Origin of the sequence: Rossellomorea sp. NPDC077527, assembly GCF_044542955.1 — a bacterium.
GTDB classification, from domain to species: Bacteria; Bacillota; Bacilli; order Bacillales; family Bacillaceae_B; genus Rossellomorea; species Rossellomorea aquimaris_E.
Genome location: NZ_JBITVL010000001.1, coordinates 764981 through 822651, shown reverse-complemented (window position 1 = coordinate 822651; position 57671 = coordinate 764981). Strand labels below are relative to the sequence as shown.

At 44.8% G+C, this 57671-nt stretch carries 48 protein-coding genes, 2 pseudogenes and 2 riboswitches (2 of these 52 running past the window's edge); of the genes and pseudogenes, 13 read left to right on the top strand and 37 right to left on the bottom strand.

The window, feature by feature from the left end; genetic code table 11:
• The 9 genes from ACIGG7_RS04215 to ACIGG7_RS04175 all read right to left on the bottom strand — a co-directional run.
• A protein-coding gene (locus ACIGG7_RS04215; protein WP_397548940.1) for an extracellular solute-binding protein crosses the window boundary here: on the bottom strand, positions 1 to 1521 show its 5' portion. 36 nt of this gene lie to the left of the window's left edge; 1521 of the gene's 1557 nt are visible here — the first part of the coding sequence; it begins with the start codon at positions 1519 to 1521; the stop codon falls past the left edge of the window.
• Positions 1522 to 1554: 33 nt separating this feature from the next.
• Positions 1555 to 2427, bottom strand: a complete 873-nt coding sequence (locus ACIGG7_RS04210; RefSeq protein WP_397548939.1) for a carbohydrate ABC transporter permease — start codon at positions 2425 to 2427, stop codon at positions 1555 to 1557.
• A gap of 9 nt (positions 2428 to 2436) precedes the next feature.
• The gene (locus ACIGG7_RS04205) at positions 2437 to 3423 is read right to left on the bottom strand and encodes an ABC transporter permease (RefSeq protein ID WP_397548938.1); all 987 of its coding nucleotides are present in this window, start codon (positions 3421 to 3423) and stop codon (positions 2437 to 2439) included.
• Positions 3424 to 3687: 264 nt separating this feature from the next.
• Positions 3688 to 5967, bottom strand: coding sequence for a helix-turn-helix domain-containing protein (locus tag ACIGG7_RS04200; RefSeq protein WP_397548937.1), 2280 nt, complete (start codon positions 5965 to 5967; stop codon positions 3688 to 3690).
• Positions 5968 to 6400: 433 nt separating this feature from the next.
• Positions 6401 to 6772 carry a DUF2500 domain-containing protein gene (locus tag ACIGG7_RS04195; RefSeq protein WP_397548936.1) on the bottom strand — a complete coding sequence of 124 codons (372 nt, stop codon included), beginning with the start codon at positions 6770 to 6772 and terminating at the stop codon, positions 6401 to 6403.
• A 133-nt stretch (positions 6773 to 6905) separates the two neighbouring features.
• The gene (locus ACIGG7_RS04190; RefSeq protein WP_397548935.1) at positions 6906 to 7379 is read right to left on the bottom strand and encodes a response regulator; all 474 of its coding nucleotides are present in this window, start codon (positions 7377 to 7379) and stop codon (positions 6906 to 6908) included.
• A 65-nt stretch (positions 7380 to 7444) separates the two neighbouring features.
• Positions 7445 to 8476: a Delta(5) desaturase DesA gene (desA, locus tag ACIGG7_RS04185; RefSeq protein ID WP_397548934.1), complete on the bottom strand. Its 1032-nt coding sequence runs from the start codon at positions 8474 to 8476 to the stop codon at positions 7445 to 7447.
• Positions 8477 to 8735: 259 nt separating this feature from the next.
• Positions 8736 to 9698, bottom strand: a complete 963-nt coding sequence (locus ACIGG7_RS04180) for a TRM11 family SAM-dependent methyltransferase (RefSeq protein WP_397548933.1) — start codon at positions 9696 to 9698, stop codon at positions 8736 to 8738.
• 66 nt (positions 9699 to 9764) lie between these two features.
• Positions 9765 to 10628, bottom strand: coding sequence for a 5'-methylthioadenosine/S-adenosylhomocysteine nucleosidase (locus ACIGG7_RS04175; protein WP_224942937.1), 864 nt, complete (start codon positions 10626 to 10628; stop codon positions 9765 to 9767).
• Positions 10629 to 10761: 133 nt separating this feature from the next.
• Positions 10762 to 10865, bottom strand: a riboswitch (purine riboswitch).
• A 177-nt stretch (positions 10866 to 11042) separates the two neighbouring features.
• Between ACIGG7_RS04175 and ACIGG7_RS04170 the strand changes: the two genes are divergently transcribed.
• From ACIGG7_RS04170 to nei, 3 genes are all read left to right on the top strand, one after another.
• Positions 11043 to 11942 carry a Gfo/Idh/MocA family protein gene (locus tag ACIGG7_RS04170; protein WP_397548932.1) on the top strand — a complete coding sequence of 300 codons (900 nt, stop codon included), beginning with the start codon at positions 11043 to 11045 and terminating at the stop codon, positions 11940 to 11942.
• A 215-nt stretch (positions 11943 to 12157) separates the two neighbouring features.
• Positions 12158 to 13510 carry a glucoamylase family protein gene (locus tag ACIGG7_RS04165; RefSeq protein WP_397548931.1) on the top strand — a complete coding sequence of 451 codons (1353 nt, stop codon included), beginning with the start codon at positions 12158 to 12160 and terminating at the stop codon, positions 13508 to 13510.
• A gap of 133 nt (positions 13511 to 13643) precedes the next feature.
• A complete protein-coding gene (gene nei, locus ACIGG7_RS04160; protein WP_397548930.1) occupies positions 13644 to 14483 on the top strand; it encodes an endonuclease VIII in 840 nt (279 codons plus the stop codon).
• Between the two features lie 27 nt (positions 14484 to 14510).
• Here nei and ACIGG7_RS04155 read toward each other — a convergent pair whose 3' ends face one another.
• The 7 genes from ACIGG7_RS04155 to ACIGG7_RS04125 all read right to left on the bottom strand — a co-directional run bounded on the left by ACIGG7_RS04155 (position 14511) and on the right by ACIGG7_RS04125 (position 23248).
• Entirely contained in the window at positions 14511 to 16739 is a 2229-nt protein-coding gene (locus ACIGG7_RS04155; protein ID WP_397548929.1) for an ABC transporter permease, read from the bottom strand.
• Entirely contained in the window at positions 16739 to 17440 is a 702-nt protein-coding gene (locus tag ACIGG7_RS04150; RefSeq protein WP_397548928.1) for an ABC transporter ATP-binding protein, read from the bottom strand. The genes ACIGG7_RS04155 and ACIGG7_RS04150 overlap by 1 nt, the downstream gene beginning before the upstream one ends.
• Before the next feature lie 2 nt (positions 17441 to 17442).
• On the bottom strand, positions 17443 to 18072 hold the full coding sequence (locus ACIGG7_RS04145; protein WP_397548927.1) for a TetR/AcrR family transcriptional regulator: 630 nt from the start codon (positions 18070 to 18072) through the stop codon (positions 17443 to 17445).
• A gap of 407 nt (positions 18073 to 18479) precedes the next feature.
• Positions 18480 to 19052, bottom strand: a complete 573-nt coding sequence (locus tag ACIGG7_RS04140) for a cysteine hydrolase family protein (RefSeq protein WP_224942917.1) — start codon at positions 19050 to 19052, stop codon at positions 18480 to 18482.
• A 188-nt stretch (positions 19053 to 19240) separates the two neighbouring features.
• A complete protein-coding gene (locus ACIGG7_RS04135) occupies positions 19241 to 20275 on the bottom strand; it encodes a zinc-binding dehydrogenase (protein WP_397548926.1) in 1035 nt (344 codons plus the stop codon).
• Positions 20276 to 20304: 29 nt separating this feature from the next.
• Positions 20305 to 21750 (bottom strand): protein adenylyltransferase SelO, encoded by a 1446-nt coding sequence (locus ACIGG7_RS04130; protein WP_397548925.1) that lies wholly within the window; start codon positions 21748 to 21750, stop codon positions 20305 to 20307.
• Positions 21751 to 21853: 103 nt separating this feature from the next.
• Positions 21854 to 23248 (bottom strand): amino acid permease, encoded by a 1395-nt coding sequence (locus ACIGG7_RS04125; RefSeq protein ID WP_397548924.1) that lies wholly within the window; start codon positions 23246 to 23248, stop codon positions 21854 to 21856.
• Between the two features lie 161 nt (positions 23249 to 23409).
• Between ACIGG7_RS04125 and ACIGG7_RS04120 the strand changes: the two genes are divergently transcribed.
• The 3 genes from ACIGG7_RS04120 to ACIGG7_RS04110 are packed head-to-tail and all read left to right on the top strand — an operon-like array spanning position 23410 to position 25927.
• Positions 23410 to 24315, top strand: coding sequence for an ABC transporter permease subunit (locus tag ACIGG7_RS04120; RefSeq protein WP_397548923.1), 906 nt, complete (start codon positions 23410 to 23412; stop codon positions 24313 to 24315).
• Positions 24312 to 25337, top strand: coding sequence for an ABC transporter permease subunit (locus tag ACIGG7_RS04115; RefSeq protein WP_397548922.1), 1026 nt, complete (start codon positions 24312 to 24314; stop codon positions 25335 to 25337). The genes ACIGG7_RS04120 and ACIGG7_RS04115 overlap by 4 nt, the downstream gene beginning before the upstream one ends.
• Complete coding sequence (locus ACIGG7_RS04110) at positions 25334 to 25927, top strand: hypothetical protein (protein ID WP_224942895.1); 594 nt, start codon at positions 25334 to 25336, stop codon at positions 25925 to 25927. Before ACIGG7_RS04115 ends, ACIGG7_RS04110 begins: the two co-directional genes overlap by 4 nt.
• A gap of 141 nt (positions 25928 to 26068) precedes the next feature.
• On the opposite strand, the gene rlmD is transcribed toward ACIGG7_RS04110, so the two are convergent.
• On the bottom strand, positions 26069 to 27433 hold the full coding sequence (gene rlmD, locus ACIGG7_RS04105) for a 23S rRNA (uracil(1939)-C(5))-methyltransferase RlmD (protein WP_397549095.1): 1365 nt from the start codon (positions 27431 to 27433) through the stop codon (positions 26069 to 26071).
• A 201-nt stretch (positions 27434 to 27634) separates the two neighbouring features.
• Here rlmD and ACIGG7_RS04100 point away from each other — a divergent pair, with 201 nt between their 5' ends.
• Positions 27635 to 28249 carry a LysE family translocator gene (locus ACIGG7_RS04100; protein ID WP_397548921.1) on the top strand — a complete coding sequence of 205 codons (615 nt, stop codon included), beginning with the start codon at positions 27635 to 27637 and terminating at the stop codon, positions 28247 to 28249.
• Positions 28250 to 28357: 108 nt separating this feature from the next.
• On the opposite strand, the gene ACIGG7_RS04095 is transcribed toward ACIGG7_RS04100, so the two are convergent.
• The 8 genes from ACIGG7_RS04095 to ACIGG7_RS04060 all read right to left on the bottom strand — a co-directional run bounded on the left by ACIGG7_RS04095 (position 28358) and on the right by ACIGG7_RS04060 (position 36124).
• Complete coding sequence (locus tag ACIGG7_RS04095) at positions 28358 to 29524, bottom strand: N-acetylmuramoyl-L-alanine amidase family protein (protein WP_397548920.1); 1167 nt, start codon at positions 29522 to 29524, stop codon at positions 28358 to 28360.
• A gap of 235 nt (positions 29525 to 29759) precedes the next feature.
• The gene (locus ACIGG7_RS04090) at positions 29760 to 30725 is read right to left on the bottom strand and encodes a histidinol phosphate phosphatase domain-containing protein (RefSeq protein ID WP_397548919.1); all 966 of its coding nucleotides are present in this window, start codon (positions 30723 to 30725) and stop codon (positions 29760 to 29762) included.
• A 13-nt stretch (positions 30726 to 30738) separates the two neighbouring features.
• Positions 30739 to 31518: a DeoR/GlpR family DNA-binding transcription regulator gene (locus tag ACIGG7_RS04085; protein WP_397548918.1), complete on the bottom strand. Its 780-nt coding sequence runs from the start codon at positions 31516 to 31518 to the stop codon at positions 30739 to 30741.
• Positions 31515 to 32519 (bottom strand): ABC transporter ATP-binding protein, encoded by a 1005-nt coding sequence (locus tag ACIGG7_RS04080; RefSeq protein ID WP_397548917.1) that lies wholly within the window; start codon positions 32517 to 32519, stop codon positions 31515 to 31517. Before ACIGG7_RS04080 ends, ACIGG7_RS04085 begins: the two co-directional genes overlap by 4 nt.
• A gap of 1 nt (position 32520) precedes the next feature.
• Positions 32521 to 33300, bottom strand: a complete 780-nt coding sequence (locus tag ACIGG7_RS04075; protein ID WP_397548916.1) for an ABC transporter permease — start codon at positions 33298 to 33300, stop codon at positions 32521 to 32523.
• Positions 33297 to 34142 carry an ABC transporter permease gene (locus tag ACIGG7_RS04070; RefSeq protein ID WP_397548915.1) on the bottom strand — a complete coding sequence of 282 codons (846 nt, stop codon included), beginning with the start codon at positions 34140 to 34142 and terminating at the stop codon, positions 33297 to 33299. The genes ACIGG7_RS04075 and ACIGG7_RS04070 overlap by 4 nt, the downstream gene beginning before the upstream one ends.
• An 82-nt stretch (positions 34143 to 34224) precedes the next feature.
• On the bottom strand, positions 34225 to 35049 hold the full coding sequence (locus tag ACIGG7_RS04065; RefSeq protein ID WP_397548914.1) for an alkaline phosphatase family protein: 825 nt from the start codon (positions 35047 to 35049) through the stop codon (positions 34225 to 34227).
• Positions 35039 to 36124, bottom strand: a complete 1086-nt coding sequence (locus ACIGG7_RS04060) for an ABC transporter substrate-binding protein (protein WP_397548913.1) — start codon at positions 36122 to 36124, stop codon at positions 35039 to 35041. The genes ACIGG7_RS04065 and ACIGG7_RS04060 overlap by 11 nt, the downstream gene beginning before the upstream one ends.
• A 489-nt stretch (positions 36125 to 36613) precedes the next feature.
• Here ACIGG7_RS04060 and ACIGG7_RS04055 point away from each other — a divergent pair.
• Together ACIGG7_RS04055 and ACIGG7_RS04050 are read left to right on the top strand one after the other, a co-directional pair.
• A pseudogene (locus ACIGG7_RS04055) lies at positions 36614 to 37816 on the top strand (Ig domain protein group 2 domain protein); the annotation flags it as partial.
• Positions 37802 to 38725: a lamin tail domain-containing protein gene (locus ACIGG7_RS04050; RefSeq protein ID WP_397549094.1), complete on the top strand. Its 924-nt coding sequence runs from the start codon at positions 37802 to 37804 to the stop codon at positions 38723 to 38725. The pseudogene ACIGG7_RS04055 and the gene ACIGG7_RS04050, both read left to right, overlap by 15 nt.
• 108 nt (positions 38726 to 38833) lie before the next feature.
• On the opposite strand, the gene htpX is transcribed toward ACIGG7_RS04050, so the two are convergent.
• Positions 38834 to 39715, bottom strand: a complete 882-nt coding sequence (gene htpX, locus ACIGG7_RS04045; protein WP_229593269.1) for a protease HtpX — start codon at positions 39713 to 39715, stop codon at positions 38834 to 38836.
• 158 nt (positions 39716 to 39873) lie between these two features.
• On the opposite strand from htpX, the gene ACIGG7_RS04040 reads away from it, so the two are divergent.
• Positions 39874 to 40581: a DUF1836 domain-containing protein gene (locus tag ACIGG7_RS04040; RefSeq protein WP_397548912.1), complete on the top strand. Its 708-nt coding sequence runs from the start codon at positions 39874 to 39876 to the stop codon at positions 40579 to 40581.
• A gap of 47 nt (positions 40582 to 40628) precedes the next feature.
• Here ACIGG7_RS04040 and ACIGG7_RS04035 read toward each other — a convergent pair whose 3' ends face one another.
• Complete coding sequence (locus ACIGG7_RS04035) at positions 40629 to 42626, bottom strand: YhgE/Pip family protein (RefSeq protein WP_397548911.1); 1998 nt, start codon at positions 42624 to 42626, stop codon at positions 40629 to 40631.
• A gap of 117 nt (positions 42627 to 42743) precedes the next feature.
• On the opposite strand from ACIGG7_RS04035, the gene ACIGG7_RS04030 reads away from it, so the two are divergent.
• Entirely contained in the window at positions 42744 to 43646 is a 903-nt protein-coding gene (locus ACIGG7_RS04030; protein WP_397548910.1) for a LysR family transcriptional regulator, read from the top strand.
• Between the two features lie 59 nt (positions 43647 to 43705).
• Here the strand turns inward: ACIGG7_RS04030 and ACIGG7_RS04025 are convergent, their stop codons facing one another.
• The 4 genes from ACIGG7_RS04025 to ACIGG7_RS04010 form a co-directional block, all read right to left on the bottom strand.
• The gene (locus ACIGG7_RS04025) at positions 43706 to 44197 is read right to left on the bottom strand and encodes a GyrI-like domain-containing protein (protein WP_397548909.1); all 492 of its coding nucleotides are present in this window, start codon (positions 44195 to 44197) and stop codon (positions 43706 to 43708) included.
• A 114-nt stretch (positions 44198 to 44311) separates the two neighbouring features.
• The gene (locus ACIGG7_RS04020) at positions 44312 to 48025 is read right to left on the bottom strand and encodes a S8 family peptidase (protein ID WP_397548908.1); all 3714 of its coding nucleotides are present in this window, start codon (positions 48023 to 48025) and stop codon (positions 44312 to 44314) included.
• 602 nt (positions 48026 to 48627) lie between these two features.
• Positions 48628 to 48936 carry a DMT family transporter gene (locus tag ACIGG7_RS04015; protein WP_397548907.1) on the bottom strand — a complete coding sequence of 103 codons (309 nt, stop codon included), beginning with the start codon at positions 48934 to 48936 and terminating at the stop codon, positions 48628 to 48630.
• Complete coding sequence (locus ACIGG7_RS04010; protein ID WP_224942838.1) at positions 48937 to 49275, bottom strand: DMT family transporter; 339 nt, start codon at positions 49273 to 49275, stop codon at positions 48937 to 48939. It lies immediately after the preceding gene.
• Positions 49276 to 49307: 32 nt separating this feature from the next.
• Here ACIGG7_RS04010 and ACIGG7_RS04005 point away from each other — a divergent pair, with 32 nt between their 5' ends.
• The gene (locus ACIGG7_RS04005; protein ID WP_397548906.1) at positions 49308 to 50144 is read left to right on the top strand and encodes a LysR family transcriptional regulator; all 837 of its coding nucleotides are present in this window, start codon (positions 49308 to 49310) and stop codon (positions 50142 to 50144) included.
• A gap of 126 nt (positions 50145 to 50270) precedes the next feature.
• Here the strand turns inward: ACIGG7_RS04005 and ACIGG7_RS04000 are convergent, their stop codons facing one another.
• From ACIGG7_RS04000 to ACIGG7_RS03975, 6 genes and pseudogenes are all read right to left on the bottom strand, one after another.
• A complete protein-coding gene (locus ACIGG7_RS04000) occupies positions 50271 to 51302 on the bottom strand; it encodes an ABC transporter permease subunit (RefSeq protein WP_397548905.1) in 1032 nt (343 codons plus the stop codon).
• Entirely contained in the window at positions 51299 to 52168 is an 870-nt protein-coding gene (locus ACIGG7_RS03995; protein ID WP_397548904.1) for an ABC transporter permease subunit, read from the bottom strand. The genes ACIGG7_RS04000 and ACIGG7_RS03995 overlap by 4 nt, the downstream gene beginning before the upstream one ends.
• Positions 52169 to 52276: 108 nt before the next feature.
• On the bottom strand, positions 52277 to 53563 hold the full coding sequence (gene lysA, locus ACIGG7_RS03990) for a diaminopimelate decarboxylase (RefSeq protein WP_397548903.1): 1287 nt from the start codon (positions 53561 to 53563) through the stop codon (positions 52277 to 52279).
• A 114-nt stretch (positions 53564 to 53677) separates the two neighbouring features.
• A riboswitch (Lysine riboswitch) is annotated at positions 53678 to 53854 on the bottom strand.
• A 407-nt stretch (positions 53855 to 54261) separates the two neighbouring features.
• Complete coding sequence (locus ACIGG7_RS03985) at positions 54262 to 55581, bottom strand: DUF4179 domain-containing protein (RefSeq protein ID WP_397549093.1); 1320 nt, start codon at positions 55579 to 55581, stop codon at positions 54262 to 54264.
• A gap of 53 nt (positions 55582 to 55634) precedes the next feature.
• Positions 55635 to 56182 (bottom strand): annotated as a pseudogene (locus tag ACIGG7_RS03980) (sigma-70 family RNA polymerase sigma factor); the annotation flags it as partial.
• Between the two features lie 344 nt (positions 56183 to 56526).
• Positions 56527 to 57117 carry a helix-turn-helix domain-containing protein gene (locus ACIGG7_RS03975; RefSeq protein WP_397548902.1) on the bottom strand — a complete coding sequence of 197 codons (591 nt, stop codon included), beginning with the start codon at positions 57115 to 57117 and terminating at the stop codon, positions 56527 to 56529.
• Between the two features lie 92 nt (positions 57118 to 57209).
• Here ACIGG7_RS03975 and ACIGG7_RS03970 point away from each other — a divergent pair, with 92 nt between their 5' ends.
• On the top strand, positions 57210 to 57671 hold the beginning of the coding sequence (locus tag ACIGG7_RS03970; protein WP_397549092.1) for a DMT family transporter. The gene runs 615 nt beyond the window's last position; 462 of the gene's 1077 nt are visible here — the first part of the coding sequence; it begins with the start codon at positions 57210 to 57212; the stop codon falls past the right edge of the window.

Here is a 57671-nt window from a genome sequence, read left to right as displayed (position 1 = left end):
GTGAAGCTCGACGAATTCATCAGCGCCCAGCTTTTTCAACTGTTTCTGAAACTTATCGTAATCAACCGGCTCGGAACCCATAATCCATTTCTGCATTGTCTCATCGCGATACGTATTCAACTGGGCCCCAATATCAAATACTTTTTTCTCCTCTTCCTCTGTAAAATTCAGTGGAGGCATTGGATCCATGAAGTATTGATTTTTCGAATATTCCTCGATTCCTTGAAGTGCAAGCGGGTTCAGCCACTGTTTCTCATATTCGAAGTCCTGTTGGTAACTGAATATGACCTGTGAACCAATTTCACGCATCGCACCTGCTACGTCCCCGCTATTCAATACTTCATCCGTAAATTGTGGCTTCCCGTTCACCATTTCATACGTCTCACCCTCCACACCGAAGTTCATGAGACGGCGTCCTTCCTCCGTGAAAAAGAAGTCAAGGTACTTGATCGCTTTGACAGGATCCTTCGTGTTGTAGCCGATGCCAACTCCGGAATATTCACCATATGGATCACGGACGGTTACCTCTACCTGCTCTCCTTCTGTGTTGGCTGGAGGGGCAAATGGAATCCATTCAAAGCCATCAATTTCATTCTTTAATAAATCATTGTAGCTTGCCGTGCTTCCGAACCAATCGTGGCTCACCCCACCCTGATTGTTGCCAAGCAGGATGTCTCTTGCTTTCGCTCCACGGGTGAAAATCTCGGGATCAATCAGTCCTTCGTCATACCATTTCGCCAGATTTTCCATGGCCGTACCGTAGTTATCTTCGGCAGGGCCGTATTTAATTTGATCACCATCGACGTACAGGTCATTATGTGCTCCCCAAAGAATCGCAATTTCCCCAAGGGTGGTCGGAATTCGAGAGAAATAAGGAATCTCGTCTTTCTGTCCATTACCGTTGGCGTCTTTTTCTAAGAAGGTTTTCATGGCTCTATATAAATCATCAGTCGTTTTCGGGATTTCCAGATTGAACTTATCGAGCCAGTCTTTACGGATGAACCAACCCTGCTGCGCTTCACCGTCTGCAATGAACGGGATATAGTACATCTTTCCGTCCGAAGCAAGGGCAGAGGCTTTCATACCCTCCATTTCTTCAAGGTATTTCTGAATATGAGGAGCATGCTCTTTGATCAGGTCATCCAGGGGTAAGAATGCGCCTTCCTTTCCATATTTGTTCATGTCCTGCTTTTTCCCCATGACGATATCCGGCACTTCTCCGGATGCAAGCATCAGGTTGAATGCTTCATTACTCGCCGTGGATGTTTTCGGGGCAACCCCCTTCAGATTCACGTTCGTCATCTTTGCCGCTTCCTTAAACGTCGGCCAATCATCACTGAAGACCACGGCACCGTCGTTATAATGCATGTAAATCGTCATATCCACCGGCTTCTTTGATACGAGATAGGAGCCTTCCTCATTAACCGGAACATCCGAACTTTCGCTACTCGTTTCTTTATTGCTGCACCCGGACGCCATGATAAGCATCATAGAAAATATTGCTGCATAAGTCTTTTTCACTAACTATCTCCCCTTTTCAAATAAATGTTTGATCTATTCCTTTACTCCTCCGATCATGGTTCCTTTCACAAAGTGCTTTTGCAGGAACGGATAGACAAGTACGATCGGAAGGATGGAAATCACGATTGTTGCATAGATGATCGTTTCCTTTGAGTACTGCGAGGCGACGTCGAAAGCTCCCATCATTTGTTCACTGACCGACATTTCAACGATCAGTTTCTTCAGCAATACCTGAAGTGGAATCTTGTTTTCATCCTTCAGGACGATCATCGACCAGAAGTATCCGTTCCAGCGGTTTACCGCGTAAAACAATCCCACCGTGATCAGGGCCGGTTTGGATAATGGAAGGAAAATCTTCCACAACACCTGAAAATCATTGGCCCCGTCGACCTTCGCCGATTCCTCGAGGGAATCCGGCACGTTCTGAAAAAAGCTTCTCATGATGAAGACGAGAAAGGTGGAGACGGCAAATCCGACGATGATCGCTGTCCTGGTGTCAAGCAACCCCAGGTCCTTAAGGTTCAAATACGTCGGGATGATGCCGGCATTGAACCACATCGTGAAGGCGATGAAAAAGGCAATGGCGCTTCTTCCTTTCAGCCTCCGTTTTGACAGCGGATAGGCGCCGCATATCGTGACAAACAGGCTAAAAGCCGTCCCGACCACGGTATAATAGATGGTGTTACCGTACGCGATCCAGATGCCTGGCTCAGTCAGAACCCGTGTATAGGCCTCGAAGGTGATGTCCTTCGGAAACAAGAGGACATCACCGCGGATGACTGATTGGGATGAACTGATGGATGCTGACAGGACATAGATGAATGGATAAATGCAGAGTAGTGCCAGCCCCCCCACGAGCAGATAAATCCCCATATCGGCCATTTTACTTCCCCATGATTTCTTCATTTACATCACCTACCATAACCCGCCGCTTTGGCTGTATTTTCGGCTGAGCTGATTTGCGGAAACGACCAGGATCAATCCGATGACGGCATTGAACAATCCAGCCGCTGCCCCAAGTTCATAATCTCCACCCTGCAGTCCGGCTCGGTATACATAAGTATTGATGACATCGGCTGTTTCATAGGTCGCCGGCTGATAAAGAAGGATGATCGCTTCATATCCTACCTCGAGGAAATTCCCAATGTTCAATATAAAGAGAATGATAATCGTCGGCATGATCCCGGGCAGCGTCACATTCCACACCTGCTGCCAGCGGTTTGCCCCATCCATTCGAGCCGCTTCATATAAATGAGGACTGATCCCTGCAATGGCAGCGATATAAATAATGGCGTTGAATCCTATATCCTTCCAGATCCCCATGCCGACGAAGATGCTGCGGAAGTATTCCGGGATGGTCAGGAAGTAGGTCTTATCCCCTCCAAGCTTGTCGATGATGATGTTGACCAATCCGTTCGTCGGAGCCAAAAAATTTGTGACGATCCCTGCCACGACGACAATGGAAATGAAGTGCGGCAGATAAGTCAATGTCTGTGTGAGGCTTTTATATGCTTTATGTCTGATCTCATTAAAGAGAAGCGCTAAGATGATCGGTGCTGGAAATCCAAAGAGCAGTCCGTAGAAACTGATTAATACCGTGTTCTTCAGTGTTCTGAAAAAGTAATCGCTTTCAAAAAATCGGATGAAGTTTTCAAATCCGACCCAAGGACTTTCAGAGATCCCCTGGAAAATACTATAGTCCTTGAATGCAATCTGAAGCCCGTACATCGGCCTGTATAAGAAGATGATGTAGTAGGCGATGAACGGAATCAGCAACAAGTAAAGATACTTGTCACGGATTACGGCTTTTTTGATCCCGATCCAGCCCAGTTTAATCTTGGACTCCCTTGGCGAGGGCGAGTCCGTGTTTGCTTCTGTAGAAGTCGAAACACCCGTCTCCACCTTCATCCCCCCTTTCCTAATTGGTTGCTATTGCTTATTTTCAGCCTACTGAATAGGAGAAGAGAATACTATCGTCGTTTTTTATGGTGTATCATTCTTTTTATGAGAATGGAGGAATTGTGAGGATTGAGCCTTTTTTTCATCTAAAGAAATGGTGATGACCTTGAAATGTGTATACTGCTCCCGTTCTTAAACCGGTGGAGATTCCCTCTCAAATAACACCGGTAGATTTATTTAATAACAAGAAAACGCCGGAACCGGCACCTAGGAAGAGAGTCGTTCCTTCTCATATTGTCCAGGTGACAGCCCGACGTATTTTTTGAAGATGCGGATGAACGTATTGACATTATTGTAGCCGACCATTCCTGAGAGTTCCTGAATCTTGACATTCTGGGTTTGTAGAATTTCCTTCGCCTTCTCAACCCGGTAACGATTCAGAAACTCTTTGTAATTCTCCCCTGTATGTTCTTTGAAGATCGTACTCACATAGCTTGCAGATAACTTGAAATGCTCGGCAAGATCCGTAAGTGAAATATCCCTTTGATAATTGCTGTAGATGTATTCCATCAGGGCATCAGCAATGGTACAATCATTCTTTTTCGTATCTTCCTTAATCTCATTGACAAGTGTTTCAAAGACTGAAAGCAGGGTCTCTTCCAATTTTGCTTTGCCTTCAATTTTCTTCAGCTCGAAATAAAGATTGATTCCGTCCCCGTATATGTCTTCCACTGATTGATTGACCTGTTGCAGGATGCGGTTGGCGGTGGAAATCAACGTAAATACAAAGCTCCTCAATGCCTTTTCATTCAATTGCTTCGCGTAGAAATTTTCCTTTAGCACCGTGTGTAATATCGACAAGGCTTTTTCCTTTTGGCCCCTGACAACAAAATCAATGAGATCCTTTTCTACAGCAATCGGAAAATAGAAATTCTGGTGTTTTAAGTGATCGATATCTTCTTTTGTAACTATGCTTTTCCCTTCAATGGCAAATCGGTATTCAAGCAGCATCCTTGCCTGTTTGTAGGCTTCTTTTAACTGAATAGGTGATTGGACCGGTTCGCCTATTGCGATTACCATGGTAGCCTGAAGTCGCTCATCCAGTCCGGCTTTAAAGTGGTGAAGCCACGTTTTCAGTTGTATCATGTTCGTCTCATTGGTAAGTACCGCTAGTTTTTCAGCTTCGATTTCAATGATTTCACAGGAATGCTGAAGCTCTAATTTTTCTTTTAAATAGGATAGCAATTGCAGCTTTAATGTAAGAATTCCTTCCCTTGATACCGACTCTTCCCACTCTCTATAATGACTGAATTCAAAGAGAATGAGCGTGGATTCTTCTTTCAGTTTGCCAAGGTCATATTGATCAAGTTTTTCGTTGATTTTCCCATCTGGGAGCAGTCCGAATAATAGATCACGGAGGACCTTGTGTTTGAGCGGCATCTGGTTGGTTTCGATGGTTCTCTTGAGGGACTCGTTTACTTTTTTCATCCTACTCGTCATGCTGCGGATAAAGGCAAACTCATCTCCCTTTTCAAATTCAGTCCCGTCTTGAAGGTCGCTCAGCACCTTACGTAACGGTTTATAAGCACTTTGGACAAAATAAAACGCTATAAGGAAACCGAGAAGCAACAAGACAAGGTCAATCAACAGTGCCTGAAGAAGCATCACCGTTAGGGAAGTTTCCGGCTTGATGGAAGAAACAGAAATATAGTTCCAGTCCTTCAACACATCTGAACCGATCGAGCGAATCGTCATTTCTTCATCTTGGCTTTTTTTATAAATCGGGAAGGTACCTTGTTCATGATTTATTTCTTTTAATTTTTCCTGGGTCAGAATGGAAGTGAGTCCTTTTTCTTGAAAAGATGATTCACCGATCGTGATTTTTTCATTGGACGAAATCACAAAACCACTTTCCACTCGGTCATCAAGTTTCGGGAACAGGTTTCTAGAATAGAAGCTTAAAATAAAAATGATATTCTCACTGTCTGAAATTTTTTCTTTTTTCAAGAGGGTAATATAGCGACTGTCCTCGCTCTGGCTCAGTGTCATAATGTTGTATTGACCAAAGCTGCTGTTCTTCTTATCCAGATAAGCCTGCACCTGGATTTTCTCTTTGCTACTCAGTCCAAGCTGATTCAAATAAAGGTTCTTATCAATCGTTACATGCGGGGTGACGACGATATTATCCCCAGTCTTCATAACTCCAATTTGATATTCAAACTGGCTGAAGGCCGTGGAATTGTCCTGGAGTTCCTCCAACAATTCTTTCATATAATAATATTTCAGTTTTTCGTTCGTATTGGTACTGTACTGTTCAAAGGCCATCGTCGATTTCAACTGGATCAATCCACTCAATGCTACCTGCAGGCGATGGTCAACCTTCTCCTTCGTCTGCTTCAACAACTCCTTCTGACTCTGCTCCCTTTCCATATTTGTTAGCTCATTGCTCTTCACATAATAAACAACCGTAACGGCTAGAGTATAAATAAAAATGATACCAAAGACACACGAAAACAGCTTCCAGAAATACTTCTTATTTCTCACCATTTCCCCCTCCTTTCGTTATATAAAATGGTGATAAATAAAAAAATATATATTTTTTTATCTCTTTTTCTTATCATATAAACGATGTACACACCTATCCATCATCATTTTTTTAGATGTTTCACGATTCTTTACGATTTCTCAAAGCTTGTACAATATATTCTAAGAAAACAGGTGGCAGGACTGGTGTGAATAAAATGATGATTTGGACTTATTGGTTAAAATTTGTAAATACTTATATATCAAATATTCTGCCTGGATTGATTTTTTTCCTTTTAACAATTTTGGATAAATGTTGTTGGTGATAGAACATCAACTTTTAAGGTTAGGAAAATCCTACTATAAGATTCAACCTATTATTGAGACATCCATAATACCTTCTGAAGTCAACCCAAATAATGCCCGCTGCTCATGAGCAACGGGCATTATTTATTAATTATAGTGAAACCTCATTTTGGTGACGATCAAACCCCAGATATCGCGTCCCCTGAAAGGTCAATTCCCCCACATCCCCTTCTACGAGCATACCATAATCCGTATCCTTTACTTTCAATTCCATCCTATCGCCGCTTTCCACCTCGAAGGTGATGAAGTAATGGCTATAGGCCCGGGTCTCTCCGCCTCCCCTTACAGCTGTCCGTTTTCCAAGAACCTTCGCCTTCACATTCAATGTCGGCGATTGATTATTTTGACTCCACTGGGAAATCCCTTTTACCGCAGAAAACAAAATAAAGGATATGACAAATATAAAGATGAGCCCAATGAAGATCGGTGCCGCTTGAAACATAAAATCCCCGCCTGGCGACATGGTTACATCCCCCTTAGATCTTTTTCTATATTTTAACATCTACACACTTATATGTGTGATGGAATCTAAAGATGACGCGAAAAAGCCCGATTCTGAACAGAAGACTGTCCAGAATCGAGCTTCTAAATTACATTCAACCTGTAGGATGTTTCATTTTATTTAAGAACAACGAAAGATAATTCTGCTTCACCGGTCCGGGTGCTTGGGGAGTCTCGAATAAAGAAGGCTCAGCCTTTTCCATAAGTTTTGGGGAATACATTCTCATTCCGTCCATGATGCTGCGAATCGAAGAAGTTAGCTCTTCACTTGGACTGTCCTTCAACAAATATCCATGGGCACCGGATCGCTTCACCCATTCGAGATATCCTTCTTTGGCGAATGTTGTGAACACCAGTAATTTACACCCTTCTTCTTGGAGAGGTCCGTCCCTCAGAAGGGTTTCAATATCAAGGAGGAGAATGTCCGGTCGGTGTTGATGGATAAGTTCTTTTGCGTGTTCCTTGTTTTTTGCCCTGTTTACTACTTCCATGTCTTCTTCAAGGTTGAGCAGAGAACCGATCGTCCCCAATACCCTATCTTGGTCCTCTGCAATCACTATGCGAATCATGCAGGTTCTCTCCTTTTTTACACGTATCAAGTAAAGACTCCCCTAATAAGGAGAGTCAACTGTTTCTATAATTCAGGTTTAGCTTCTGCAGGAATGCGTGCTTTAGATTTTGCTGAAGAATTGATGCCTTTAAAGCCTACAAACGTTTTATTTTCTTCGTCCCATAATTTGAAGCGTAGGGATTTTAAACTTGTTAACAGTGAGATCGTCGGTACATTTTGTAATGGCTCAGTATTGTTATGCGCATCCTCCAGCCTGTAGTTCGGCACCCTTGGACTTAAATGATGCACATGGTGATACCCGATGTTCCCTGTCAGGAACTGCATGATTTTCGGAAGCTTATAATAGGAGCTTCCTTCAACCGCCGCCAGCACATACTGCCACTCTTTATCCTCTTCGAAATAGGAATCTTCGAATGTATGCTGAACATAGAACAACCAGATTCCGATGGATCCTGACACCATGAAGATCGAACCTTGAACAAGTAAGAACTCCTGCCATCCTAGTGTGACACATAGCAGGGCAATGAGAGCCGTGATGATCACATTGACTAAATAGGTGTTATTACGCTCTTTCTTACGAGCGTTTTTGCGATTAAATCGATTTTTCAATAAGAACACATAAATGGGTCCAAGTACAAACATCACAAACGGATTGCGGTAAAGACGATAAGCTAAACGTGTTTTCATTGGTGCTGCTACATATTCATCGATGGTAAGGGTCCAGATATCACCTGTCCCACGCTTATCAAGGTTTCCGCTTGTCGCGTGATGCACAGCATGATCATGTCCCCATTGATCGAACGGGAACAGCGTCAGGACACCCATAGCCGTTCCGACTGCCCGGTTGGCACGACGGCTCTTGAAGAATGAAAAATGGGTGCAATCATGAAAGATGATGAAGATCCTCGTTAAGAATCCTGCAGCGATCACAATTGGAACAAGTGCCAGCCAGTACGATACTGACAGACTTTGATACGCAAGGAACCATAATAGAAAGAACGGTCCAAGCGTGTTGAACATCTGCCATACACTTTCCTTCGTCGTCGACTTTTCATAAGGTGCCACTTCTTTTTTCAATGTTTTTATATTTGTCATGTCATAATTCCCTTCATTTAAGGCGTTGGATTCATTATAGGGGAAGGGGAATTCCCATGTTAGTAGTAGGTGTCATACGCTGGGTATGACAAATGTCATAAGGGAGAAATTTACATGCACTTTCACTGTCTGAAACCCTTGATAGTAAAGGATTTTCAGCCAAAGCTTCACGCTTTCATTTTTTTGAAAAATGAAGATTTTTCTTATGACAAATGCAGATCCATAAAAAAAAGAGTGTGGAATCAATCTTCCACACTCTTCACGCACAGACCAATATCTGTCTGACAAATCTTCCTTTACTCACTTCACACCGATCGACGATATCGAAGCCTGCTTTTTCCACGTTTGAATCCACATCCTCAAGCGTAACAATCACGACCCTTTCAGCGAATCGCCTAGCACTTCGGAGCATGTCCAATTGTTCCTCATCCGTGATGACGGAGCAAAGATTATAGGGCAAATCAATGACAGCGACATCGTAACTGCCCGTCACATCATTTATGTCCCTTAATGACACATCCCCTTTGAATCCAAAGTGTGCGATATTCTCCCTGACTCCATCAAGGATCAATGGATTCCGGTCACTTCCAACAATATCGATTCCCATGGACAAAGCCTCTACAAGAACGGTCCCGATTCCGCAGCAAGGGTCAATCATTTTGATTCCTTCCGTTTTCGGTGCCGCGATGTTCACGACGGCTCTTGCCACACGGGTGCCGAGTGCTGTGGAGTAGCTGTGGGGCTTTTTCACGTGATGCAGCCACACCGCTTCATTTTTCGCATATGTTCCAAACATCCACCTGTCGTCAGTCTTGATGACCCCGTACCAGATGGAGGGATCCACAAGCTCTGCTTCGCCTTTCAGGTGAAGGCCGACTTCTTTTTCAATTCTTCTCAGCTTCTTGAAGCCGACTCGATCGGCATCGGGATTCTGTACAAACACGACCTTGAATCCGTCCACCGCATTTAATTGATGAATCTTATTTAATAATTCCTCGAACTCAGCACCCTCGCAGGTGATTTCCAGTCTTTCACGAATGAAAGGACTCCTGCTCGGGTCTACTTTCAACGAACTTACTAGAATGCCAGATTCAGAATCCTTTCCGAATAACATGCGCTTTTCCAGTGCACAAAGGGACTCTTCATTCGGTTCCCAAGAATACGTATATAAATAATTTTTCGTTTCTATTATGATCAACTCCGTGTGATGTTCAAATTGCACCTCATCATTGTATCACACAAAAGAGGGACGGACCTCCGAATTGGAGGTCCGTCCCTCTCGATTGAATTACTTCATCTCTGAGATATATTCTTTCACGACTTCAAACACATATTCCTGATTGGCTGCAGCTGTGTCTGGATTGTATGCTCCACCGTTCGTTTTATTATTCGATAAAACGCGGATTCCAAGGAATGGTACATCGTATGCTCCGGCAATTTGCGCTGCCGCTGCCCCTTCCATTTCCTCTACAGACGAGCCGTACTTCTCATGAAACCATTGGATACGGTCCACTTCGTTATTCCAGACGTCTGCAGAACCGATTGTCCCTTCGACGACTTTCCCTTTTTTATACGTATCTTTTACTGCTTTTGCGGCAGCAAGCAGTGTCTCATCACCATCATAGTATCTGATTTTCTCGGCATTCGGGTCTTCCCCTGCGCTTCCTTCAGAAGCCATCAGGTCCATCGGCTTCCAGGCAGTCGGTTCGATTCCTTCCTCATCGGCCATGTTCCCTGTTTTTAACGAACCGAGATTCACGGTTCTTTCCCCGATGACGATATCAAATACATTCAGCTCTGGGTCGTGACCGCCGGACGTCCCTTGATTGATGATGGCAACCGGATCATATTTTTCAATGGCAACAGCCGTCGCCGCTGCCGTATTTTCCATTCCTTTACCCGTCTTCGTAACAATGACAGGATAGTCATTCAACGTTCCTTTATAAAAAACAAATGATCCGGATTTCTCTTCCTTCACATTCTCAAGCTTGCCTGCAAACTTCTCAGCCTCAATTGGCATTGGCCCCTGTATGATGATTGGATGCTCTTCTTTCTTTTCCTTTGCTTCTGTTTGGGTCGTTGAGCTGCATCCAGTGAAGACGGATAAAGCCAATACTGATAATGCTGCCAATGATGCGATTTTCTTTCTCATAGTAATCTCTCCCTTTTCTTGGTGAATGGATCCCTGCGTATGTGGTCAAAAGAAAAAGACCTGTAATGGTAGAGTGAATTCTACGTTCCAGATCTTCAAAGTCAAAGAATGGGTGAACGGCAAATAGGCCAAAAAACCGAATACTTCAACTCGTAGTCTAGTTCTTATAATGGGAACCAGGTAGAAACGCTCAGACCATATTACCGAGGATATACGAGTAACGCTATGTACTTGTGCTACGGTGTAACTATACCAAAGCAGGAATGGATATTCAACAAAAACACGAATTTTATTTTTTAATTTATATTTTAATGTTCGTGTTTAAAGGAATCCCCCTTACTTGATTTGCCCACTTTCATTTGATATCTATCTGTAGAATACTATAATAAAAGAAAAAACAAGAGGTGAAGAAACGTGAGAATCGGACTAATCGGATTAGGTGATATCGCAAAGAAAGCCTATCTCCCTGTTCTTTCTAAAAAAGAAGAGATCGAGCTGGTACTCTGCACTAGAAATGAAGAAACACTGCACACACTTGCCGACCAATATCGGATCCAAGAACGGGTGAAGAATGTGGAGGAACTGATTGCCGCGAATATTGACGCAGCCTTCATAAGTACGGCTACTGAGGCCCATTTTGAAATAGCGGAAAAACTCCTTGAAAATGGTATTCATGTGTACATAGACAAGCCCATTTCTTTAAACTTCGGGGAAAGCGAGCGAATCGCCCAGCTAGCGAAGGACACTGGGAAGATCGCCATGGTCGGGTTCAATCGACGCTTCATACCTAAGGTGAAGGAACTGAAAAATCATGGGAAACCGAGTTTCCTCTTGATGCAAAAAAATCGGTTTGCGCAACCGGACGAACCGAGAAGATTCGTCATCGAGGATTTCATCCATGTCGTCGACACCCTTCGTTTCCTGATGGATTCAGAGGTGAAGGATGTCAAAGTCCAGCATCTTAAAAAAGGAGACCTCCTCCACCACCTCATCATCCAGCTCATCGGTGACGACTGTACGGCTGTCGGCATCATGAACCGGGACGGCGGTGTGACGGAAGAAATCATTGAATACTCCGCAGATCATCATAAGTTCGTCGTCAACAGCCTTGTGGAAACGACCCATTACCATAACAAAGAAAAGAGCATCTCCTCCTTTGGAGACTGGGAGCCTACTCTGATGAAACGCGGATTCTATGATCTTGTCGACCATTTCATTGACTGTGTAGAAACAGAACAAGAGCCCGCCCCTTCCATAGAGGACTCATTGAAGACCCATGAGATTTGTGAACGGATCGTAAGCATGATCAAGTAGTTGGGACGCAGGGACAGGTTCACTGTCCCTGCCGATTCAACCCTCCCGATGATCCCCCAACATCCATTTCAACCCAACTGAAGTACTAGTTCCTAAGAATGAGTATGACGATATATTTTTCAGACAATTGTTACTATTGAGTGATATACGTTTTCCCTTTCCTTTTGTATACTTTAATCGAAACGTTTCACTAAATTGAAAGGACGTGAAGAATATTGAAAAAAATAATGTCATTGCTTCTCCTCATCGCTCTGGTTGTCAGTTCCGCCCTTCCTGGAGCCGCTTCAGCTGAGCATCAAAACAAAGGAAAAGAGATCGCTTTATCCAAACAATTGAAAGCGATTTCAAAGAATACCTACCGATACTTCGAAGATTTCACTGATAAACAAACCGGTCTCACCTACGATGCAGTACGAATGGAGAATGGGGAAATCACTTCCCAGCAATTCACTTCGCCAACCAACATTTCAATGTATATGATGAGTACCATTTCAGCAGAGGAAGTGGGCCTCATTTCAAGAGAAAAAGCTGTAAAGAATATTAATAAAACGTTGACATCCTTAGAAGGCATGGAGAAATGGAATGGCCTGTTTTACAACTGGTACTATACGAAGGATGCGTCCCTCATGACGGATTGGGGACAATTCATTTCCACCGTTGACAACGGATGGCTATCCGCAGGATTGATCGTAGTCGGACAGGCATACCCTGAACTGTATGATCGGACTCATGCGCTGGTTGAAGGCATGGATTATTCCACCCTGTACACTCCTGAAGTAGGGCAAATGAGGGGCGGCTATGATGTTGCGGCAGGTAGTTATACCGCTCATCACTATGGTGCCTTTTATACAGAACCAAGGGTTGCAAGCTATATCGCCATCGGGAAAGAGGATGTACCGAGGGAGCACTGGTGGAGAATGTTCCGCACCATGCCTGAAAGCTGGGATTGGCAGGCACAAATTCCTGAAGGTCATACAGAAACCTATGATGGTGTAGATGTCTTCGAAGGACATTACAGCTACAAGGGTACGAAATATGTACCAAGCTGGGGAGGAAGCATGTTCGAAGCTTTGATGCCACAGCTTGTTCTGAAGGAAAAGGAACTTGGAAAAAATGCACTCGGGTTGAATAACAAGCGTCATGTCGACATCCAGATTCAATATGCCAAAGATCAAGGATATGCAGCATGGGGCATGTCACCGGCTGCGACACCGGATAATTACTCTGAATTCGCGGCTACTCCACTTGGGATGGACGGTTATAAGTCTGATGGCACGGTCACTCCACATGCTACATTCCTGTCACTGGAATACGCTCCGATGGAGGCCTTTAAAAACATCCAGGCGTTGAAACGTTTCGATATGTACGGTAAATACGGATTCCTTGATTCCGTTAACGTGGAAACGGGAGAAGTGACCAATGCTTACCTTGCGTTAGATCAAGGGATGACAATGGTCTCAATCGTCAACTACTTAAAGGATGGCGTCATCAGAGATTACTTCCATCAGGATTCTATCGGAAAATCACCAGAGGACCTGTTGATAAAAGAAACCTTTTCGATTAAATGAGTAATGAGATAAACTCACTCTAGAGAGTCCAAGCGAAACCGCTTGGGCTTTTTCGTTTATCAAATCAGAAACAGTTTGAAAGATTACTTCGCGGTCAAACGGGGAACATCTAAACTAAAAAGGAGTATAGAACATGCCAGAAGGTCCCGAAATCAGAAGAGCCGCTGATCAAGTTGAGCGCGCCTTACTAAATAAAACCGTACAGGAGATCTATTTTGCCTTCCCTCATTTGGAAGGGTACGAAGATCTCTTAAGGGGCTCAATCGTGACCCGTGTCGATACGAAGGGAAAAGCGATGCTCATCCGCTTTGATAATGGCTACACGATTTACTCCCACAATCAACTCTACGGAAAATGGTATATCCGGAATCTGTACAACTACCCAAACACCAATCGACAGCTCCGCCTCGCTTTGCATAACGAGAAGAAATCAGCCCTTCTCTATAGTGCATCGGATATTGAAGTCCTCCGTGATGAAGAAGTGTCCGGGCATCCTTTTCTTTCAAAGGTAGGTCCTGATCTTTTAAGCGAGAAGGTGACGTTGGATGAATTGATCGAGCGGATGAAGGACAAGCGATTTCGAAATCGAAAATGGTCCATTCTATTATTGGACCAAGGCTTTGTAGCCGGAATCGGGAATTATTTGAGATCCGAGATCATGTTCAAAGCCGGTATCCACCCTTCCCTTCGGCCGACCGATTGTACAGAGGACCAGCTTGAGAAAGCAGCTCGAAGCATCATCGATTTAGTCAGTCAATCATACGAGACGGGTGGAATCACGAATGATCTTGAACTTGCAAAAAAGCTGAAATCTGAAGGGGTGAAGCGTTCCCGTTACCGGCACTGGGTGTTTAACCGGGAAGGGTCGTCATGCTTCATTTGCGGTAATGAAATAGAGAAGACCGAGGCGGCTTCAAGGAGGCTGTATTTTTGTCCGGTTTGTCAGGCACTTCCTGACAAAAAAGGTGTCTGACCGCTTGAAGGATCAGACACCTTTCCATTATTCCGTACTGCGGTTAATCGCTTCCGTCATGGAAATCTCTTTTAATTTCCGATGATTGAGCCAAAGGGATACATAATAGGAGGCCATCATGATGACGAAACAAATCAGGACACTCATCCAGTCCAACTGTACCGGGATCGTCACATTCATTTCAGCCGTAATCGAATTCATAAAGGATGAAATCGAAAGAAGGGTCACAGGAATGCCGATGAGAAAACCAAGAATGATGAACCATCTATTATATCCGATCATCATCTTCATAATCGACTTCTCCCGATAACCGATCACTTTCATTAGGGAGATTTTAAATGAGTTTTCTTCGATCAATAATGAAACTAAGATATAAATGATGATCACGGCAATGACGGCTGCTATAAAGGCAATCGCCGCGACACCATAGTTCAATGGCTTGATCATTTCCTTGAACCCTGATATGGTATCCGATGATTTGGTGGTGGCCAAGACATTTTCTTTCGGCAATGTTAATTCCTTATTCGAATACACCTCTGTATAGCTTCCATCAGGATAGCCATTTAAGTGGTTAAATTCCTTAAGGGGCATATAAATCATGTTTCCCAGATACGACTCTGCGATGTGATCGACGGTGATGTCAAATGAGCGGCCCGACAATTCATTGGTCACTTCAATGCTGTCCCCTTCTTCAATTCCCATCTTATCGGATAAGGATTTGTTCATGATCACTGAAGTGAAATCAAGCTGATTCCCCTTTGAGTCCTTTAATTGAATCGCCGAATTTTTCGGTTTCAATCCTGTAATCGTGGCAATCTCCTCATCCTTATCCACATTGATGGTAAAAGGAGCCGTCGACCCAATCTGACCCGATTCAGGTGGACTCGTTTGCGGCGCATTGAATAGATAGCTATATTCATAGTTGTACACTTGTTGAAAGTTATCCGTCACCAAGTACTCCATGGAGTTTTTCGTGACAAAGCCAAACAATAATAGAACCGTGGCAAACACCACACCGGTGAGTAAAAACAGGATCCTCGGAAGGTTTCTGACCATTTCCCTGATCACGAATTTGCGCTTGAACGGCAGCTTCTTCAGTTTGAACAGTCGTTCCAGCCTGCCTACCCTCACCTTAAGTTCCCCTCCTTTTATTAAACTGACAGGAGGAATTTTCAATATACGCTTCACCAAATAATAGGTTAATGGGATAAAGAGAACGAGTGGCAGCAACAGGCTTATGAGTAAGTAAGACCAATGCGGGTTCACTTCTAAAACCGGTAAATTATAATACGTTGCAAATGTTGATAATAAAGGATGCAGCAATGCCCATCCGAGAAGGGTGCCGATTAAGCTTCCCGAAACGGCCAACAGTCCCGCATATGAAAGGTAGTGACGGATGATTTCGCCTTTTCTATACCCAAGTGCGTACAAGGTACCAATCTGTACATATTCCTTTTTCATTAACCGCCATAGCAAAATCAGGATGATGACCATACTGATCAGCAATATGCCGATGGGGAGGAATTCACCCATCTTTTTGACGCCGGCAATATCTCCTTTGATGAACGATATCCGATTGTTATCCTTTTTATCCGTCCATTTGATGATCTGATTGGATTGATTCAACAGACTCTTCAGTTCATCCCGTGATTCCCCTGAAAATCTGACGCTATAGTATACCAGATGCCCTTCCCAGTTTTCTAATACATCCTGGTTTACAACGGCAACCCCAAATGCATTAGGATTCTTAAGGAAGCCCGATTCTTCTTTTAATGGATAAATATAATCCGGTATGGCCATGAATCCAGATACATGAAACGTCTTGCCATTCAGCTGAACATTCTCTCCAATGGAAAGTTCATGAGCACCGGCAAACCCTTTATCCACCAAAATATCTTGATCGGAACTCAGCCTATCACCTTCTACGATGGAATAGAGATTTACATCCTCGGCGGCATCCAATACCCGTAGTGTCACATCGCTCTCATAAGGAACATCCGATACATACCGTTCCTCGATTTCTGTTCCGGTTTTCTCTTCCATCTTGTCTATATCACTCAATGGCTCCTGTGTAATAAACTGGGCATCCTCCACCTTATTCTCTTGATAAAAGAGGTGCAGGTTGTCGATGAGATTCGCTCCGGCTGCCGTAAACGAGTAAAATACGACGGAGCTGATCACGATGAGTAACCAGGCAGAAAAAAACTGAGCCTTCTTTTCCAACATGGTCCGAAAGAGTTTTTTTCGTAGGGGCATCACCATTCAACCCCTTCAGCGGAGGTTTGATGTTCATTGACCTCGTCAGATTCAATCTTTCCATCCTTCAGTGTGATCACACGGTTCGCCATGCTTCTAATCGCCTGATTATGGGTAATGATGAGGACAGTCGTATCAAATTCTTTGTTCACTTTTTCAATCAATTGTAGAATTTCTTTCGATGTGGCGGAGTCCAGTGCTCCAGTCGGCTCATCACATAGCAACAGCTTCGGGGCTTTCACGACAGCACGGGCAATCGAGACGCGCTGTTGCTGTCCACCGCTTAATTCTCGTGGAAAGCGATCCTCCATCCCAGATAATCCCACCGCCTCAATCACCTCTGAAATGGATAATGCATTTGGGCTGATATTCGCCGTCAATTCAATGTTTTCATAGACTGTGAGATTGGGAATCAGATTATACATTTGAAAAACAAATCCAATCTCTTCCCGGCGATAATCCACCAGCTTCCGGTCATTCAACTGAGTGATATCATTGCCATTGACAATGATACTTCCCGAATCCACGACATCAATCCCGCCGATCGCATTCAACAGTGTGGATTTCCCGGAGCCCGATGGTCCGAGGATGACGACAATTTCCCCCTTCTCCACTCGCACACCAATATCCGTCAGTGCTTGAAATGTCGTTTGCCCACTCTCATAGGTTTTCTGAACTCCTTCTATTCGCAAGATGCTCATGCTCATTCCTTCTTTCCCGGTTTCATTTTTCCTTCGAACAAAAATCGTATGTGCTTGGAAAGCTGTTCCTTGTAAGCTTCGTGCCCCATCTCTTCGTTGTACATATAAAACATCGTATCGGACATGGCTGCGCTATAGATGGCAAAGGCCGCTTCCTGTGGATCAACCCTGATGAGAAAACAATCATAATGACTTTCAATCATATACACGATCCATTTCATCAATTCTTCATCAATTCCGAATAATCCCTTCCTCAGGCGAATGCTCTCCTCCACTTCCGCTGTCATGACGTGAAACAATTCCCGCCAAAATGGTTTCGGGTAATGCTGGAAAAATTCCGCAAACCCATGCATAGCCCCGATGATACTACCTACAAGATCTCCACTCTCTTCTGTGGAAAACGGGTCTTCGAGTCCGCCTTTCATCTCCTCGGCTTCTTCCGTAAAGATCCGCAGCAGCAAGGCTCCCTTTGAGGGGAAATAATTATAAATGGTACCCGTCCCCACCCCTGCATCCTTCGCGATTTCAGCCATGGAAGCCGCTTCGAATCCCTTCTCAGAGAAAATGTTCTTCGCTGATTCCATAATGTTCAGCTGCGTTTGCCGTTTCTTATCTTCGCGTAGTCCTGCCATATATATTACTCCTCTGCTTCTAAAAATGTGAATACGTTCATTTATGAATACATTCACATTTTAACTGGAAAATTATTGATTGTCAAATGGGGTCTGTCCACAAAATCTGCTTGGACATAACTATATAACCCCCATCTATATAAGAACTCTCTGCACATATTGCCTTCTTGGAACTACTTGTTACAGCGCTGGTGATTTTCGTGCAAGATTTCGCTTTCCTCGGGCGGAGGGCAATCCTCCTCCGTTTTTCCCGTAGGAGTCTTCGTCTTGCACTCCAATCAACAGCTAGAACCTGCTATATAAATAAATGCTTTAGCCATAAAAAAATCCGAACGAATTAATTTTTTGAATTAATCGTTCGGATTTTTATTTAACTGAAACCCTTTTGTCCTAGCCTCTTATCCTAATCACATACCATATTCCTTTCGATACTCATCATGTTTCGGCTGGAATAGATTTTCTTCAGATGGCCTCACATCTGAGAAGTGATCCACATTATAATGACCTCTAAGGGCGGCATTATGATGGGCGATGATTTGTTCCGCTTTCAACACCGGTGAGTCTTTCGTAGAGTGACCGTCCGCCACTAAGGTAACGTCGAAGCCGCTGACAGTCGCATACCGTACAGCCGTATCGATGCAGTACTCGGTTTGACATCCAGCAATCACAACATGCTCAACCTCTTTTTCTTTTAAAAATTCAAGTAGCGGTGTACCGTAAAACGAATTGGTCGCAAGCTTATCAAAGATTGCCGCCTCCTCTGGAATCTGCAGGTCACTGTGCACCTGGAAACCGTCACCGGTACCACCTGCCACATCCTTATCCCGGATGAAGATGATATGGGCATCCGCTTCCTTTGCCTGATTGATCACACCGTTAATGGTGCCGACTAGTTTTTCTTTTTGGAAAACTGCTTGTTCCTTTTCATTGCCTTCCACTAATTCCTGCTGAACATCAATGACGAGTAATGCCTGTTTCACATCCAAAACCCCTTTACCATTTTAGTCCGCTATCTGGTCGCCGCTCCCATGTATGATTCATGTTGAACCGCCACTTTAAGTTCGCTATGTGTATAATTCGGGTTATCCATCGTACAATCCTTTATCAAAGCATGAAATATGAAAAAAAGCTCAGAGTCATATGACTCTGAGCTTTTCTACCCTGTCCGTTATGGAAGTAATACGATCTTCCCCAATTTTCCTGAATGCTTAAAATACGTTTGTGCCTCTCCCGCTTGCTCTAGAGGAAACGTTCGATCGATGACCGGTTTGATTTTGTCTTCAGCGATCGCATCAAGCATACGTTTGAACTCTTCTCTTGTGCCCAGGACCGAGCCATAAAACGTGATATGTTTTAAATAGAGCGTTCTGAAATCGAGTTCTGTTTTCTGACCTCCGGCGGATCCTGATATGCAGAACTTGCCGCCTTTTTTCAAGACGTGCAGGGAGATTGAAAACAGTGCATCTCCTACGACATCCAATACGGAATCAACCGGACCGCCATTCAATTCAATGATCTCTTCGGCAAGGTTTGTTGACCTATAGGACAACACATGAGTGGCACCCAATTCTTTCATTTTATCTTCTAAACCTAGATCCCCAACAATCGCAATGACTTTTGAACCGAATACCTTTGAGGCAATTTGGACATTCAATGATCCGACACCGCCGTTTGCACCGGTAACAACAATGGTTTCAGAAGGCTTTGCCTGTATCTGCTCCACCATATGCCATGCCGTCAATCCGCTGACCGAAAACACGGCACTTTCTTCATATGAGGGTAAAGGCATGTCATAACAGAGTTCAGATGGCCACACGACGTACTCTGCATAACCACCGTCATATTCTGAACCAATGAAAGACATATCGTCTGAAATATGTTCACTTCCCTCTTCACCGCTTGAAGTAAACGGAAAAAGGACAACCTTCTTACCAACCATATTTTCAGAAACATCTGTACCCACTTTTACGATTTCTCCTGTAATATCCGATCCCGGTATTCTGGGAAACTGGACTCCTTCGGGACGCCAACCGGATTTCTCTTCCGTCCCATAGGCACCTTCTCTCATCCAGATTTCCGTGTTGTTGATGGCACATGCCTTTACTTTGACTAGGACTTCACCCTTATTAGGGCTTGGGATGTGAATATCCACCACTTGGAGCTTGTCGACATCTCCATATCCCGTCACTTGAACTGCCTTCAAAGTTGCTCACCTTCTTTCATCATATTGCTTCAAGTTCCACAAAACGTTCGATAGGGACGATCGGATGGAGCCGGCAGGGCACAATACTCTTCCTGCTCCGGTGAATAGGCGTACGGATTTTTTAACACGGCAACTAACCGGTCCATCACGCTGAGATCGTCCTCTTCAACCGCAGCCTGTATTGCTTCTTCCACCCTGTGGTTACGGGGGATAACCGACGGATTGCTGCTCTGCATCCGTTTCTGTGAGGCATCATCCGACTCTTTCTGCCTGCCCCGTCTAGCATTCCAACGCTCTTTCCATTGGGAAAATTCAGCGATATTGAATAGACTGGAATCTGCTTTCCCCACAGTCAGGCTGCGGAAGGTGTTCGTAAAGTCTGCATGATTCTCTTTCATCAGGCGAAGTAGTTCTTCTGCAAGGTCCAGGTCACCTTCTTCACGATTAAATAATCCGAGCTTTCCTCTCATTCCTTCGAGCCAGTGCGCCTCATACAGTTTCGGAAATTCTAGGACTGCATCCTGTGCAAGCTTCAATGATTCTTCCTGTTCATCATGAAGGATCGGCAGCAGGCTTTCGGCGAAGCGTGCAAGGTCCCAGCCGGCGATCGGCGGCTGATTTCCGTAAGCATAACGACCTTGTGAATCAATGGAGCTAAAGACCGTTTTCGGATCATATGTATCCATGAACGCACACGGTCCGTAATCAATCGTTTCTCCGCTTATCGTCATATTGTCCGTGTTCATGACGCCGTGGATGAAGCCGACCAACTGCCATTTGGCCATGAGGGAAGCCTGGCGTTTGATGACTTCCTGCAGGAGGTACAGATATGGGTTCTCTGCATCCAGACCTTCAGGATAATGACGCTTCAGCGCATAATCCGCAAGGGCACGCAGATCGTCCACTTCACCGAATCTCGAAGCAAACTGGAACGTTCCCACACGGAGGTGACTGGCTGCGACCCTTGTCAGAATCGCCCCTTCTTGTTCCGTTTCCCTATAAATGGGTTCTCCCGTTGTGACCACTGCCAGACTCCTGGTCGTAGGGATCCCAAGTCCATGCATCGCTTCACTGATGATGTGCTCCCGGAGCATTGGACCAAGTCCTGCACGTCCATCCCCTCCCCGGGAATAAGGGGTTGGCCCCCCCCCTTTTAACTGGATATCGAACCGTTCACCACTTGGCGTCATCTGCTCTCCAATCAGGACAGCGCGCCCGTCCCCCAGCATGTTAAAATGACCAAATTGGTGCCCTGCATAGGATTGGGCAATGGGGGCTGAACCTGCTGGGAGGTCATTGCCAGATAAGACCCCGGCTCCCAGTTTCGCCACGTTTAGCCCTAGGGACTCCGCAACCTCCCCGTTCAAGACAAGCAGCTTTGGAGAACGCACAGGAGTCGGATCCTGCCGGGTGAAAAATGCCCCTGGAAGTCTGGTATAGCTATTTTCGAGGTTCCAACCTGTTTCATTTCCCATAGTGTCATCTCCTCCTTTTCAAAAATAAAACAAAAAATCATAGACAACCTTTGATTTTTTGTGAAGTTCTTCTATCTCCCTTTCATTATAACGCTCCAGTCCCTTAATGTCCTTTATGGCCCCTGCGGAAGACACCCCAATAAGACAAGTAGATCACAAGGATCAATCCAATTGAAATGAACAATCCAATCCGCTGATTTGGATGTACCATTGCCCCTGAAATCGCGAGAACAATCAGTCCTATTCCGATATAAGAAGTGAATGGGTAGCCATACATCTTAAACTTCCCATTCGAAGCATCATAGGAAGGATGAAGCTTGATATGGGACACAAGGATGATCACCCAGTTCAGGATCAACATCACACCAGCTGCCGTCGTAATATATTCATACACTTCATTGGGCAGAAGAAATGAAAACAGGATAGATATCCCGAGTCCCACCGCAGTGATCATCAGGGACTTCACCGCCACACCCCGGTCATTTTTTTCCGCGAATCCCTTCGGTGCATCCCCATCCACAGCAAGAGAAATCATGACATTCGTGATGGAGAAGAGAGCTCCCACCATTGTCGAGAAGGCTGCACTAATAATGATGATGTTAAAGATTGAATCAAGGAAAGGGATGTGATAAGCCGATAGCGCCGTGACAAATGGACTTTCCGTTTCATTGATCTCAGTCCAGGATACCATGCTCATGATGAAAAACAAGGAAAGTACATACACCGTCACGAGTGAGAACAATGTCCCCTTCCCTGCCTTCGGGACGTCTTTTTTCTCCCTCAATTCATTGGACGCAATTCCGAGAACCGCAATCCCCCCAAACGAGAAAAACACAAATATCAACGCAGCCCACGTCCCCTTGATCCCCTCGGGCATAAAAGCCAAGATGCCTGCACTCTTGGCTGAAGCAAGTTCAGATGGAGTGATGATATGAAAGAATAAAAGGGCTCCAAACACAATAAAAATCAGCAAAGTAGATAATTTAATCACAGCAAAGACCGATTCGATCCTCCCAAAGTTGCTTGCACCCAAGAGGTTGATAGCAAACCCAAGGGCAGCATAGATGACAGAAAAAATCCATAACGGAACATGCGCAAACCAAAATTGAGTGAACGTCGACAACGCCACGATTTCACTGGACATGATTAAAATTCCGGACAACCAGTACATCCATCCGGAGATAAACCCGAAAGAGTGCCCAAACGCTTTCTGGGCGTATATGCGGAATGTCCCTTTTTGGGGATCATTCGTGATCATTTCCGCCAGGGCACTGAACACAAAATAGGCCGTCACACCAGCGATGACATAATCAATCAGGATGGAAGGTCCGGCTGTCTTAATCGATAACCCCGTCCCGAGGAAGAACCCTGCACCAATGACGGACCCGATTCCGATCAGGGAAAGCTGCCACCAGCTTAGCTTTGTCCCCTCCCGTTTCTTACGTTTCTTGTGTTGATGATGAGCAACCGTCTGGGTCAATAAATGCTCGTCTTTCATTCCATCACCCTTTCGTATGGTTCACATACTAGTAAGGTTTTCCTCAGCTTGGATTACTATGCAAAACGCAGCATCCCAGTTAATTAACATTATTGTAAAAATTAAAATTATTTTGAAATTTTTGTAATACAAAGATATACTAAACCTAAAAGAGGTTGGGGGTGTCTCTACTGAAAAAAATTCATTTCATAGGTCTTCCCATGCAATTTGTGCTCACCTGTATCGGGCTATTCCTTTTCAGCGGAGCAGGTTCACTGCTCGACTACGATGATGAATTAGTGATCATGTTGGGTAGGTACCTTCAAACCCTGCAGGAAATGGGGCGTGAACTGCTGGATCCTGGCTCCATCATCATCAGGATAGGCGATCCGATGGACTTCAAAAGCTATCCGATTTATCCGATATTCTTTCAACTTTTCGGTTATTCGTTTTTACTCTTGTTACTCTCCTTCTTTCTGGCTGCCATTACCTCTTCTCTGGTAAGCTACTTGTTTATGTTTCTGCCAAAGAAAGTATATCGCATTTGCTTTCGAATCCTGGATTCCCTGGACTCACTGCCGGATGTCATGATCATCGTATTCATTCAGCTGTTCATTATCTGGTTTTTCAAGAAGACCGATATTCTGTTGTTTGATATTTATACACTTGGCGATGAAAAAATCTATATGCTTCCCATCGTTTGTCTTGCCATCATGCCAATTGCCTTTTTAACAAAACATTTCTTGTTTCAGCTTCGTGAAGAACAAGAGAAACCATATGTAGAGTATTCCTATTCTAAAGGATTTTCAAAGGCTTATACGATATGGGTTCATCTGTTCCGTAATGTATGGGTCCATTTCTATTATCATATCAAGCCGATATTCCTGCTGATGCTCTCAAACCTGTTGATCATCGAAATCCTTTTTAATATCAATGGGTTTATGAATGTCCTTCTCGATATGTCAATCAATACTCCCATCGCGTTCTTCATCGGGATGATGATGATTTACATACCGTTTTTCGTCGTTTTTACATTAGGGGCTGTCATCCTTAAGAAATGGCTGTCCGGAGAGGAGGTCGGCTCATGAAAATCTTGAAATCAATCAGATTTTGGCTGCCACTCGGTTTTCTGCTGGTGTTGCTCTCATCGAGCTTTATCTTTCCTTACCTTTTTCCGAATCTTCTTGAGCCCGGGCCTCCTTATTTAAAGGATAGTTCTGGAAGAGTAATAGCGGATCCTCCTTATTCCTTGGAGGAAATGATGCCTCTCGGAAGTGATAAACTTGGAAGGAATTTATTTTATATACTTCTTGCGGGTGCAAAATATACGCTGCTGTCAGCGATTGTCATTGCGCTTCTTCGCATGGTAGGCGGTTTTCTGTTCGGGATACTGTACGCGTTTCTTCCAAATTGGGTGAGACAGATGATCAAGGGTGTCGGGGATACATTCAATTTCATTCCCCTTGCCATCATTGCCTTCGTACTCCTCACTCCTCTTCAGCTCGCCTTTGAAGCGGGAGCGATGTATTCGTTTCAATTCCTGATTATTGAAGTCGTGGTCATAGCCCTCATTGTCATCCCATCATTGGGAATGTACTTGGGAGAAGAAATGAAGGAATATTTGAAGAATGATTTTATTTCTGTCTCTAGACAAATCGGCGCAACCAGGTTTCATATCATTAAACAGCATTTACGCCCTCAATTCAGCCGCCATGCCCTGGTCATGTTTTCTGAACAGGTATCCCAGACCCTTTACTTACTTATTCAACTTGGGGTGCTTCACATCTGCCTAGGCGGATTGAAAACAGAGGAATTCGGGATCATGGAGCATATTCCGGAATACTTCTCTTATACAAATGAATGGGCGGCGACGATGAGCATCAATATCCAAATGGTCTTTCTTCATACATGGCTGGTGCTGACACCCCTCGCCTTTTTTGCCATTTCAATCTTTTGCATCAATGAAATCACCAGATTTCTTAAAGAGGTCCTTTTGGAAGAGACGATTCCTGCCAGGGAGGGACGGACCTCTTCTAATAAGCCGGCATCTCCTTCAAGGCTTGAAGACCCTTTTTCGTTCACGGACGGTTCAAAGGAGGGGTTCCATTGAGAAATCGACTGATGTTCATTTTGTCTGTATGTCTCATGTTATTAACCGGTTGCCGTGTTGAAATGGCAACGGAACTGCCTGAAAAACCGGCAACTCCATCAGGGGTCAGGATTGACTTATCCGGTACCGTCCTTCTGCAAGGAGACGAACTCATCGTTGAAGGGAAATCCAACTTACCCGAGGATAGTATCATGTTTGCCGGTCTGAAAGATTACACTCAATTCGAACCTTATGCCAGGGTCATCAACTGGCAGGGGGAAGAAAGTGAAGAATACGTCACGGAAAGTACCGGAGTAGTGGACGAGAAGGGAAATTTCAAGATCAAGGTAGACCGGGTCAATCCGGATTCCCGCTACAAGTTGGAGGTCATCTTTAACCCCGCTATCCAAAAATCCAAGATTCAGGAAATCTACGGATTCTGGGGTGAAGACATCGCCCTCAACATCGGCTATTTCGACTTCGAATACAACGAAAACACCCTCTCAGGGATGATCAAAATCGCACCAATCGTAAGCATCACCGATCCAAACGGAGACGGCGCCAAATGGAATCTCACCAACACCCCAAACAAATCAAGGCCGTTAAAGTGAAGCTCTTATATGAGGGACGGACCTCTAAACTTCACTGAAATTCTCACTTGAAGCATGTTTTAGAGGTCCGTCCCTCCCAAAAAAAACCCTGACCCGATTAATCGGGTCAGGGGTTTACATTTGGGCACGTTTTCAGCCCTTTTATGAATTCAATGTCAGTGTTGCGACACATTCTACGTGCACGGTATGCGGGAATAAATCAACTGGTTGAACGGCATCGAGTGTGTAGCCGAATGGCTCTAGTTCCTTGATGTCCGTTGCGAACGTATCAGGATTACAAGAAACATACACGATGCGCTCTGGTTTTGCACGTCCGATCCGTCTCATCACTTTACCACCGGCACCAGAACGCGGCGGATCCAGCATCAACAGCTGCGGATGACCGAAGCTCTCGAGCATCTGATCGATTCCTTTACGTGCATCCTTCGCCAGGAACGTCGTGTTGGAAATTCCATTATCACTGGCGTTCCTCTTCGCCGATTCAATGGAGCTTTCGACAATTTCGATACCTGCTAATGTCCCTACTCTGCTTGCAAATGGAAGGGAGAACGTCCCCACTCCGCAGAAGAGATCGATCATCTTTTCCATTTCTTTCGGCTGTCCCATTTCAATCGCCAGGTCCACAAGCTTCTGTGCCTGAGTCGGATTCGTCTGGAAGAACGTATCGAACCAAAGGCGGAAACGATAACCGTCCATTTCATCATAAATGAAATCACGACCGGCCAACAGATGGATTTCCTCTGCCTGGGTACGGTCTGCCCACGCCGTATTTTCAAGCCATAATAAACTCTTCACATGCGGAAATTTCTCTCCGACACGTCTCATTAAATCGTCAACGGCTTCTGAGTGGGCATCAGGTGCCTCCGTAGCGAAAACGGCAAGCATCAATTCACCTGTCGCAAATGATTGGCGTACCATCAAATGGCGCAACAACCCTTCATGCTTATCCTTATCATACCCCTGCAAAGCATGATCCTTCGCCCAGTCGGCAACTTCCATGGTCGCTTCGACCATTTCTTCACTCGCGATCAGACACGTTTCAAGAGAAATGATTTTACGGAAATTCCCCTGTTCATGCAAACCAAGGGCGCCCTCTGGTGAGAAGGTAAACTCCATTTTATTGCGGTAACGCCACGGGTTGTCCATTCCCATCGTGTCTCGTACAAGAGCGGGATCATAACCCTGTTCTTTTAGCGCTTTTTTCACATGATCGGTTTTATGCTTCAGCTGACCTTCGTAATCCCAATGCTGCCAAACACATCCTCCGCAGCGTTCAAAATGCGGACAAGGCGGGGCGATACGTTCGGGATTCGTTTCCAGGATTTCATCTGCCATAGCCTTCCGTCTTCTGCGGTCAGGCTGGTCAACGGTCACTTTCACCTTTTCACCCAGAAGGGTCTGAGGGATCGTGAGTCTCAACTTCTTTGGATTTCCAAGTTCATTCTCACGCCAAATCACAGCCTGTCCAGACCCTTTTGAATCTAGTTCTTCTATAGTAGCAACCATCGTTTCTGGTTTGATATTCGACAATTTCTGCGTCCTCCTTCAAAATGCTCTCTAACTCTATACTTTATTAAAAATGAATAGGGAATGCAACAAGGACATGGGAAGCGGTAGTGAATTCGAATCTTATAAAATTTCATTAAATGACAACATCTGATCGGAAAATAGATTATGATAGAAAATAACAGAAGGAGCGTGAATGCAATGCTAGCCTTTATCCTCATCGTACTCATGATGTTCCTGATCCCTGGACCGGCCGTTTTCATTACTGTCTCGCAAACAATGAAAGGCGGAAAGAAAAGCGGACTGCTTACGGCCCTCGGGATTGCGGTTGGCGATTTCATTCATACAATCGCAGCGGTAGTAGGACTTTCTGCCATTCTAATGACCTCAGCACTTGCCTTTGAAATAGTGAAATATGTTGGGGCCGCGTATTTGATTTTTCTTGGTGTGAAGGCGTTCATTCAAAAAACAGAAAAAGAAGATAAGCCTGTAGTACAACAAGGGAAGGACCTCTCCTTTCGCCAGGCATTGGTCATCGAACTGCTCAATCCCAAGACAGCCTTATTTTTCCTAGCCTTTTTACCGCAGTTCGTACAAAATGATGGCCTTCCAGTCAACGTACAGCTTCTCATGTTGGGGCTAACCTTTGTCCTGATGAGCATCTTGTATACCTCTACCCTTGTATTCCTGTCCACGGCGTTAGGGGGGGCTTTCTTCCTTAAGAGCAAACCCAAAACGAATTGGCTGGGGAAAGGGATCGGTATCGTGTATATCAGTCTTGGACTGAGACTTGCCTTCCAAACACGTGTAGCATAGGGAAAGACCGCTGCCACCAAAAAAAGCCTTCATCCATTCAAAAATATGGATCAAGGCTTTTTTGCATTTAATGAAATCAGGACAATGAACCTGTCCCTCCGTCCCACATTAATAAGCTTTGTAACGGCCAAATTCACCTGTGACATAGGCTCTTTTTCCGTTGTAGATGACTTCCCAGTAGCCTGAGCTGCTGTTTTTCCCTTTCACGGACCCCGTGACTGGGATGTTCCTTCCTTTTCTGATGGTGCCGAGGTTTTTGGATGTCAATCGATCAGGGCGATCCTGAATGATGGCGGCATTTGCTACTCCTATGATGGTGATTTCCCCGATGGCAATCGGTCCACCCTTTGCAGGCGGCGATGCTGTTCCTCCAGATGATTGACTACTCCCTTCCACTTTCACAAATAGAGGAGAGGCCGTTACGTAATACACATATCCCCTGGAGTTCTTGACCTCATACATGTCGGCTCCCTCGACTTTCAATTTCCTCACAATCGTCGGAAACCCATATCCGAACTTCAATGTCCCTGCACGATACCTATCATCGAATGTCGGACGACTATAAAAATCAAGCCCCTCTGCACCTTTGTAGATGCTCTCGACCCGCTTGCCGGCAACAGGATCATTGCTTGTCCCACCTGTCTCAGGCGGCGTTCCCACCGGTCCTCCGTTTCCTGCAGGCACATACGGGACTCCGAAGAAATCACAAATCCCCAGTGCCTGCTCCCTTGCCGTCTCACGTTGAAAATCCTCATTGATCATGAGAAGCGCTTCCCTCTCATTATCCATAAAACCATTCTCCACAAGCACGGCCGGCCCATTGAACTCCCTTGTCATATGAAGGTTCTGTTCAATGATTCCACGGTATACTTGCTTTGTTCCCTGTTTCAAATACTTCGCAATATGTTCCGCGAGTCTCCTGTCCTTTGCATCATTGAAATATATATGAAGAGAATGCCCTTCAGCATCCTTTCCCGGACCATCAAACTTACCATCGAAGGCGTTATAATGGTTGGATACCAATGCATCTGCCCCCATGGAATTCGCTGCATCCGTCCGTGCCTTCAGCGGTGTATCTGCATCCGTCGGAGCCGTCAACAGCGTCCGAAATCCACAACTCTCTAATTCAAGCTTCAAAAAGTAGGTCACTCTCTCATTAAACTCATTCTCCTGGATCTGCCTCCCAATCGATGGGATATAAGGCGTCCTTTTTCCTGCTGTCCCCAGACCATGACCATCATCCAACGCGATTAAATAATCATTTGCTTTTACCATATTTTGTATCCTCCTTTTACTAGTAAAATATTCATAGAGTAGATAATTGGTCACGGCTGAGGGTTAATAGAGTTATATATTAAAAGAAAAAGCCTGCTACACCGTTATTGAAAACAGCAGGCAGGCACTTAGAAAGATTTTCTTACAAATAGATTTAAGAGTATGAGTAGAATGCATTCATATAACAGACAGTCGCCCGTTCTTTTCACTAGATGCTCCAGAAGTTTATCACACGCTAAAAAGTCGCCACGTCAGAAATCCCATAGCTCCTTAATCGCTCCGTATTTTCCTCCACATATACTCCAATATCATCCGGATAGTGAGAATCCGATGAAGTAGTGAACCGCACTCCAGCGTCGGCCAGCACCTTCAAGAAACGTGGGCTCGGGCACATTTCCTTGATCGGATAGCGATAAAATAAACCAGCGTTCACTTCCGTCGCTGTATTCGTTTCCACTAATGCACGTGCGATCTTCTGGTAATGGGGCAAAAGGTTTTCTTCATCAGGTCTGAAGTTGAAGACTTTTAGATTATCGAGGTGGGCAACAAAGTCGAACAATTCACTGCGGATGGCCTCTTCGACGATGTGAAAGAAACGCCCGTACAGTTCCTGTAGGTCATATTCATGAAATCGCTCCATTGCTTCAGGGTTATCAAATCCCCATCCATCCACAAAGTGAACCGAACCAATCACATAATCCCAGTTATGGTTGGATAATAGCTCTTTCAGCCGGTCACATGAACCCGGAAAATAGTCGGCCTCTACCCCAAGCTTGAGCTGAATGCCATGATCTGACCATTTGGACTTTTGGCTTTCGATGAAATCGACAAAGTCGTCCATTCTTTCTGTCATCACCTGCTCCAACCACCGATACTGTTTTCTTCCCAAGTCACTTTCGCTGATATCCATATAGTTTTCGAAGTAGGCCCTCGTTTCAGTGAATCGATATAAATGATCGACAATACCGACCTCTTTTAGGTTCCTTTCTTTCGCTTTCTGCAAGTACAGGTCCAGCCATTTGGATGAATAGGGCCCTGCTTCCAATCTTTCACTCAGAAGATGATAACTCTCAAGTATCCATTTGCGATGGTGGACCCCTTCGTTTACAGGATGGAAATGCTGTAAGGCGCGGCTAGTTCGTTCAAGCCATCGGAATGAGTATGGACCTTCTTCTAGATGTACGTGATAATCGACAGGCATTCAGGTTTCCTCCTTATGGCGAAATCCATTTTTTAAATGTATGTTTATTATTCTTTTGCCACTCCCTGGGCATCGGGGCATCGCATACCACATAATCAAGTTCGTTCATTGAACCTATCCGGCAAAAGGAGGTCTGATTCAATTTAGAGGAGTCGACAAGTAGATAGATCTCCCTTCCTTGTTTCATGACGGTTTCAGAAATCAGTGATTCCTCGAGATCATAATCGAAAATATCGGTCATGGTGACGCCTCCACAAGACAGAAACACTTTGTCAAACTGAAAATGACGCAGCATTTGGAGGGTCATTGCACCCGAAACCGATTTTTGCTCAGGATTACTCATTCCTCCAAGCATCACAAGCTTACCATCAAAGATCTTTGCTTCAAGGCTCTTATTGATGATTTCAGCTGCAGCCAGGGAATTGGTGACAATCGTCAGACGCTGAAGACCTGCCAAGGCATAAGCGAGTTGATAGGTGGTGGTCCCGACGTCAAGCATGATCGTGTCGCCGTCCTGAATATAGCGGGAGGCGAGTTTTCCGATTGTCCGTTTTTCTTCAAGCTGAACATTCATCTTTTGTCGGAATAACGGTTCTTGTACGATTGGCTCGTATTTCACCGCACCACCATGGATGCGGGTAAGACGATTTTCTTTTTCAAGAAACGCCAGATCCTTCCGAATGGTTTCAGGTGTCACGTTCATTTTTTCTGCTAATTGTGTGACGTATATTTTTTCATCTTCATGGAGGATTTCTTCAATTAATTTGTGACGATCGGATGCAAATGCACTCATGTTAGTGGTATCACATCCTCTTTTGAAATATATAAGTTGACTTCACCATCACGGTGTAATTCGGCTGCCCTCTGTTGAAGTAAATCGGCAGAAAAGGTCACAGAGTTCGACTCCAGTGTATAGCGAACGATGCTCCCTAGTACAGCTACGTCTTTCACCACGGCTTTTACGGCAAAGGATTGTCCTGAATCCATTCTCTGAAACGCTTCAGGCCGGATAGCATACAGCTTGCTGCCAAGAAGTTCCACCGGCCCCAGCAAGGCATCGAGTTCACTTGCCTCTAGGACATTGTAATGACCGATGAACCGTGCGGCAAATTCGGTCGTCGGATTCATATAAATATCATAAGGATGTCCACTTTGAACCATTTCACCTTTGTTGAGTAGCACGATTCGATCACTTACCACCATGGCTTCTTCCTGGTCATGTGTCACAAGGATCATCGTGATCCCGAGCCTTTGCTGAATGGATCGTAACAGCTTTTGAAGATTCTTTCGGATTTGTGCATCAAGGGCACTAAGCGGTTCATCCAACAGAAGGACTTTCGGCTCCACCACGACACTTCTTGCCAGAGCAACCCTTTGTTGCTGACCACCGGATAATTCATGTGGAAAGGCCTTTTCCTTTCCAGTCAGTCCTACCAGTTCAATGATACTCATAACCTTCTCATGTATTTCGTCCTTCTCCATTTTTTTCATTTTCAATCCGAAAGCGACATTGTCATACACATTCATATTGGGAAACAAGGCATACGATTGAAACACCATCCCCACTCCTCTATCCTTTGGGGAAACGTTGGTCACATCTCTACCATCGATGAGAATGGAGCCCTCTTCCGGAGAGACAAGACCTGCAATCATCCTGAGGAGGGTGCTTTTCCCGCAGCCGCTTGGACCAAGAAACGTCACAAGTTCTCCTTTCTCGATTTCCAAATTCATATGTTGAATGACCGTCTGGCCTTCGAAGGATTTTTGGATTTGGTTCAATGTGATAAAGCTCATGTTAGAACGACTCCTTTTTACGCTGGGCAAATTTCACAACCAAGCTTGATAGGATGCTGATGAAAATGAAATAACACACGACGATGGCACTGGAGAAGTGACCACTCTTTTTTAATTGTTGATACAAGTAAATTTGTACTGTTTCATAGCTTCCACCGATCAATAAATTCGCCAGGACGAATTCCCCGAACAGAATCGAGAATGAAAGGAGGGCTGACACCAGTATGCCCGTCATGATATTGGGTACGATGATTTTCCTGAAGGCCGATATCTTGGAAGCCCCCAGTAGTTCTGCCGATTCCATCAGGGATACGGCATGAATGTTTCTGAGACTATTACGGGTTCCCTGATACATATAGGGCATGATCCCGATGAAATACGCACCAATTGTCACCAGTACCATTGGGACTCCCGCTTTCGAATACGCTCTTAACAACCCGACTGCCATAATGACTCCCGGCATGGCATAGGTAAGGAGCACAATCGCCTGCAGTCCTTTTTCCAAACGAGGTACATAGACCACAATGGCAAATATCGCAGGAACCATGAAGAGGGCTGAAAGAACCGTGGCCCCTCCTGAAAGCACAAGGGAACGCAGGACGGCTGAAGTAAACGCACCATCACTGAATAACTCCGTATACCACTTGAACGTGATTCCTTCAGGCAGAACCGTTTGATTCCATTTAGTCGAAACCGAATATAAAAACGTCGCTAAAAGTGGAATGATGAGATAAGCAAACACAATGACCAAGGGAACGAACGATAACCGACTTTTCTTCATCCGACATCCCTCCTTACCTTTCTTGTGAGCCATTCATTGATCAGCATCGCGACAATCAGCGTAACGCCCAATAACACGGCAAGTGCGCTTCCAAGCTCCGGCTGGGCAAAGATATCACCTGATATCAAGGCTCCAATCCTGATGGTAGCCAGATTATACGTACTTCCTGTCAGGGCATAGGCAGAGGCATAGGCCCCCATTGAATTCGCAAACAGTATACTCGCCGTACCTGCCACACTCGGCAGAAGGATCGGAATCCCGATCCGCTTCCAGAACGTAAGCGGTGATGCTCCGAGAAGGTAGGCAGATTCCCTCCACTGCTCCTTGATGCCATGAAATGCCGGAAACATGAGCATGACAGCCAGAGGCAGTTGAAAATAAATATAAATCAGAATAAGGCCAGTCCAGGAATACAGATTAAAATGATTCAGCAAAGCGACATCCAGTTTTTCTGCTAAAATCGTGAACACGCCACTATTTCCCAATAAGACGATAAAAGCGAAGGACAACGGGATCCCTGCGAAATTAGATGTCAAATTCGCCAGCACCAGAATCCGGTCCTGTGTCTTTTTGTGAAAGAACGTAATGGCATATGCGGCAAAAAGCGCCAGGATAATCGCCACGACAGTAGACGAAATCGAAATGATGATACTATTCTCGAATGATTTATAATAATAGGGATTTGTAAAAATCTCCAAATAGTTCCCCAGGGACAACGATGCTTCCCCACCTTTTGTGAAGCTTGCATGAATCATTGAAAATAACGGAACAAGTAAGAATAATAGAATAAAGACCATTAAAGGAACCATCGTAAGAATAATACCGGATGTCCTCTTTTTCATGAGTATTCACTCCTTTTACACCATTGACCTTGAGATCAAGGTGGAGGGCATATCCCATCCACCCTGATTAGGACTGCATAACCTATTTGAGGCCTGGAATCGTTAACTCCTGCATGGCTGGTGACGGTTGAATGTTTAATAGTTTACAAACGAATGGTGCGATTTGAAGCTGCGGGATTTCCTGTTCATAGATTCCCGCTTCTAGTTTCGAACTGATGACGAATAAAGGGACTTCCCGGTCTTCCTTCGTCGTCCCTCCATGCTGACCATCCTTGTTCATTCCATGATCGGCAGAAATGATGATCTGATAACCTTCTTCGATCCAGTCCGGTAGAATTGAAGCAAGCATAACGTCCACAGCGATCACACGATTTCTGTAACCGGCAGAGTCTGCCGTATATTTGTGTCCATCATCATCTACATTCATGCTGTGAATATAGAGGAAATCAGGATCTTTCGTCGTTTTCATATAGTTGGCATCGGCAAAAAGATGCGTATCGGGATAGTGATCCTCCCAGTAGAACATCCCGTTCTGAATGGCGCCCTCCCCATCAAGCTTGATGCGGTCCGTCATGGGATTGAAAGGCGCAGAATGATAGAGTTCACTCACCCAGTGGTAGCTTGCCGTTGCATTCTTCAAACCATTTTTACTCGTCAAGTGAAAGATGCTCTCTTCCTTTGAGCCTCGTACAATCTGATTGGACGTGATTCCGTTTTGGTAGGGAGGAGTTCCCGTCAACAAGACTTCATACAGGGGCCGGGACATGCTCGGTACCTCTGAAATCACCTTGAATCGTGAAGCCTGTCCCTTTTCCACCAAGTGATGCAGATACCCCATGTTATCCACGGCTGTATCAAAGCGTAGTCCATCGATCATGATGAAAATCAGCTTGTCGTTAGTTGACATGCACTAACACTTCCTCTTGCCATTTTTGTGGAAGGGATTTTGTTGCATCTTCCCATGCTTTTGGATCCTCGACCGGCCTTGCGTTCTTATACATGCTATCCGGCAGAAGCTTTGCTTTCGCATCTTCCGGAAGTTTCACATCTTCACGGATCGGTCTTGCATAACCACGTGCAAGATTTGCCTGACCTTCATCTGATAGGATATATTCACGTGTCAGCATCGCAGCGTGTGGATCCTTGGCATTTTTATTGATGACATTCGCATAACCGGAAACAACCGATGAATCCGATGGAATGACAACTTCAAAGCGATCTTTATCAATTTGATCACGGTAGTTCAGTGCATTGAAATCCCATACGATGGCGACATCTGTCTCCCCTTTTTCAAGAGCTGTCAGGGAAGGGTCCGTCGTCTGCAGGCGATCCTGTTTAGCAAGCTTTTGGAAGAATTCGATTCCCGGTTCAATATTCTTCTCGTCCCCGCCGTTGGCAAAGGCTGCTGCGAGCACTGCGAATTGTGCCTGATTGGCCTTCATCACGTCACCTACATCCACCTTGTAATCACCATTCAGCAGGTCGCTCCATGAAGTAGGTGGATTTTTCACATTATTTTTGTCAGTAATGAAAGCAAGTGTCCCCGTATAACCAACCACCCAGTCTCCGTTGTCATCCTTCGCCCAATCAGGGATTTCATCCCAGTGCGATGGTTTATATGGAAGCGTCAGTTCCTTCTCTTCTGCAAGAGGTCCGAATGCCACACCGACATCCCCAACATCGGCATCTCCGTTTTCAAACTTCGCAAGTTCCTCGGCACTCGACATGTCTGTATCTGTATGCTTGATGTCATATTTCTCTGTGATATCCTTCCAAGTCTGTCCCCAGTTTGCCCATGAATCAGGCATTCCGACAGAGTTCACTTCCCCTTCTTCTTTTGCTTTCTTCTCTATTTGATTCAATGATAAGTTACTAGTATCGATCTTGCTTCCTTCTGCGTTATCGTTCCCAGAACAGCCCGCCATAAGGAAAGCGGAAGTCACTCCTACCGTTACTACCTTCAACAATGAGTTCTTCTTCATGGATGTCTCCTCCTAGTTTTGAATCATTTTTGTTTTCTTTTGTTTCACACACTCATCTTAGGAAACCAAAGTAAATATAAGATTAACCAAACGTTAAACTATTCTGAAATAATGTTAAGAAAGTGTTAAGAGGAGGATTGAAGCCGCCGGAAAGGGATTCTATGGGAATCTTCAGTGAAGAATGAAAGGATTTTAGTTATTTAGAACCAATTTTACGTATTGTAAAGGATATGTAAATGCGAAGGATTGATAAGGAAAAGTCCTTATCCTTACTATGTTTACTCTATAAAATCTGTTCACAGGTTTAGAGATACCTTCACATAACAGGAGCATTGGAGGAAGATTTCCACTACCTGAGAACTATCTATTTCTAGTAAATGTATGAAATATTTCAATAGAAAGCGAAACATTACAACTTTTTTTCACACTCTATTAATGAAATGTTGGTAAAGTTTAGAAGAATCTAAAAGATTAGGAGATGTTGTAAAAATGAACCAAAGAAAAACAAAGCTTTTCTCTGTGGCAAGTGTATTGATCCTTGGAGCGTCCTCAGTACTCGCATCACCATTCATTTCTGCAGAAGCAGAAGGTCCGTCCGATCCTGCTCCCGTCATCATGCCGATCGGGGCCGAAACGGGAAAGAAGATCCTATTTGATAATACGCACGGCCAGACGTCTGGAGCGGCTGATTGGGTCATTGATGGCGGATTCTCTGATTTCGCGAACGCTATTGCCGGCGAAGGCCATTATGTGAAAGAATTACGCAAAAATACTCCCATCACGTTAGAAGATTTAAGTACATATGATGCATTCGTCATCGGTGAAGCCAATATCCCATACAAAGCTTCTGAACAGGCGGCCATGCTCCAATATGTTCAAAACGGTGGAAGTATCTTCTTCATTGCGGATCATTACAACGCAGACCGGAACAAGAATCGCTTTGATGCTTCCGAAATCTTCAATGGTTATAGAAGAGGAGCGTGGGCTGATCCTGCTAAGGGGATGACTACTGAAGAGGCTTCTTCTGATGCCATGCAAAATGTGAATAGCTCTGATTGGTTGTCCTCCAATTTTGGTGTGCGCTTTCGCTACAATGCAATCGGAAACGTAACCGCCAATGATATTGTCTCACCTTCACAAGCATTTGGGATTACAAACGGCGTCTCAACCGTTGCCATGCATGCAGGGTCCACGCTTGCCGTCACGGATCCGTCTAAGGCAAAAGGAATCGTTTACCTGCCTCAAACGTCAGCCAAATGGTCATATGCAGTCGATCAAGGAATTTACAATGGCGGTGGACGTGCAGAAGGCCCGTTTGTAGCCGTATCAAAAGTGGGGCTTGGGAAAGCGGCCTTTATCGGAGACTCTTCTCCAGTTGAAGATTCCACTCCCAAATACGTAAGGGAAGAAACGGGACAGGCGAAGACGACGTATGATGGTTTTACGGAACAAAACGATTCCACACTACTTGTGAATTTGATCAACTGGCTTTCAAATCAGGAAAACTATACAGACCTGACCCAAGTGAGTGGACTTCAATTGGATCAACCAACATCCCTATTATCCATGGAAGATCCTGCGTCTTCTTCAGAACCCCAAGCAGAACCTTGGGCTTCACCGGACCCCGGGTACAAATGGTATGATCCCTCTACATTCAAAGCTGGATCTTACGGCTATATCGGCGGCTCAACAGGTGGAGGCGGTACAACATCTGAAGAAAATGTTTTCCTAAGTGAATATGTTGAAGGATCCGGTTACAACAAGGCTCTGGAAATTTTCAACGGCTCCACATCTGCCATTGACTTATCTGAGTATTCTCTGGAACTGTCGAATCTCTCAGGCTCCATTCCTTTGTCGGGCACTCTTGCTAGCGGAGATGTATTTGTCATTGCAAATCCAAGTGCAGACGCATCGATCCTGGCTGTTGCGGATATGCAGAATTCTTCAATCTCGTTCAACGGAGATGACGCTGTCACGTTAAAACATAACACTGCTTCCATCGATCAAATCGGTACTGCCGGTGTGAATTACGGAAAGGATATCACCCTCGTTCGGGACTCATCGGTAACAAAAGGTTCAGCTACCTATTCATCAAGTCAATGGAGTTCGTATCCGACTGACACCTTTACAAACTTAGGAAGCCATGCTGGATCCGTATCCGCTGCACCCCTGGTAAGTGAAGATTTCGAATCAGGATCCAAAGGAAGCTATACGACCGGAGATGTTACGACAACAAATGGTACTTGGACGTTCACAAATGCCCTTTTAGGGAACTTATCGAATGATAAAAAAGTGGGGACTCAATCGGCAAGAATCAAAGCAACCGGATCCATCACCATGAACTTTGATGCTTCTTCTGCCAAGTCGGTCACCTTTTCTCACGCCAATTTCGGAAATGACACCGGTGCTCAGTGGAAGTTGCAGAAATCCACGAATCAAGGAGCCTCATGGTCGGATGTAACAGCGTCTGCCACAAGTGGCAGTACTCTTACTGAAGCAACGATCACGGTAAATTCAAGCTCACCTGTCCGTTTCCGCATAAACGTAACAGGAACGAGCGGAGCAAGATTGAACATTGATGACTTTAAGATTAATCAGTAAACCGTTTTGATCAACTCAACTTCCGAACAACTGGATCTCTTCGGGAGTTGAGTTTTTTTATACAAAAAAGTGCCTGTACCCTCTTAATAGGGTCAGGCACTTTTACAATTATTTTGCTTGCAAACGGCTGATCCGCTCATCCAAATCCGGGTGAGTCGAAAACATCGCCGATTTACGTCTTCCATTGATTTTCAATGTGGAAATGGCGGTGTCATCTTCACCCTTCATGCGGCTCGAGTAGGCTTTCAGCATTTGAAGGGCATGCACCATTTTGTCTTTACCTGCAAGGTCCGCTCCACCTCTGTCCGCGTGGTATTCACGATGACGAGAATAAGCGAAGACGACCAAACTTCCCAAGATCGAGAAGACGATCTGGAAAACAATCACGGCAATGAAATGCACGATTGGTGCCATTTCTTCCCTTGCAAAACGCGACGCAATCCATGCGGCGATACGTGCCAGGAAGACAACGAATGTGTTGACCACACCTTGAAGTAAGGTCATCGTCACCATATCCCCGTTCGCTACGTGGGCCACTTCATGGGCGATGACGCCTTCCACTGCATCGTCATCCATTTCACGAAGCAATCCAGTCGAAACCGCAACCAGTGAGCGCTTCTTCGAAGGACCTGTTGCGAATGCATTGACTTCAGGAGAATGATAGATTCCCACTTCCGGCATATGTGTAAGTCCAGCCGCTCTTGAAAGACGATGAACTTTCTCCACAACCGCACGTTCCTCAGAAGAGAGGGCTCCATCCGGATTCAACACCTGGACCCCCATCATCCGCTTCGCCATCCAGCGTGACATCGCCAGAGAGATGAATGACCCGGAAAAACCGATAATGGCACTGAATACGAGTAGTGCACCTAAATCCAGCCCGCCTGAAGCAGTGATGTAATTTCCCGCTCCTGTGACGGAAAAAATGATACTAATCGTCAGTAATACTAAAACGTTCGTTAACAGGAAGTAAAATATACGTTTCCCCATCTTGTTTCCTCACTCCTATTTCAAGTTCATATGAACCTGTATCTGAATATATTATAATTCCTTTCTCCACGAAATACAAGCAAAAGGTGAAATTGACGAGTCCCTGACGAACCAGTAGTATAGAAGAAGATATTTGGAAAAGAGACGGGGTTATCACGATGGAAACGATTAAATTGACACGCAAACATATGGCCCACCTCCTGCGCTCACTGAACGGCACAAACAGCAGGACCCCACTCAAGGTGCTTCAGGTTGCATGGACGGATTTACATAAAGAGGATGAGCTGCCACCAATCATTCAAAAATTACTCAAACCTTCCAAAGGCGAAATTGGATTTTCCCTCAATGAAATCGTCTCCTTGGGAAACCTGATCGAATTCACCAACTTTCCACAAAGCACCGTCCAGAACTGGGTGAAGCGGGATGTCAGAGGATTGATCGGATCCCCACAGCTCGGCAAAAAATACACCATTGAACAGGCTGCCATGCTCTTCATCGTCGAAGACCTTAAAGCGACTCTTGATTTTGAATCGATCCGTAAAATCCTGACGCTTGTGTTTAATAATATTGAAGACCGCACGGATGACATCGTCAATCCAACAGATCTTTATCTTGCCTATGCATCGGTCTTTGACCAGATTCATCATCAATCCCTGCCCTCCATCAAAACGGCGGATGGTTCCGTCAACGAACATATTGATGGATTCATCAAGGAAGAGTGCCAGGCGATGCTTTCGACCATTGACGGAATCATGGAGGAGAATCTCACCAAAGTCCTGAATGTGATGATCGTATCCGTATTGACGGTCCAGGCCGGATTTTATCAGGCTGTGACGAAGAAGTATGTGAAGGACGCCCTATCATAACAAAAAAAGCCTGTCCTCCATCAATAAAGGGACAGGCTTTTCTATGTTTATTTCGCAGCTTCAACTGTTTTCGTATGCTGCATATGAGTAGTGAACCACGCAATTCCACCTGCAACGGCCAAGTAGGCAAACAGAATCCATAACTGGTGCGTCAGCTGAGTGAAGTCACCTAAGGAAATGACCTCCTGAAAGCTGCTTAACGAGTGAGCCATTGGTAAGTTCTCTCCGATGATGCGTAATATCGGTGTATTCAAGTCCCTTGGGAATGTCCCTCCGCAAGTCGCCAGCTGCAGGACGAGGAAGGTCACTGCCAGGAATTTCCCGACGAATCCGAATACGGTGATCAGCATGAAGATAAAGGTCATAAACGTAAAGGAAACGATGACACTTGATAGAATGAACAAAGGTATATCCACGACTTCTAGATGGAATCCAAACAGAAGGACACCGTCGACGATCAGCGCCTGGATGAATCCGATGGAAAACACTAATCCCAATTTATTGATGAAATGGGTCGTCCCGCTCACCAGAAGATTTTCGCGCCTGCCAAGCGGAAGAATATTCGCTGCCATGATTCCCCCGACATATAACGCCAGTGACAAGAAATATGGAGCGATCCCGGTTCCGTAGTTCGGTACCTTGGAAACATTGGACTTCACAAGGTGGACGGGATCCGAGAACATGGAAGATACCTCATCCGTTGAGTGTACTGCTGAGGTTTTGTCTGCTGCTTCTGAGAGTTTTGTCGATAATTCTCCTGAGCCTTTTTCAAGTTCTATGAGTCCGTCGTTTAAAGCGGTCACTCCTGGAGAAAGCTTATCACTTCCATTGTTTAAACGACCGATTCCGTCGGTCAGAGTTGAGAAACCTTTTCTCCAATCGGCAAAGCCTGAAGAGAGTGTTGACGAACCGGACGCTAATTCAGAAGCTCCATTGGATGCCTGGTTCAGTTTGTCAGTAAACTGTACGATCCCTGCATGTAGCTGGCTCTGTCCACCGGCGAGTTGTTCTGTTTGCTGATAGAGTTTTGATTGCTCGCCCTCAAGCTCCGATGTGGAAGCTGATAGCTTTTCAGAAAGTTGTTGAAGACGTGCGAATTCAGGGTCCGCTTTTGCCTCTGGATGTGATGCCTGATAGGCTTGAAGCTGACTCTCCAGCTTCTCTGCCGATGTATTTGCTTCCTTTTGTTGTTGGTGTAACTGACTTTCTGATACGGCAAGCTGTTTGGTTGAACTCGCCAGTTGTTCTGCGCCCTTATTCATTTTCTCTCCGGCTAGTGTAAGACCCTTCAAGCCTTGGGCTAATTGAGCTGAACTTGAATCGATTCGGTGGAGACCACTTTCAAGAGTGTCGGCACCATCTGACAGTTTTGCCCCTCCAGCTTGAAGGTTACGAGAACCTGCCACGAGTTCGTCGATTCCCGTTGCAAACTTTGTCATTCCTGACATTTCATCAGCAATTCCTTCATGCAATCTGTCCGCCCCATCACTGGCTTTCGTTAATCCCTTCCCTAATTCCTCAAACTTGGAGAACACGCCATCCGCATACGATGTTGAAATCGCGTTAGACAGCTTAGTCTTCATTTTCTCGGTAGCGCTTGAACTGATTTGAGAGGCCACGAAGTTTTTACCAGGGTTGTCTTTATAGAGAAGCTCGGCAGGCTGAGGATGTTCATCCATTAACGTGCTGACCTTTTCCGAGAAGTCTTTCGGAATGGTTACGACCATATAGTACGTACCTTCTTTAAGGCCCTCTTCTGCTTTAGGTGAGGAAACGAATTGAAAATTCAGATCTCCTGAGTTTTTCAGTTCCTGGACAAAGTCCTTCCCCGCCTGAATCGGTTCATCCCCCATCACGGCTCCCTCATCCTCATTGACGACGGCAACGGGTAATTGATCAAGCTTGCCATATGGGTTCCAATAGCCTGATAGGAATAACCCTGCATAGATTAATGGAACTAAGAGAAGGAAGCCCAAGGCGATTCTTCTGTGCTTATGGCTGACCATGGCTTTTAAATCTTGAAATAGTAATGTAAATCCTTTCATAACATACTCCTTTTATACTCATTTACATCCATTTATCATACGGGTATTAAATGATAATGTATAATACATAATAGGTTATACATATATAGCTTTCAGTCTATGAAAGGAAGTGATGGTGTGGAGCTTCAACAGCTGCACTACTTTCAAACCGTTGCCCGTTTAGAGCATATGACCAAGGCTGCAGAGGAACTGAGGATTGCTCAGCCCTCCCTCAGTAAGACCATTGCCCGGTTGGAAGAGGACCTTGGTGTGCCCTTATTCGAACGGCAACACCGGCAGATCAAACTGAACCGATTTGGAGAACTGTTTCTTAATCGGGTGGAACGCGTATTCATGGAAATCAACGAAGGGAAAAGAGAGATTCTGGAGGCAATGAACCTGGAGGAACATACCATTCGGATGGCCGTCACGATTCCAAGGGTGCTGCCTGATCTCGTTGGGTCTTTTTTGAAGGAAAACCCTCACGTCCGTTTTCAGCAATTTGTGCATTCCATGTCTGAAATGAAAGAGGAGTTAAAGAATGGGAAAGTGGATTACTGTATCTCCTCCATCCCATTGGATAATGATGAAGATATTGCATGGGAGCCGTTGATGACAGAAGAGATCTTCCTCATCGTCCCTCCCGGTCATCGGTTGGAAGACAAAGATGAAATTGACCTTATCGAGGTGAAAGATGAACCGTTCATCAGCATGAATACGGGATACGGACTACGGAATCTGACAGATGAGATTTGTTTACGTGCAGGATTTTCACCCGTGATCTCCTTCGAAGGAGACGAGCCCGGCGTCATCGGGGATCTCGTGAGGCAGGGCCTCGGCATCGCCTTCATCCCCGCCATCTCATGGATGAATCGCCGAACCCCCTTCCCCCACAAAATCCGGATCAAAAATCCCACCTGCCAGCGCACCATCGGCCTCGGCTGGTCCAAACGCAGACACTTCACCAAAACCGCCATGGACTTCCGCCCCTTCATGACCAACTACTTCAAGACGATTGGCATGAAACTGAACCAATTATAGAGGGACGGACCTTCATTTTGGCAAATGAAGGCCCGTCCCTATTGGTTTTCTTACCTAAATCATAGGTCCGTCCCTCTTTTGATGGGGATCCATACTTCTTCTACGGCGTTGGGGTCGGCTGGGTTGTAGTGTTCGTCGAAGCGTTCGAAGTGTTCGCGGTCGTCGAGTTCATATCCTGAAGATGGCATCCATTTTGTGTGGATGTATTGAATGGTTTCGTGGAAACGGCTCGCTAGGCCTTGGTGAAGGAATTTGGCGTACAGTCCACCGTGTAGGGTGTAGGTTTCCATCCCTTCCCTCACACTGTCAAACAACTGCACTTCGACGGCTGCCCATTTCTGAAAAGGGGTGGATGGAATCAGGTTCTTCAGATCGAAACCTGGTTCAAATATCTTCATATTATATAGTTTTTCATCAACTCGATGAGGAATCGATTTCCGGTGGGGCATGAAGCTTTGCCAGAGTTCTTTCGTCGAATCCTCTGCCAAGGACATGCCCTTGGATTTTCCGATTAGTTTCTTTTCCTCTACCTTAATAATAATTGGTTTCACTAGACTGTCACTCCTCCATAGCAATATGTGTTATTGATTATCTCATGGTTTGAATGATGAATGTAATGTTAAATAGAAAAGATGCCCCAAATGCGGGCATCTTTTCTTCTTATATTATCTCAACCCATACGCTTTCGTAATCTCCTGACTGATCTTATTACCTTCATCATCCCAGGCACTTGCTTTCAATGATACACTCTTAGCATTTTTAGGATTCTGAATGACCGCTTTGAACGTATCTCCATCACGATCAAGCTTCACTTTCTTCCATGTCTTCCCTTCATTAAAGGACACTTCTAATGCTGCATCTTCCACACTTCCGTAACCAATTGCACCTTCTACCTTGTCTACTGTGAGTTCAAGATTTGTTGGGCGATTGGCAAGTGCATCCCCGTTGACATCAGTATCCACTTGATAGTCAAGGACCAGGAATGGCAGATCTTCCTGCCAATTCTCTGTCGCTTCTGTCCAGAATGTCCACTCCGTGTGTGTGCGTGTCGAGGTGTTCCAACGGTTCTCATCCCGTTCGGCATCTGTGACGAATCGGTATTGAGCACGTTCTTTCGGAAGGATGTCCCAGACATTCAACGCCTGACCTTTCCCTTCTTTCAACAGCGTATCTCCTTGGAATAACTGGGTAGTCTGATTTTGGAATGAAACATCCCAATCCGTGCCACCTGTGTTTCCTTTCCCTCCGTCAGCCCATGCAGGAACATTGATTTGAAGAGAATCACCCTGTCTTCTCGGAGGCCAGTAGCCCTCACCTAGACTTGGGCGAACAACTGGCGAGAACCAGTTTTCAGTAATCTTCTCACCTCCATCATAGGTCATCAGCGGTTGTCGCACCTGCCAGGTCTCATCGAGTACATTTGCCTGATGATACCACCCTGTACCTTCAATCGCCGATACATATTCAGTTCGCGCGCTTGGCAACGATATTTTTTGTAAGAAGCCTACAGCTCCAAAGGTATGTGGACGGAGATCATAACGGAATTCCCCTCCAGCGGTTTCAACAGGTGATGTATAGTTTGTTTCGATCTTCGCCAGCTCCTTTCCTTTTGGCGCATAGGTCAAATCTTTCGGAATCGAGCCTTCATGCACATCCATTAAATCATATAGATATGGTGAATCGACTGTTCCTTCTACCTTCAATTTAACGTCTCCTGAGCGGACCGCTTTAACGAGCTTGTCTCCTTCACTCTTACTGATCCCCGCAACGGCTACCGGGTTATCGGTATAGTCTGCCGTTCCAGCATACACACTGAATTCTTTGTCTTCATTGTTTACAACGATCAACAGTTTCGCTTCCGCAGCGGCAGCATTTGTTGCTTGCTGAGACACACTCACTTCTTCGTTTCGATCGACTACAACAGCTTTTCCTTTTACCCGCAGGCGGTCAAAGTCAGCGGCGCTTCCTTTACCTGCATAGACTGTGGATAGATTATACTTCCCATCTAACCTCGTACTACCCGCAAATGGGATATCATCCAATTCCTTCCCTTTGAAATCAATCGTCAAGGTCGGTTTCGTCAAGCGCCAGCGGGTCAGCTGCTCAAAATACCCACTCTTCGGTTTTTTCGTCGGAACAGCATACAACTTATCAATCCAGACAGGCATTAGGTAAGAACTTGTCATCGGCATATCCCCAATGGTCTGGTGATATTCCAGACGCTTGTAGTTCGCTTCTGCTTTTTTCGGAACGACGACTTTGATTTCTTTCGCTTTCCGTGCATCAAGCTCCACCGTTTTCGGTCCATCAAGTTTCACTTCCGGATCCCCTACAAGCGCAACCCCCATATCATCTGAGTCAGTATCCACATCCATAAGTGACATGGCGGAATACGTACCAGGTGGCAGTCGAAGCTCGAGTGTGCCGTCGACTGCAATTGCTTCAGGCTCCATTTTTTCACTGAACAAAACCACATATGCAAGTCCTTTCTCTCCATCACGATCAGTCGCATTCAGTGTCAATGGATACCGTTCTTCCTCCTTGACCATGGCCATCGATGTGCGAACAAGTTCTGTACCGTCTGCTTTCGCTGTAAGGAACCCTTGATAGCGGGATCCGGTTTCTCCAAGCTTGGAATCGAGAGTCAATGTGACATCCGCTTTTCCACCTGCAGGTATCGTCACTGTGCTTTGAGAAAGTGTCAGCATACCGGAAGGAGCTTCATTTCCACCAGCATTCGTGAAACTAGAATCTAATTTCAGCGTCACATCTTGTTCCCCATCATTGTAATAGGTAACCACTTTCTCAACAGGTTCAGCTTGATCATGCGGCCATTTGAAGAAGCCGAATGATACAGATTCAGTCGCCCTTACATCTGCATCAAGTGCTGCCGGAATGTCCACCCGACCTGTCCCGACATGATAAGGCTGATACCCATCAAGCTTCTTGGTCGTATTCATAAGAGCCTGCTTCAATGTTTCTCCGTCCCATTCAGGATGCTTCTCCGCTAGAATCGCTGCGGCACCAGCAACATGAGGCGTGGCCATGGATGTACCATTTAAGCTTTTGTACAATCCCTCTCCACTTGAATACTGGGAGCGTGCAGCCACAATTCCGACACCAGGTGCTGAAAGATCCGGCTTCAATTCCATATCTCCATATCTTGGTCCCTTGGAAGAGAAATACGCCAATTGATCCGATTTATCCACTGCTCCAACCGTTAAAGCTGAATCTGCCGCTCCTGGAGAACCGATCGTGCCTTCTCCTCCTCTATTACCGGCAGCAATGACGAATAGAGTTCCATTCTCTTCTGACAGTCGATTCACGGCTTCCGCCATCGGATCCGTCCCGTCACTCGGCATATCACTTCCAAGACTCATGTTAACAATCTTGGCATGATCCGATGCCCATTCCATTCCATCGATGATCCAGGAATCCTGACCGTATCCTTGATCACTCAAAACCTTTCCTACTAATAAACGAGCATCAGGCGCAACACCTTTATGCTTCCCATCACCAGCACCTGTCCCAAGCACAGTCGATGCCACGTGGGTACCATGACCGTTGACATCCTTTACTTCTTCACCTGGAACAAAGCTGACAGCCTCGTCAACCTGACCTGTGATATCCGGGTGTTCAGAATCGATTCCCGTATCAAGAACCGCCACCTTGACTCCTTCACCTGTGTACCCCTGTTCCCAAGCCTGATCTGCTCCGATTTGTGGAACGCTTTGATCCAGAGCGGCTTCAACACGGCCGTCAAGCCATATTTTATCGACACCTGTCTTAAATTCTGACGTCACTTGCTTCTCATCACTTTGAACCGTCACATCATTCCAGAAAGCTTCCGCCTGCTTTTTCTCTGTTGCCAGTGCAGCTCCCCTGATACTTTCCAGATCCCGTACTTTTTTTGATCCCTTTGGCTCAACATGGACTGATTTCGCTTTTGTTTCCTGGTACTCCACGATGACCGGTACAGAATCGGTGTTTTTGTCATCATAACCATATTCAATTAATTTTGTGATGTTAAATAGGTCTTCATCCAGCTTACCTGCCGCCATATACGCCATCGCTGAGTTAGGGAAAACGAAAGTTTCATCTTTGATCGTCATGACCCTTACCCCTTGACCATTTTTACCTGCCGGCTCTACATTGATAATCTGTTTTCCATTGTCGAGCGTCGAGACTTTCACAACATCACCAGTGATGAGGGTGATGGTATGTTCTCCTGTTATGGCGGAATTCATATCCACGGTCGACTGTTTAGGAGAGACCCCATTGGATGGAACACCTTTAGCATTCACTTGGAACATTGAGCCTGAAATCATCGTTGCGGCAATCGAACCGACAAGCAGTGGCTTCACGTTTAGCTTTTTCATGTACATTCTCCTATTCTATTAAGTTGTTGGCGTAGAAAAAATGACAGATGGTATGTAGTCCAAAAAATGATTAGACTATCAGAACTTCGATCAGCACCTCCTGTATAAAACATTCTGGGTCGATTCTATGATGAAGGATTTCTCTTAGAAGTTTGAAAGTTGTGATTACTTGAATTGTAAGGCTCTATGCTTTCTTTACTCAATGGGGGTTATATTTTAGGAAGGGAGAACTAGATAATCTGCAGGGAGAGAGTGTGTGCAATGAACACCCGTCTTTTGACATAGAATGGTCTTGGAGATGAAGATACACTTGCAAATTTTCGTGAATAAATACTAGATTGCACCTCTACTTGATCATGAAATATCCCATCAAAAGTCTCAGGAAATTTTCATAAAAATATCCGGCAATGTAAGCAAACCTACTTGCCGGATAAGAGAAAGAAATCGTGTAAAAAGATTCCAAACACCTTACATACTTATAGTTTTTGTAAATTTCTTCCATCGAGCGGTGATGAGATGACAAAGAAGGTTAAACATTCCCAAAGCCTTCCTTATAGTTCCAATCGAATAGGACGGAATCCACTATGCTCTAAAGATTGTACCTAAACCTTTAAAACCATTACCCCAACTATAATCAAACCAATAGATAGTATTTTTCCTTTACTGAACGATTCACGAAAGAAAAGGATACCAATCAACGTTGTTGAAGCAATGGTCACGCCGGACCAAATCGCATAGGCAATGCTGACATCCATATATTGAACACTCAAAGTCAAGAAATACAAACAAATGCCATAAAGGAGGAATGAGCCTATACTTGGTAGCCTTTTCTGAAATCCTTTCGAAAATTTAACGGAAGTATTACCTGCCACAGCAAACACAAGACTAATCAAAAGGAATGCGGTACCCAATTACAACACCTCCTTCTTTTTATTAGGCAGGTTCAACCCAATGACGCCTGAAACGATACATACAAGTCCGAATAGTTTAAGGGCAGAAAGGGATTCTTGAAAGAGGATCATCCCCAAGGCCGATACTAGCACGGTCCCTCCTCCTGCCCATAAAGCATTGACAATTCCAATTTCATTCTCCTTCGTTAGCAAAATATAGCTGCCCAATGCTACACTATAGGAAAATATAACAATTATCGTAGGGAAAGCCTCAGTGAATCCGTCGGAGAGTTTCATGAATGAGGCTCCGACTACCTCGAGAATGATTGATAAACTTAGGAATGTATAATATTTCAGCATACATAAACCTCCTTGAAATGGACGTGATGACCATGAACCTGCAACGATTCGAATATTTTATGACGGTTGCCAGGGAGAAGAGCCTTTCAAAGGCCGCTCACTCCCTATTCGTGTCCCAACCTGCCTTAAGCAAACAAATTAAGAAGCTCGAAGATACGCTCGGCTTTTCCCTCTTCATCCGTTCGTCAAGCGGAATGACATTAACCCAAAAAGGCAAGGAACTCTATCGAGATCTGGATCCAATCCTCGGTCAACTGAGCCGGATTATCGAGAAACACACCATGGACAACGTAATCCGCATGGGAAGTGATCCCTTGCTTGCTTCTTATTTTTTTCCGGACTACATAGAAAAAATTGATACCTTTCAAATCCAATTGACGGTGATCCGGGATGACACAATCGACCTTCTTCCATTATTAGAGAGTGGAGACATTGATGCGGCCATCATTCAGGACCATCCTCATCAAAAGGGATGTTACAGCTCCCACTTATTCAGTGATGAATTCTATGCTGCGGTCCCTGTCACCCACCCGCTTGCAGCATGTGAAACACTTAAGATTCAGGACTGTTTTCCGTACACACAATTACTGCCGGCTGCCTCTACACCGCTCAGTAAAAAAATTAAGACATTAATGACCCAACATGGTATCATTTCTTCTGATATTAAAGAGCTTCCCTATCATGCTCTCATCGGTTACGTAGCACAGAACCAAGGGGTATCCTATCTCCCATCCATCATGGTCAAGAAGATGGATTACAAAGGAGTCGTGTTCATCCCACTACAAGGCACCCCCTTGAAAAGGGAAATGTATTTATTTACCCTGGATCAACGCACGCTTGAGGTCTTGAAGCAAGGCTTTCATATGTAAACTGTAAAGGTCGATTCTTCTCCTGCCTATGACATTAAAGTAATGAATATATAACCAAAAGTTATACCATGACCAAAAAGCTGCCCCGGAACTAACTCCGGAGCAGCTTTGATATTATATATACAATCAAGCTTTATGAACAAAATCAAATGTGTCCTTTCCTTCAAAGGAATTGATCTTTTCTTCATAAACATCCTGTTTTTCATGCCCCAACGTTTCCATCACATGCGTCTCCATCACATGCGTCGCCCCAATCAGCATCAGCTTTGCCGACAGGATCGTCAGTGAAAAGAACACAACAGGGATGAACGAAATCCACGGATAGGTGGTCCACAGAAATTGCCACCATCCGCCAAGGAGACCCGACCACTCATATGAAAGTGATACAAATACCTGGTTATTAAATATGTCGGTATCTCGGTATGCACCACCGATAAAAATCTTCAATACCCCAAGATGCGCAATCAACAGCATGATAATCATAAATTCACGGATCGACACAAGAAGGATCTGTGGCAGGATAAAGGGCCGGATATGATTCATAATGTAATGGCGCATCGTAGCCCCCAACACTTTGGAGCTGTCGATGAATTCCTCTTTCATGATCTTGTCATATTCATTCGAAAATAAAAGGGTCAGGCTCGGAATCGAGATGATAATGAGAATGACCAGGTAAAACAACACCTTGTCCGAAAAATCATAGGGAAAATCTACAGGATTCAACAACTCTCCCTCCAACATCATCCAGTTCAATAGCAAGAACGATAGTAAAGTAGGAGGAAAATAATTGGCCGCATCCACGATATGGTCGATGATTCTCCTAAACGGTTTGAAATAGAAATGAACCACCAGTCCAAGAATAACCGAAGGCAGTACCCTGAATAACATGATGACAAGAGCTGCCCCAATGGTATATTTCGCACCGACGATGATAAGAAGAAGGACATTCCGATTGAAATTATCCGTCCCAAGTGGTGGATACTCTGACGGGGAGTATGGAGGGCTCATGAAATCCCCCTCTTCATTTTTCAAAAGGTCCAGCTTCGGTACCTCATTCCCCCATCCTGCGTAATAAACAAGACTTGCAGCAAACATCCCAAACAGAAAAAGAAAGCCTGTTAAAAATGCCGGGTTTTTCATCAATTGCTTCAGCATCATATCACCACCCTCTGTCCCGTTTTTTTATCAATGATGACCCGGATCAGGATGAGCAACACGAATACAGGCAGATAAAACATGATCAAACTGAAACAAATCACATCCATTTGCGAGAAAGACAGGATAAAATGAGTGATGCCATAAATATTAAACAATCTCTCAAACACAATTAATGATGATAAGAGAAACAGAATGATCGATTTGGAGTGATTCAATAAGCTAAACGTGATATTCCTCAGGATATGGATAAAGAAAATAAAATGCTTGGACATTCCCCTACTTTTGATCAGATCGACATAGGATTTTCCATATTCATCGTTCACGAGTAGATAGGTAATTCTGAACAACATAATCGTCGGTAAGATGGACAGTGTCAGAATCGGTATCAGATACACCTTCTCCTGTGATCCGACGATGGGAAACAATAGAACTCCCGTTTCTTTCAGGAAAAAAATGACGCTGTATTGAATGACGATCAAAATGAAGATATCGGGTGTGGACTCCAAGAGGTTGGTGACCCTAATGATAAACTTCGACCAACCAGTGGGCAGTAAATGTGTGAGGTACGCAAGGAGGATGCCCATGAAAACAGATAAGAGAAAGGCAGAGATAAAAATGGAAACAGAATAAAAATAAGGCTCCCAGAAGGAAGGGAACATTGGGTATGAGTTATTTGCTTCATTCGTAATGGTCATCGCATTTGAATGAAGAAGCGAGCTTGAAATATCTTTAAGGTTGGTTAGATATTGTTTTAAGCTGAGATTCACTCCTTCATTGAACAAACCGATGAGGCCTGTTAAGAGAATGATGCCAAACAGAACGAATACAAACTTTAAAACCATGGAACCAATCGATTTGAGATACATTGATAGATCCTCCGAAAAGATAGAGACATGTTTTTTATAGATTACCATAATAAACCAAAAAATCCCATATAAAAAAGGTGGAACCCCTCGGGTTCCACCTTTCCTATCCTATCGATCATTTCGTACAAGATCCGCATATGTTTCCCGCTCAATCACAACCCGGGATTCCCCATCCTTCACAAACACGACAGCCGGACGTGGGATTCGGTTGTAATTACTCGCCATCGAATACCCATAAGCACCCGTACTGAAAACAGCCAGGATATCACCGTAATTCGTCGGAGGCAGCATCAGGTCCCAGATCAGCATGTCCCCGGACTCGCAGCATTTCCCCGCTATGCTCACAAGCTCCGTACATTCCTCATTAGGGCGGTTGGCAAGAACCGCATGATACTTAGCCTGATACAGAGCCGGACGAATATTGTCCGTCATCCCTCCATCGATTGCCACATATGTGCGCACGTCCGGAATGATTTTCTTGGAGCCCACTTTGTACAACGTCGTACCTGCTTCCGCCACCATGCTTCGGCCCGGCTCCACCCATACTTCCGGGAGTGGATATTCATTTTTGGCAAAATAGGTTTTCACACTATCCGTAATGCCCTTTACATACGTCGGAATCGGCAGTGGACGGTCTTCTTCGGTATAGCGGACCCCAAAGCCTCCTCCAATATTCAGGACCGGCATCTTCACATCGAACTCGATCCGGATCCGCTGCATGAAATCTGCGAGCACCATAATCGCCTGATCGAACCCTTCCTGCTCGAATATCTGGGAACCGATATGAGAGTGAAGGCCAAGCAAGTTGAAGTAAGGCTTCCGGATCGCGAGTTGAATCGCCGTACTTGCCTGTCCGTTCGAAATGCTGAATCCGAATTTCGAATCTTCCTGTCCTGTCGTGATGTATTCATGAGTATGGGCTTCCACTCCCGGTGTGACTCTGATCAGAATCTGAACCTGCTGCTCACGCTCCCTGGCCAGGTCGTGAAGCAATTCAAGCTCAAGGAAACTGTCGACAACAAAGCAGCCGATTTCAGCTTCAAGAGCCATAAGCAGTTCTTCTTCGGATTTGTTGTTCCCATGAAAATGGATACGCTCCGCCGGGAACCCCGCCTCTAGGGCCGTATATAATTCTCCCCCGGACACGACGTCAAGGGAGAGATTTTCCTGGGCTGCAAGTCGTACCATCTCTTTGCAAAGAAACGCTTTACTCGCATACGCCACCTGAAATTTAAGACCACTTTCAGTGAATGCATCCCGAAACAATTTTGCATTCCCACGGATCATGCCTTCATCATATACCATCAACGGCGTGCCGTATGTTTCGACCAACTCACCTGTACCCATTCCACCAATGGTTAAATCACCTTGAACATTTACATCAACTGTACTCATTTCCTTAACTCCTTTTGACTCTCTAAAGAAACACAAAAAAACCGTATGAAGCAGATGCTCATACGGTTATTCATCAAAGTTAACGGAAACATGATGAAGACTCTGTATTAACATCTCTTCAATAGTGCTCCACAACCTTTGCATTGTGACAGTCCAACATTTCTTCAATGCTGGCCCAACAAAAAATAGAATTGGCTATTTTCTGCTTCGGCGATCTGCCTTTCCCTACTTATCCCAGAATCCATTATTCTCAAAGAAGGTACTCTTCATACTCGCGCCTCTATTATCAGAGAGTGACTGTTTATTTGATTGGCATAACTATACCATTCTCTTGAAATGGTTGTCAATTGGTTTTAGCAGAAGAAGCTGGGACATAACTAAATCCATACACTCTAAATTCCAACAATGCTTATATATTTTCAGAACACCTGTTACACCGCTGTTGATTTCCGTGCAAGACTTCGCTTTCCTCGGGCGGAAGGCCAGCCTCCTCGTCACTGCCGCTCCTGCGGGGTCTCACCTATTCCGCTTTTCCCGCAGGAGTCTTCGTCTTGCACTCCAATCAACAGCTAGAACCTACAATATACATGGGTTAAGCTTTAGCGCTAAAAATTAATAATTCGAACGATTTATATTTTCATCAAAAAACTCGTTTTGATTTTTCTATAGCTGAGACCTTTTTGTCCCAGCCTCTCTGTTTACTTCAATTCAATTTTTAAGGGCTTCATTTCAATCGGTTTATCATTTCGACTTAAATTCTCGAATGGGGCGATGAGAGAGTAGTCTTTAAGTCTTGCACCCCGGGGTAATTCGAAAGTGGACTGAAAATGGAACGTATCTTGATTCACAGATTTCGTTTCAGCACTTCGGATCATGTACTCCAGCATGTTATTATAATCAAGCTCATTCTTGTCATTATGCTTTATTTCCTTCGATGGAATCAGCTGAACGAATTCAGCGAAATTCTCTAAAATGTCATCTCGGAATTGACCTTTTTGGAGGTCATCAATGATAAAATCCACTGTCATCTTTCCTTTTTCGCTTTGGATATTTTGTACTGTGATCCCGTATCCGAAACGAGGACTTTTCATTTCGAATGGTCGCGTGGTGTTCAATGAAGTAATGGCATCTTCGTCCACCTGCTGCATGTCTGCCTCGATTTTCAGCGAACGTGCCTTATCGCTGAGTTTACCAGGGAATAGCTCCCGAACCGTCTTTTGTATTTTTCCATCGATCTCTTTCGTTTCCAGCACCTCTGCATGGAACTTTGGTAGAGTGTTCCCCAGGTCATCTTTAACATCCAGTTCAACCGTATCCTTCCAGGAGTCGACCGTATACGTATACTCTAGTGTCGTCGTCGCTTTTCCTTTCGTGATGGAGGTTATTTGTAATTCATATTCTCCATCAGGTGATTGTGTCCTTGCACTTGTTAGGATCGTTTCAGAAGGAATCCTTTTCACGGGTACATCAAAGGACCATGTGCCGTTTACATCCGCCATATGGGTGAACGTTAAGGGAAGTGTGAAATCTTCCGGAAGGTCTTGGCCATCCCGATAAAATTCGATGGAACCTATGAATTCATCTCCGTCTTTTTCTAGACCAGATCCACCTGTTCCCCATTGATTCTCTTCCGTTCCATCGAAGAGGTGATAGCGGTAACCGCTCACCGGACGGTTTCCTTCGTCCATATGTTCGATAGATAAATCATCACCTTTCGCCTTGAACGTGACCCCGATAACATTACCATCGTAATACGTGCTTGTGATCGTGATATCTACACCATTGGACGTGGCGGCCTGGTTGACCTCGGTGACTTTATCACTCGTATAGAGTTCTTTACCCACAGATGAACCGACTTTTTCATATATTACTCCAAGTACCGGAAGCTTGGCCAATGCATTATTCACAGGGGCAAAGAGAAACCCTGAGGCGAGAACCATGGAGGCAGCAGCGGCGGTGAAGGCAGCACTTACCTTAATTGTTTTTCTTTTGGCCTTTTGTTTCCTACCTTTGTGCATTCCTGCTGAAATCGATTGAAAAACCTCTTCTTTTGGTACCTCGATCTTTTCCATTTCTTCTTCAAACCATTTTCTGTCCATACCGATTCACTCCTTCCAGCAGCTTTCTTAACTCCAACTTCCCCCTGTGGAGGTACGTTTTCACCGTTCCCTCAGGTGTATCCATCGTTTCGGAAATGGCCTTGATGGACTGTCCCTGAAAATAGAATAAGATAATGACTGTTTGGTAATGTTTGTTCAACGATGCCAGTGCCGTGATTAAATCCATCCTGCCTTCTATATCCGATTCTTTTTCTGAGACGATTGCGTTATCGAGAAATTCATCACCTGTGAAGACAATCCGCTTTTGTTTCTTCAGGAATCCATACGCCGTATGAATCAGTATCTTGACGAGCCAGGTGCTGAAGTACTCCGGATTTTTCAATCGGGATATGGAAGTGAATGCTTTACACACCGTCTCCTGCACCACGTCGAGTGCATCTTCTTTATTTCTTACATACAGGTATGCCGTCCGGTAAAGCTTCTCGCTTTCTGATTGGATCAGCTTTTCGAATGCTTGTTCATTCCCTTTGATGGCTTTTTTCACGAGTTTTACATCCATTGGTTAACCTCCTGTCAATCATTAGAGTCGGGTGGGCTGGGAAAAGTTTCAAGGGATTTTTATGGGGATGGGATCGTTTTGAATTTACATATATTTCAAAAAGACGCAATTAGGGGGGAAAGTGACGTAATTATCGTGAAATTGACGCAATCACCGGTGGAAACGACGCAATTATTCCGAAAATGACGCAATCATCACCAAAAATGACGCAATGAAACAAGAATGAGGATGAAGTTCAGTCACCACAGTCTACAAAAGAGCTCATAACCCAACGACGAATCATAAATCCTCTTCAGCAAAGACCATTCTCCTTAAAAAAAGAAGCTTATCCCCATCGATAAGCTTCAATCGGTCCGTCCTGTATAAATCATCACGAAATGGAGCACCGCTTCTGTTGCATTTTTATTGATATAGCTGTGTTCTTTATCAGCATGGAACTTGATCGAATCATACTGACCAAGCTCGAATACTTCATCCTCCACCTTCACACATACACTTCCTTCCATGACGGTGACAAATTCAATCACGCCTGGCTGGTGTGCATCGGCACAGTATTCGCTTTCCGGTTTCAGGAATGCTCGATGCGTTTCCAATGAACCGTATCCCGATGAAGTGAACATGGGTTCAAGGGTCAAAGAGTCATTGGCACTGATTACTTTATTTCCTTCATTTTTCCTTGAGATTTGAATTTCTTGTTTTTCCACAAGAAGGGCAGAGATGGGGATGGAAAGTCCGTTTGCGATTTTCCAGATGATCGTCAATGAGGGATTTGCCTCTCCCCTTTCGATTTTCCCCAGCGTCAAGGTGCTGACACCAGTGATCTCAGCCAGATCCTGTAAATGAAGACCGCGATCTTTGCGTATATTTCTTAGTGTCGCCCCTACATGCTGTGCTAATTTTTCAGGGTCCTGCCACGTTAAACCGTCATTGTTCATATTTCTACCTCTTTCTATAAGAAACGATTTAAAGTATATTATAATATATAACAAGTTAACTATAGTATATGTATCAGAAAGGAGTGTTCATCATCAAGGAACTGACCCTCGGTATCATCTCATCGATGTTTTTTGCTGTAACCTTTATCCTGAACCATTCAATGGAACTAACCGGAGGAAGCTGGATGTGGAGTTCATCACTGAGATTCCTGTTCATGCTCCCCTTCCTTTTCCTTATTGTAGGTTTTAGGAAGAATATAAATCAAGTATGGATTGAAATGATGAAGAAGCCATTCGAATGGCTGACGTGGAGTTTTGTTGGATTTGTTCTCTTTTATGGTCCCCTTACCTATGCGGCTGCTTACGGACCAGGATGGCTTGTTGCGGGTACGTGGCAATTTACCATCGTGGCGGGGATTTTGCTTGCTCCCTTATTTTACACAGCGGAGCCAGCCAGACGCAGGCATACCATTCAAAAAAAAGCTCTCGCCATCTCTTCCATCATTTTAGTCGGTGTGTTGTTCATCCAAGTGCAGAATGCAGGGGACTCGTCC

Coding starts and splice junctions, on each gene's coding strand:
- ACIGG7_RS04210 (WP_397548939.1), bottom strand. CDS start 2,427: ATGAAGAAATCATGGGGAAGTAAAATGGCCGATATGGGGATTTATCTG.
- ACIGG7_RS04200 (WP_397548937.1), bottom strand. CDS start 5,967: ATGGTGAGAAATAAGAAGTATTTCTGGAAGCTGTTTTCGTGTGTCTTT.
- ACIGG7_RS04195 (WP_397548936.1), bottom strand. CDS start 6,772: ATGTCGCCAGGCGGGGATTTTATGTTTCAAGCGGCACCGATCTTCATT.
- ACIGG7_RS04190 (WP_397548935.1), bottom strand. CDS start 7,379: ATGATTCGCATAGTGATTGCAGAGGACCAAGATAGGGTATTGGGGACG.
- desA (WP_397548934.1), bottom strand. CDS start 8,476: ATGACAAATATAAAAACATTGAAAAAAGAAGTGGCACCTTATGAAAAG.
- ACIGG7_RS04175 (WP_224942937.1), bottom strand. CDS start 10,628: ATGAGAAAGAAAATCGCATCATTGGCAGCATTATCAGTATTGGCTTTA.
- nei (WP_397548930.1), top strand. CDS start 13,644: ATGCCAGAAGGTCCCGAAATCAGAAGAGCCGCTGATCAAGTTGAGCGC.
- ACIGG7_RS04155 (WP_397548929.1), bottom strand. CDS start 16,739: ATGCCCCTACGAAAAAAACTCTTTCGGACCATGTTGGAAAAGAAGGCT.
- ACIGG7_RS04150 (WP_397548928.1), bottom strand. CDS start 17,440: ATGAGCATCTTGCGAATAGAAGGAGTTCAGAAAACCTATGAGAGTGGG.
- ACIGG7_RS04145 (WP_397548927.1), bottom strand. CDS start 18,072: ATGGCAGGACTACGCGAAGATAAGAAACGGCAAACGCAGCTGAACATT.
- ACIGG7_RS04130 (WP_397548925.1), bottom strand. CDS start 21,750: ATGGGAAATGAAACAGGTTGGAACCTCGAAAATAGCTATACCAGACTT.
- ACIGG7_RS04125 (WP_397548924.1), bottom strand. CDS start 23,248: ATGAAAGACGAGCATTTATTGACCCAGACGGTTGCTCATCATCAACAC.
- ACIGG7_RS04115 (WP_397548922.1), top strand. CDS start 24,312: ATGAAAATCTTGAAATCAATCAGATTTTGGCTGCCACTCGGTTTTCTG.
- rlmD (WP_397549095.1), bottom strand. CDS start 27,433: ATGGTTGCTACTATAGAAGAACTAGATTCAAAAGGGTCTGGACAGGCT.
- ACIGG7_RS04100 (WP_397548921.1), top strand. CDS start 27,635: ATGCTAGCCTTTATCCTCATCGTACTCATGATGTTCCTGATCCCTGGA.
- ACIGG7_RS04095 (WP_397548920.1), bottom strand. CDS start 29,524: ATGGTAAAAGCAAATGATTATTTAATCGCGTTGGATGATGGTCATGGT.
- ACIGG7_RS04090 (WP_397548919.1), bottom strand. CDS start 30,725: ATGCCTGTCGATTATCACGTACATCTAGAAGAAGGTCCATACTCATTC.
- ACIGG7_RS04085 (WP_397548918.1), bottom strand. CDS start 31,518: ATGAGTGCATTTGCATCCGATCGTCACAAATTAATTGAAGAAATCCTC.
- ACIGG7_RS04080 (WP_397548917.1), bottom strand. CDS start 32,519: ATGAGCTTTATCACATTGAACCAAATCCAAAAATCCTTCGAAGGCCAG.
- ACIGG7_RS04075 (WP_397548916.1), bottom strand. CDS start 33,300: ATGAAGAAAAGTCGGTTATCGTTCGTTCCCTTGGTCATTGTGTTTGCT.
- ACIGG7_RS04070 (WP_397548915.1), bottom strand. CDS start 34,142: ATGAAAAAGAGGACATCCGGTATTATTCTTACGATGGTTCCTTTAATG.
- ACIGG7_RS04065 (WP_397548914.1), bottom strand. CDS start 35,049: ATGTCAACTAACGACAAGCTGATTTTCATCATGATCGATGGACTACGC.
- ACIGG7_RS04060 (WP_397548913.1), bottom strand. CDS start 36,124: ATGAAGAAGAACTCATTGTTGAAGGTAGTAACGGTAGGAGTGACTTCC.
- htpX (WP_229593269.1), bottom strand. CDS start 39,715: ATGGGGAAACGTATATTTTACTTCCTGTTAACGAACGTTTTAGTATTA.
- ACIGG7_RS04040 (WP_397548912.1), top strand. CDS start 39,874: ATGGAAACGATTAAATTGACACGCAAACATATGGCCCACCTCCTGCGC.
- ACIGG7_RS04035 (WP_397548911.1), bottom strand. CDS start 42,626: ATGAAAGGATTTACATTACTATTTCAAGATTTAAAAGCCATGGTCAGC.
- ACIGG7_RS04020 (WP_397548908.1), bottom strand. CDS start 48,025: ATGAAAAAGCTAAACGTGAAGCCACTGCTTGTCGGTTCGATTGCCGCA.
- ACIGG7_RS04010 (WP_224942838.1), bottom strand. CDS start 49,275: ATGCTGAAATATTATACATTCCTAAGTTTATCAATCATTCTCGAGGTA.
- ACIGG7_RS04005 (WP_397548906.1), top strand. CDS start 49,308: ATGAACCTGCAACGATTCGAATATTTTATGACGGTTGCCAGGGAGAAG.
- ACIGG7_RS04000 (WP_397548905.1), bottom strand. CDS start 51,302: ATGATGCTGAAGCAATTGATGAAAAACCCGGCATTTTTAACAGGCTTT.
- ACIGG7_RS03995 (WP_397548904.1), bottom strand. CDS start 52,168: ATGTATCTCAAATCGATTGGTTCCATGGTTTTAAAGTTTGTATTCGTT.
- lysA (WP_397548903.1), bottom strand. CDS start 53,563: ATGAGTACAGTTGATGTAAATGTTCAAGGTGATTTAACCATTGGTGGA.
- ACIGG7_RS03985 (WP_397549093.1), bottom strand. CDS start 55,581: ATGCACAAAGGTAGGAAACAAAAGGCCAAAAGAAAAACAATTAAGGTA.
- ACIGG7_RS03975 (WP_397548902.1), bottom strand. CDS start 57,117: ATGAACAATGACGGTTTAACGTGGCAGGACCCTGAAAAATTAGCACAG.